The 44,645-nt window shown below is 61.3% G+C and carries 42 protein-coding genes and 1 pseudogene; 17 read left to right on the top strand and 26 right to left on the bottom strand.

What is annotated here, in order from left to right:
* The coding region (locus B2V90_RS05575; protein ID WP_293920158.1) for a transposase at positions 1 to 372 on the top strand (372 nt) is incomplete at its 5' end.
* Positions 373 to 802: 430 nt separating this feature from the next.
* A complete protein-coding gene (locus B2V90_RS05570) occupies positions 803 to 1,567 on the top strand; it encodes a TonB-dependent receptor domain-containing protein (RefSeq protein ID WP_216314185.1) in 765 nt (254 codons plus the stop codon).
* Positions 1,568 to 1,581: 14 nt separating this feature from the next.
* Here B2V90_RS05570 and B2V90_RS05565 read toward each other — a convergent pair whose 3' ends face one another.
* The 11 genes and pseudogenes from B2V90_RS05565 to B2V90_RS05515 form a co-directional block, all read right to left on the bottom strand.
* Positions 1,582 to 2,523: an IS110 family transposase gene (locus B2V90_RS05565; protein WP_216314187.1), complete on the bottom strand. Its 942-nt coding sequence runs from the start codon at positions 2,521 to 2,523 to the stop codon at positions 1,582 to 1,584.
* Between the two features lie 591 nt (positions 2,524 to 3,114).
* Positions 3,115 to 3,805: pseudogene (locus B2V90_RS05560) on the bottom strand (pentapeptide repeat-containing protein).
* Positions 3,806 to 3,971: 166 nt separating this feature from the next.
* A complete protein-coding gene (locus B2V90_RS05555; protein ID WP_293920160.1) occupies positions 3,972 to 4,973 on the bottom strand; it encodes a zinc-binding dehydrogenase in 1,002 nt (333 codons plus the stop codon).
* A 143-nt stretch (positions 4,974 to 5,116) separates the two neighbouring features.
* Positions 5,117 to 5,653, bottom strand: a complete 537-nt coding sequence (locus B2V90_RS05550) for a VOC family protein (protein WP_216314191.1) — start codon at positions 5,651 to 5,653, stop codon at positions 5,117 to 5,119.
* Between the two features lie 72 nt (positions 5,654 to 5,725).
* Positions 5,726 to 6,511 carry an alpha/beta fold hydrolase gene (locus B2V90_RS05545; RefSeq protein WP_216314193.1) on the bottom strand — a complete coding sequence of 262 codons (786 nt, stop codon included), beginning with the start codon at positions 6,509 to 6,511 and terminating at the stop codon, positions 5,726 to 5,728.
* The gene (locus B2V90_RS05540) at positions 6,508 to 7,947 is read right to left on the bottom strand and encodes an LLM class flavin-dependent oxidoreductase (RefSeq protein ID WP_286865205.1); all 1,440 of its coding nucleotides are present in this window, start codon (positions 7,945 to 7,947) and stop codon (positions 6,508 to 6,510) included. Before B2V90_RS05540 ends, B2V90_RS05545 begins: the two co-directional genes overlap by 4 nt.
* 150 nt (positions 7,948 to 8,097) lie before the next feature.
* Positions 8,098 to 9,822, bottom strand: a complete 1,725-nt coding sequence (locus B2V90_RS05535; RefSeq protein WP_216314194.1) for an AMP-binding protein — start codon at positions 9,820 to 9,822, stop codon at positions 8,098 to 8,100.
* Complete coding sequence (locus B2V90_RS05530; protein ID WP_216314196.1) at positions 9,822 to 10,745, bottom strand: alpha/beta hydrolase; 924 nt, start codon at positions 10,743 to 10,745, stop codon at positions 9,822 to 9,824. The genes B2V90_RS05535 and B2V90_RS05530 overlap by 1 nt, the downstream gene beginning before the upstream one ends.
* Positions 10,746 to 10,765: 20 nt before the next feature.
* Positions 10,766 to 11,335 carry an NADPH-dependent FMN reductase gene (locus tag B2V90_RS05525; protein ID WP_216314198.1) on the bottom strand — a complete coding sequence of 190 codons (570 nt, stop codon included), beginning with the start codon at positions 11,333 to 11,335 and terminating at the stop codon, positions 10,766 to 10,768.
* A 46-nt stretch (positions 11,336 to 11,381) separates the two neighbouring features.
* Positions 11,382 to 11,726 (bottom strand): NIPSNAP family protein, encoded by a 345-nt coding sequence (locus B2V90_RS05520; RefSeq protein ID WP_216314200.1) that lies wholly within the window; start codon positions 11,724 to 11,726, stop codon positions 11,382 to 11,384.
* Positions 11,727 to 11,730: 4 nt separating this feature from the next.
* Complete coding sequence (locus B2V90_RS05515) at positions 11,731 to 13,134, bottom strand: MmgE/PrpD family protein (RefSeq protein ID WP_216314202.1); 1,404 nt, start codon at positions 13,132 to 13,134, stop codon at positions 11,731 to 11,733.
* 38 nt (positions 13,135 to 13,172) lie between these two features.
* Here B2V90_RS05515 and B2V90_RS05510 point away from each other — a divergent pair, with 38 nt between their 5' ends.
* The 3 genes from B2V90_RS05510 to B2V90_RS05500 are packed head-to-tail and all read left to right on the top strand — an operon-like array spanning position 13,173 to position 15,780.
* Positions 13,173 to 14,168: an SDR family NAD(P)-dependent oxidoreductase gene (locus B2V90_RS05510; RefSeq protein ID WP_216314204.1), complete on the top strand. Its 996-nt coding sequence runs from the start codon at positions 13,173 to 13,175 to the stop codon at positions 14,166 to 14,168.
* Positions 14,165 to 15,358 carry a thiolase family protein gene (locus B2V90_RS05505; protein WP_216314206.1) on the top strand — a complete coding sequence of 398 codons (1,194 nt, stop codon included), beginning with the start codon at positions 14,165 to 14,167 and terminating at the stop codon, positions 15,356 to 15,358. Before B2V90_RS05510 ends, B2V90_RS05505 begins: the two co-directional genes overlap by 4 nt.
* Positions 15,355 to 15,780: a Zn-ribbon domain-containing OB-fold protein gene (locus tag B2V90_RS05500; protein WP_293920154.1), complete on the top strand. Its 426-nt coding sequence runs from the start codon at positions 15,355 to 15,357 to the stop codon at positions 15,778 to 15,780. Before B2V90_RS05505 ends, B2V90_RS05500 begins: the two co-directional genes overlap by 4 nt.
* Before the next feature lie 99 nt (positions 15,781 to 15,879).
* On the opposite strand, the gene B2V90_RS05495 is transcribed toward B2V90_RS05500, so the two are convergent.
* The 5 genes from B2V90_RS05495 to B2V90_RS05475 all read right to left on the bottom strand — a co-directional run bounded on the left by B2V90_RS05495 (position 15,880) and on the right by B2V90_RS05475 (position 20,877).
* Positions 15,880 to 17,289: an MFS transporter gene (locus tag B2V90_RS05495; RefSeq protein WP_286865203.1), complete on the bottom strand. Its 1,410-nt coding sequence runs from the start codon at positions 17,287 to 17,289 to the stop codon at positions 15,880 to 15,882.
* Positions 17,290 to 17,447: 158 nt separating this feature from the next.
* Entirely contained in the window at positions 17,448 to 17,792 is a 345-nt protein-coding gene (locus tag B2V90_RS05490; protein ID WP_293920151.1) for a hypothetical protein, read from the bottom strand.
* A 52-nt stretch (positions 17,793 to 17,844) separates the two neighbouring features.
* A complete protein-coding gene (locus B2V90_RS05485) occupies positions 17,845 to 19,071 on the bottom strand; it encodes an amidohydrolase family protein (protein ID WP_216314213.1) in 1,227 nt (408 codons plus the stop codon).
* Between the two features lie 60 nt (positions 19,072 to 19,131).
* On the bottom strand, positions 19,132 to 20,436 hold the full coding sequence (locus tag B2V90_RS05480; RefSeq protein WP_286865201.1) for a CaiB/BaiF CoA transferase family protein: 1,305 nt from the start codon (positions 20,434 to 20,436) through the stop codon (positions 19,132 to 19,134).
* Positions 20,437 to 20,466: 30 nt separating this feature from the next.
* Complete coding sequence (locus tag B2V90_RS05475; protein WP_216314217.1) at positions 20,467 to 20,877, bottom strand: cupin domain-containing protein; 411 nt, start codon at positions 20,875 to 20,877, stop codon at positions 20,467 to 20,469.
* Positions 20,878 to 21,064: 187 nt separating this feature from the next.
* Here B2V90_RS05475 and B2V90_RS05470 point away from each other — a divergent pair, with 187 nt between their 5' ends.
* Positions 21,065 to 21,856, top strand: a complete 792-nt coding sequence (locus B2V90_RS05470; protein WP_253204297.1) for an enoyl-CoA hydratase-related protein — start codon at positions 21,065 to 21,067, stop codon at positions 21,854 to 21,856.
* Between the two features lie 363 nt (positions 21,857 to 22,219).
* Here B2V90_RS05470 and B2V90_RS23055 read toward each other — a convergent pair whose 3' ends face one another.
* The 5 genes from B2V90_RS23055 to B2V90_RS05450 form a co-directional block, all read right to left on the bottom strand.
* Positions 22,220 to 22,849, bottom strand: a complete 630-nt coding sequence (locus tag B2V90_RS23055; protein WP_253204298.1) for an NAD(P)/FAD-dependent oxidoreductase — start codon at positions 22,847 to 22,849, stop codon at positions 22,220 to 22,222.
* Complete coding sequence (locus B2V90_RS23050; protein ID WP_253204299.1) at positions 22,774 to 23,283, bottom strand: FAD-dependent oxidoreductase; 510 nt, start codon at positions 23,281 to 23,283, stop codon at positions 22,774 to 22,776. Before B2V90_RS23050 ends, B2V90_RS23055 begins: the two co-directional genes overlap by 76 nt.
* 246 nt (positions 23,284 to 23,529) lie before the next feature.
* Entirely contained in the window at positions 23,530 to 25,233 is a 1,704-nt protein-coding gene (locus B2V90_RS05460; RefSeq protein WP_216314220.1) for an FAD-dependent oxidoreductase, read from the bottom strand.
* Between the two features lie 24 nt (positions 25,234 to 25,257).
* Positions 25,258 to 26,412: an acyl-CoA dehydrogenase family protein gene (locus B2V90_RS05455; RefSeq protein ID WP_216314222.1), complete on the bottom strand. Its 1,155-nt coding sequence runs from the start codon at positions 26,410 to 26,412 to the stop codon at positions 25,258 to 25,260.
* Positions 26,413 to 26,425: 13 nt separating this feature from the next.
* Positions 26,426 to 26,851, bottom strand: coding sequence for a MaoC/PaaZ C-terminal domain-containing protein (locus tag B2V90_RS05450; RefSeq protein WP_293920148.1), 426 nt, complete (start codon positions 26,849 to 26,851; stop codon positions 26,426 to 26,428).
* Between the two features lie 517 nt (positions 26,852 to 27,368).
* Here B2V90_RS05450 and B2V90_RS05445 point away from each other — a divergent pair.
* Complete coding sequence (locus B2V90_RS05445; protein WP_216314227.1) at positions 27,369 to 27,950, top strand: hypothetical protein; 582 nt, start codon at positions 27,369 to 27,371, stop codon at positions 27,948 to 27,950.
* Between the two features lies 1 nt (position 27,951).
* On the opposite strand, the gene B2V90_RS05440 is transcribed toward B2V90_RS05445, so the two are convergent.
* Positions 27,952 to 28,899: an AraC family transcriptional regulator gene (locus B2V90_RS05440; protein ID WP_216314229.1), complete on the bottom strand. Its 948-nt coding sequence runs from the start codon at positions 28,897 to 28,899 to the stop codon at positions 27,952 to 27,954.
* A gap of 101 nt (positions 28,900 to 29,000) precedes the next feature.
* Between B2V90_RS05440 and B2V90_RS05435 the strand changes: the two genes are divergently transcribed.
* The 3 genes from B2V90_RS05435 to B2V90_RS05425 all read left to right on the top strand — a co-directional run bounded on the left by B2V90_RS05435 (position 29,001) and on the right by B2V90_RS05425 (position 31,413).
* A complete protein-coding gene (locus tag B2V90_RS05435) occupies positions 29,001 to 29,708 on the top strand; it encodes a hypothetical protein (RefSeq protein ID WP_216314231.1) in 708 nt (235 codons plus the stop codon).
* A gap of 14 nt (positions 29,709 to 29,722) precedes the next feature.
* Entirely contained in the window at positions 29,723 to 30,307 is a 585-nt protein-coding gene (locus B2V90_RS05430) for a beta-propeller fold lactonase family protein (protein ID WP_216314233.1), read from the top strand.
* 83 nt (positions 30,308 to 30,390) lie between these two features.
* A complete protein-coding gene (locus B2V90_RS05425) occupies positions 30,391 to 31,413 on the top strand; it encodes an aldo/keto reductase (RefSeq protein ID WP_216314235.1) in 1,023 nt (340 codons plus the stop codon).
* A gap of 303 nt (positions 31,414 to 31,716) precedes the next feature.
* Here B2V90_RS05425 and B2V90_RS05420 read toward each other — a convergent pair whose 3' ends face one another.
* Positions 31,717 to 32,505, bottom strand: coding sequence for an alpha/beta fold hydrolase (locus tag B2V90_RS05420; protein WP_216314237.1), 789 nt, complete (start codon positions 32,503 to 32,505; stop codon positions 31,717 to 31,719).
* Positions 32,502 to 33,764 carry an LLM class flavin-dependent oxidoreductase gene (locus B2V90_RS05415; protein ID WP_216314239.1) on the bottom strand — a complete coding sequence of 421 codons (1,263 nt, stop codon included), beginning with the start codon at positions 33,762 to 33,764 and terminating at the stop codon, positions 32,502 to 32,504. Before B2V90_RS05415 ends, B2V90_RS05420 begins: the two co-directional genes overlap by 4 nt.
* A 167-nt stretch (positions 33,765 to 33,931) precedes the next feature.
* On the opposite strand from B2V90_RS05415, the gene B2V90_RS05410 reads away from it, so the two are divergent.
* Positions 33,932 to 34,882: an AraC family transcriptional regulator gene (locus B2V90_RS05410; RefSeq protein ID WP_293920144.1), complete on the top strand. Its 951-nt coding sequence runs from the start codon at positions 33,932 to 33,934 to the stop codon at positions 34,880 to 34,882.
* A gap of 112 nt (positions 34,883 to 34,994) precedes the next feature.
* On the opposite strand, the gene ribB is transcribed toward B2V90_RS05410, so the two are convergent.
* Complete coding sequence (gene ribB / locus B2V90_RS05405) at positions 34,995 to 36,122, bottom strand: 3,4-dihydroxy-2-butanone-4-phosphate synthase (protein ID WP_216314243.1); 1,128 nt, start codon at positions 36,120 to 36,122, stop codon at positions 34,995 to 34,997.
* A gap of 114 nt (positions 36,123 to 36,236) precedes the next feature.
* Positions 36,237 to 37,124 carry a LysR family transcriptional regulator gene (locus tag B2V90_RS05400; RefSeq protein ID WP_216314245.1) on the bottom strand — a complete coding sequence of 296 codons (888 nt, stop codon included), beginning with the start codon at positions 37,122 to 37,124 and terminating at the stop codon, positions 36,237 to 36,239.
* A gap of 87 nt (positions 37,125 to 37,211) precedes the next feature.
* Between B2V90_RS05400 and B2V90_RS05395 the strand changes: the two genes are divergently transcribed.
* The 6 genes from B2V90_RS05395 to B2V90_RS05370 all read left to right on the top strand — a co-directional run bounded on the left by B2V90_RS05395 (position 37,212) and on the right by B2V90_RS05370 (position 44,167).
* Entirely contained in the window at positions 37,212 to 38,357 is a 1,146-nt protein-coding gene (locus B2V90_RS05395) for an isovaleryl-CoA dehydrogenase (RefSeq protein WP_216314297.1), read from the top strand.
* Positions 38,354 to 39,964: a carboxyl transferase domain-containing protein gene (locus B2V90_RS05390; RefSeq protein WP_216314247.1), complete on the top strand. Its 1,611-nt coding sequence runs from the start codon at positions 38,354 to 38,356 to the stop codon at positions 39,962 to 39,964. Before B2V90_RS05395 ends, B2V90_RS05390 begins: the two co-directional genes overlap by 4 nt.
* 2 nt (positions 39,965 to 39,966) lie before the next feature.
* Positions 39,967 to 41,847, top strand: coding sequence for an acetyl/propionyl/methylcrotonyl-CoA carboxylase subunit alpha (locus B2V90_RS05385; protein ID WP_216314249.1), 1,881 nt, complete (start codon positions 39,967 to 39,969; stop codon positions 41,845 to 41,847).
* Positions 41,847 to 42,299, top strand: coding sequence for a MaoC family dehydratase (locus tag B2V90_RS05380; protein ID WP_216314251.1), 453 nt, complete (start codon positions 41,847 to 41,849; stop codon positions 42,297 to 42,299). The genes B2V90_RS05385 and B2V90_RS05380 overlap by 1 nt, the downstream gene beginning before the upstream one ends.
* The gene (locus B2V90_RS05375; RefSeq protein ID WP_216314253.1) at positions 42,296 to 43,144 is read left to right on the top strand and encodes an HpcH/HpaI aldolase/citrate lyase family protein; all 849 of its coding nucleotides are present in this window, start codon (positions 42,296 to 42,298) and stop codon (positions 43,142 to 43,144) included. Before B2V90_RS05380 ends, B2V90_RS05375 begins: the two co-directional genes overlap by 4 nt.
* A gap of 162 nt (positions 43,145 to 43,306) precedes the next feature.
* Positions 43,307 to 44,167 carry an alpha/beta fold hydrolase gene (locus B2V90_RS05370; protein ID WP_216314255.1) on the top strand — a complete coding sequence of 287 codons (861 nt, stop codon included), beginning with the start codon at positions 43,307 to 43,309 and terminating at the stop codon, positions 44,165 to 44,167.
* The last annotated feature ends 478 nt before the right edge of the window (positions 44,168 to 44,645 follow it).

Genomic DNA, 44,645 nt, shown 5'->3' with positions numbered 1-44,645 from the left:
CTACCGAATTTGTCGTTGCACATTCTGCCTTTCTGCAACACCGAAACCATGTCCCTGCACCTGACCGAGATATCACTCGCTATCGCTCCTGGCGCTCACGCGGTCGTGCTGATGGATCAGGCCGGATGGCACATGACCGGAAAGCTCGTCGTGCCCGACAACATCAGCATCATCGCGCTGCCGGCCAAATGCCCCGAACTCAACCCGGTCGAGAACATCTGGCAGTTCATGCGCGATAACTGGCTCTCAAACCGCATCTTCACCTCCTACGACAACATCGTCGACCATTGCTGCGAGGCTTGGAACAAGCTGGTCGATCAGCCGTGGCACCTCATGACCATCGGCCGCCGCAAATGGGCACGTGGGTCATGATCAATGCCGGTTGGTACAACTTATAATAACGCATTGTCTCATATACTGAGATTTGTCTCATTTCTCATTGACTGACTGACGGGTGGGAGATATCTCCGATCGAACACTGCAGGTGGGAGCGCCACGCGCTGCAGAGAGAAAACAGGGGCGCAGGAGGGGAGATATTGACCATGAAACATCTCAAGCTTTGTGCTTCCGTGATCGCTATTTGCGTTGTGTGGTGCGGTCAGGCTTCCGCGCAAGACTCCGCAGGCGGTACACCCGCAACGGTCCCCCCGGAGCAAGCCGGTCCCGACGTCGAAGCCACAGGCGACCAGCAGGAGGGGATCGGCGATATCATCGTGACGGCACAACGGCGATCAGAGTCGCTCCAGCGCGTTCCGATCGCAATCACCGCTTTGACATCCACAGCGCTCGAAAATGCCAGCAGGTGGGCGACAGCAGCCTGCTTTATGCCTCCTACAGTCGCGGGTTCAAAAGCGGTGTCTTCAGTACGTCCAGTCCTTTCGCGCCCGCGGTTTCACCGGAAACGCTCGACGCCTACGAACTCGGCGCAAAGACCGATCTCTTCGATCGGACGCTGCGGCTGAACCTGTCCGGCTACTATTATCGTTACTCCGATATTCAACTGCAGGCGATCAACGCCGCGGGCGCCACGCAGCTCGTCAACGCCGCGCTCGGACATATCAAGGGCGCGGAAGCGGAAATCACCTACGCGCCGCGCATCGCGGTCGGGCACCTGCAGTTCAATGTCAATCTGACCTATCTCCACGCAAAATACGTCTCTTTCCCCAACGCGATCATCCTCACGCCTCGGCCGACGGGCGGAAATGTGCAGACACGTGGCGACCTTTCAGGGTCAGACGTGCTTTTCTCGCCGCGCTTCACGTCCAGCGTCACGGCGAATTACGAGCGTCCCATCGCGTCCGATTACAAGATCGGAGGCAGTATCACCTGGTATCATAATGACGGCTTCTTCTGGGATACGCAAAACCGCGTCCGCCAGCCTTCCTATGACATAGTCAATGGTCAGCTGACGCTCTCCCTGCCCAAGGATCAGGTCAAGGTCCGGCTGTTCGGACGCAACCTGCTGGACAAGAAATATTACTCCCAGGTGTCCCCCAGTCCCACGGGTGACATTCAGCAGCCGGCCGCCCCGCGCACCTACGGCATCGCGTTCGATTTTGCCCTCTAGAGTATCCGTGATGGTCAAGCGAGTGATTTGACCCAGAGGCGGTCTGCTTTGAGCAGGGCGTTTGCGGTGACGACGAGCTTTCGCATGACAGCGGTGATGGCGACTTTGGCGGGCTTTCCTGCAGCGATGAGCTGCTGATACTTGTCCTTGAGGTCTGGGTTGAAGCGGGCGGCGACGAGGGCAGGCATGTAGAGGGCCTGTCGGACGTTGGCGCGGCCGCCGCGGATGAAGCTCTTGCCTTTCCACTGGCCGGACTGGCGCGCGACGGGAGCGAGGCCGGCAAGCGAGGCGGCCTCTTTGTTTTCGAGCGTGCCGAGTTCGGGCATGGTGGCGACGAGCTGGTTGGCGGTGAGGGTTCCGACGCCGTCGATGCTGGTGAGGATTTGGTGACGCCGGGCGAGATCGGCATCGGCGGCGATGATCGCGGCGATCTCGGCGTCGAGCGCTTCGAGATGGCGGGCGATCTGTTCGAGACGCTGTTTGCAGTGGCGCTTGAGCAGGGCGACGGTGAGATTTTTCTCGCGGTTCTTGAGCGCGGTACGATCGCGCACAAGCCCATCGCGCGCATTGACCAGTTCGGCCAACAGCGCCTGTTGTGCGCTTCTTGCAGGCCTGATCGGCGGCTGCAGCGTGGCGGCCATGCGCGCCAGCAAGGCCGCGTCGATCCGGTCGGTCTTGGCAAGTGTCCCGGTGGCCTGGGCGAAACGGCGAGCACGCTCGGGGTTAAGCTTGACGCAGGGCATGTGCGCCAAGGCCTGTTCCAGCGCGCGGTGGTAAGTTCCGGTCGCCTCATAGGCGATCCGCTCGATCTCCCATTGGCGGGGCCAGGCAATCAAGGACTTGTACCCCTTGGCCGAGTTGGCGAACTGCCGGTCGATCCCGGCAGGGTGGGCATGACAATCGAGCGTTGCTTTGGAGATGTCGATGCCGATGGTTTGTGGTAGAGGTTCGCTCATCTTTTCCGCTGTCCCATGCTTGTCATCCGGGCCGAAAGACCCCGGTATCCGTTCGGGCCGACACGAAAAGAAAGGGGCGATCCCACTCTAACCCGGTCCCTCAACGACCGGCATTTTCGCGATCCGTCCCCTTCCGCCCGTTCCGGGGTGGCCACCCCGGAACGGGCATCGCATCATCACCCAAACGGACAGCAAAGTCATAAGACAAGCATTTTCTAGTCAGGTGGAATCACCTGACGACTCGGAAAAGGCGGAAAACAAAAGACAAATAGGGCATGATCCGATTCAATCTGATCGGATCATGCTCCAGCAGCAGCGGAAAGAGGCCCTTCCAACTCCCGGCAAGTACGAGGCAGTGGCCATCGATAGAAGGAACCTGGGCGAGCGTTGTTCCTGGCGACACGCTACACGGTCTGCCCCTGGAGCATCAACCGGCATGCCTGCGATCGATCGCCGATGATGCCGGAGCTCCCTGGAAGCGATCGCGATCGACGAAATGCGCCGGCGCAACGCCAGTATTGATGCCGTCATGCCGATCTGTGCCAAGTGGGACCGATCGAACGATGACATTGTGACGTGATATCCACGGCTTCACCGCACATTGAGCCCTAACTCGCTCAAGAGCTGGCCGGCCTGTTCGCGTGAGATCGTCGCTCCGCGAAACAGGCTGGCGTCGACGAGCCGCAAGCCGCCTAGGTCAGCCTCGCAGGTCGGCGCCATCGAAACGCGAGCCTGTCATGTTCGCATCGCGGAGGCTGCACTCCTCGAAGATCGTCGCGCGAAAGTCGCATTTGCGCAGATCGGCCTGCCCGAAGTCGATCTTCTTCAAAACTTGCTTCCGGAACGAATATCCCGGCAGCTTGGCGTGGATCAACAAGGTTTCCTCAAAGCGAATATCGAGGGATTTCGCGTCTGAAAGGTCCGCGCCCGTCAGCTTGCACCGCTCAAATGTCGCAGCGGCGAGGGTCGACCGCCGCAGGACGCAATTGTTGAAGTCGCTGGCGAGGAAATTTGCGTCGCTCAGATCGGCCCCGGTGAACTGGGCATGGGCGGCGTGGCAAGACCGCCAGACCGTGCCTTCCAGCTTCGAGCCGGTGAAATCGGCGCGGCGCAGGTTGCATCGCTCGAACGTCCAGCGGGACAGATCCAGCCCGGCAAGGTCGACTTCCTCCAGATCGCCATCGATCAGATGTGAGGGCGACGACGACGCGCGCAGACGTTCGACATCGGCTCGCGTCAGCGCCCGCTCGCGAACGGAACGATCGGAAGACAGACCATCCATTGGGACCTCGTAACGCGGTCCGGCAGCGTTATCCATGGTCGGCCTCGCATATCCGCGCAATGGCGATGACGGCAGCGATGGTTAGCTGACCTTCGCGCCGGAAAACTGTCCGTGCCCGATATATGGTCCAGATTTCTTCAAGTTAGGGGATCGAGCCAATTCCCTGTCAGGACGTTTCCTTCCGAGGTCGCGTAAAGAGACGTGCCGTCGCTTTGCCCTGCCGTAAAAGCTCCATCGCCTCGTTGATATCCTCGAAGGCAAACTCCTGCACCGCAGGGAGAAGATTCCCTTCCGCGATCTGCTCATAGGCGAGTTCAAGATCTTCGCGAGATCCGCCCAAGGATGAGAGCAGCCTGATCTTTTTCGTGACGAAAGGCGATGTGGCCAGCACCATCGTATCAGCACCGAGTCCCACAAGAACGACCCGAGCCTCCGGCGGCGCGATCTTGACGGCCTGATCCGTGGTGACGCTCACACCCGCGAAGTCGATGATCACCGACGGCTTGAGGTCCTTCAGGGCGGCGATGTCGGTGAAACATTGCCGCGCACCCGCCTCGATGGCGGCCGGGAACGTGCTTTCGTTCACATCCACTCCAAACACCTTGCCGCCGCACAGATGCGCAATCCGTACAGCGTTTATGCCGAGGCCACCCAGGCCGATGATCGCGACGGTATCGCCCAGGCGCACATCGCCGGTGGTGCGTACAGCATGGAAGGCAGTGACGACCGCATCGGTCGTTACGGCCGCGACCTCGAACGAGACCCCTTCGGGTATATGCATCAGTCGTGACGCGCGAACCATGCATTGCTCGGCATAACCACCATCGACATGCAGACCTGGAGCGCTTCCCCCGTCAGGCCCCTCATGCGTGCCAGGCCCAAGCGTCGCGCCGGCCTCGTCGCGACCGGCGCGGAGACATACCGCCACACGATCGCCGATCTCGAAGGCGGTTACACCTTCACCCAAAGAGGCGACCGTTCCGGCCACCTCATGGCCCAGGATGATAGGATAGTGGCTGAGCCAGTTCACCCCCGGACCATCGACGATCGTGCAATCGGAATGGCACATACCCGCGGCCTCGACATCGATAACCACCCACCCCGGCTTTGCGACCGGCGGTGGGACCTCAACAGCTGCCAAGGGCTCGCCCGGACCTGTAAACTGCATGGCGCGCACGATATTCTCCTGTAGCTCCGAAAAAGGATGCTGGGTCACGCTGCGTTGAATAGGACGCCGATCGCGCGTTCCAGCTTTTCGCTTTCGCATCGCTTTTCAACAAAAAGCGGTTACCCGCTTTCTCGCAGGATGATCTAGCCGTTCAGCGTCAACGGCCGGACCGGATTTGTGCCGTCCCAGTCGATGGCCGCCTGCCTGATCGTTTCAAACGCCGCGCGCGTCACGGCGCTGCCTTCTCCGAACTCGATCACGGTACCGGAGTGATCCTCGGTTTCGAGGTAGGCGAAACGCCCTGCTCCCACAAGCTTGCCCGAAGACGCCACCTTATATCCCAGGCGCGCATATTCGGCCAGATTCTCCTCGAATGGCCGTCCGTTGAACGTGCATAAATGATGCAAGCCACTGCCGACCCGGCTTCGGAAATCCGCATAATGCGACGGTGCATCATTATGTTGCTGGATTAGCTCGATCTGAAGGTTCCCCGAATAGGCGAGCGCGATCGAGATATCGGGATCGCAGCGTTGTCCGCGAAACTGATAGTCCTCGAGCGCAAGATGCGGCGCCTTGAAAAACGGACCGACACCAAGCACGGAAACCCAGTGATTGATGGCTCCGTCAAGGTCCTCCACGACGTAGCCGTTTTGCCACGCCGGACCAAAGATTCGACTCATATCCTATGTCCTGCTGGCGACGTCCGCGGTTTCTCTCGCGCTGGCGAGCGATGCGCCGCGGACGTCGATAGATCACGCCAGGAATTCTTCTACGGCGGGGCTGACCTTGTCACGCTGTTCCACAAATGGAACATGCCCGGCATCAGCAACCCTGACGATGCGAGCATTGGCGATCGCCGCCTGAAACTCGTCGGCATAGTGTATTGGCGTCAGCCGATCGTCCGCACCCCAGACCAGCAAGGTGTCCGCGGTGATCCGGCGCAACCGCCGCCCCAGGCCTCGCTCGGGTATCGGATGGATGAAATGCCCGCTCCCGGCCAGCGCCAGGAACCGCGCAATGAACGCCTCTCGCGCCTCGTCCGGATCGCTGGGATCGGTCAACCGCTCCACCACTTCGGGGCGGCTCTGATCATGATAGAGCAGAGCGCGTCTGGTCGCTTCCGAAGCGAGCAGATGATCCTCGACCGGATGATTGTCGTTCCACAGTCCCATCGCATCGATCAGGACGAGGCGCCGCACCTTGCCCGGATAGGTTGCAGCATATTCCGCCGCGACCATGCCACCGAAACTGTGGCCGATGAGATCGAAATCCTCGAGCCCGAGCGCTGTGAAGAGGTCGTCATAATAAAGGACGAGTTCCCAGAAACCAGGGAGGCTCTTGAGGTCGTCCGCATCGACGCTGCCGGGATGAGCCGGCGCGTGGACCGCGAAGTTCCTGGAAAGATCCTCCAGCAGCCCGTTCCATTCCTGACCGAAGGCACCGTGGAGGAACACGACCGGCCTGCCCTCCCCCTTGGTCAGCACGGGATTGGCGGCGAACGGGCCGGGATGAGCGACCGTGGCGACAGAAGCGGTCATGCCAGCGCCTCCGTCTGCTCGGTTGCCGGCTGGGGCGTCTTGCTCGCCCCTTGCGGCCACCAATGATCGACGTAACCCTGCTTGTCCCAATAGTCCCGGATGCGGGGCATCACCTTCTCGGCAAAGAGCTTGGTGCTGTATTTGGTCAGATCCGTGTCCATCGACTGAACCTGCATCAGCAGCATGAAGTGACCGCAGCGCAGGCTCTTGGCGGCCTCGGTCAGTTCGTGGACAACCCGATCGGGGCAGCCGGCAATAACCCGCTTGTCGCCGGTGAAGTCCGCCCAGGTCTGCTCATAGGGGCTCTTCATTTTGGGCCGCGCGGCCTTCGTCATGTTGAATCTGACACTCTCCGCGCTCATGAAGCCGGGGGGCGCCGCAAAATGGGGGGCGACATGCAGCGCCTTGGCGAAGAAGTTCTGTACATGCTTGAAATAGAGGCGTTCGGCCTCCTCGTCGGTGTCGGCGACCAGGACGATCTGCGCAAACCCGGCCCGATAGGGATTATCGTCAAGTCCGGCCCGCTCGACCTCATCCCAGTAGCCCTGCATGAGCGCACGCGAGTTCTGGTAGCCGGTAAAACTGAGGTAATTGTATGTATAATTGTTATCTGTGGCAAACTTCCACGTCTCGATCGATCCGCCACCTGCCAGCCAGATGGGTGGATGTGGTGTCTGAAGCGGCTTGGGCCAGGGGTTGACGTAGCGAAGCTTGTTATACTCGCCGTTGAAGGCGAACGGTCCGGGCCGCGTCCATGCCTGCGTAATCAGGTCATGCGCTTCATAGTAGCGAGGCCGCACCATCGTCGGCGGCGTTCCATACACACCCACGGTGTCCATCGCGGAACCGACCGGAAATCCCGCGACCAGCCGACCGCCGCTGACGCAGTCGAGCAGCGCGAACTCCTCGGCGACGCGGATGGCGGGATTGTAGAGCGGCAGCGTCGCCCCCAGAACGACGATCGCGGCCTGCGATTTGCGCCGGGCCAGCGGCATTGCCACGAGATTCGGCGAGCAGGAAAATCCATAGGCGTTTGAATGATGTTCGTTCACGCCGAGGCCATCGAAGCCCATCTCGTCGGCATATTCCAACTCTTCGAGATTCCAGTTGAAATATTTACCGGCCATCTCGGGGTCGCACAGCACATCATTCGGCGGGGTTACCCAAACGCTGTCATATTTTTCCGTGAAGTCATCGGGGAGATCGCGATACCCCTGGAAGTGGAACCAGATACTTTTCATTGCCCATCCTCTCCGGACTAATAGCAGCGCTTGCTGCGCGGCCGATGCTTCACCGAGGGTTATGCCTTCGGCAACCAAAGTGGGCAGGCTGGATCCACCCACTCCCTTATAGCGCCACGCTACGGTTATCCCGGCTATTTTGTCAATATATTCCCACAATAGTAGATCAGCATTATATCTCCTTTTGTGCGACATGGACACGAAATGGATTTCGCCATTCGACCTGCGGCTTTGATGCGGATTCTCACGCAAGCTACATGAGGCCGCAAATGGACGCGGCGCATAAACCCTTCTCGCGGTGGCAAATCCCGGAAACAATCTCCACGCCCGACTCTCGCGTGGACCTCAGGCTGTTTCGTTGATAACGAGACCCAACTCAGCGATCATGATGTCCCGCATGATGAACTTCTGGACTTTCCCGGTGACGGTGAGCGGAAATGTGTCGACAAAGCGGACGTAACGCGGAACCTTCTGGTGCGCGATCTGGCCGCGACAGAAGGCGCGCAGTTCCTCCTCGTCCATGTCATGGCCGTCCGACAGAATGATCCACGCGCAAAGTTCTTCGCCATAGCGTTCGTCCGGCACGCCGAAGACCTGCACATCCTGGACCTTGTGGTGACGGTAGAGATAGTCCTCTATTTCGCGCGGATAGAGGTTCTCGCCGCCGCGGATCACGAGATCCTTGATACGGCCGACAATCTTTCCATAACCTTCCTCATCGATCGTGGCGAGATCGCCGGTGTGCATCCATCCATCGGCGTCCTTGACCTTTACAGTCTGCTCCGCCTCGTCCCAATAACCCAGCATGACCGAATAGCCTCTGGTGCATAGCTCGCCCGGAACACCCCTCGAGACGATCATGCCCGCTTCGTCGACGACCTTGGCCTCCAGATGGGGGTGTATGCGCCCGACCGTCGTCACCCTGCGCTCGAGCGAGTCCTCCTCCCCACTCTGGAAACTCACGGGACTGGTCTCTGTCATGCCGTAGCAGATGGTGATGTCGCCGATGTGCATGCGGTCGATCACCTTGCGCATGATTTCGATCGGACAGGGCGATCCGGCCATGATCCCGGTTCGCAGCGTCGAGAGATCGAAATCGGCGAATTCGGGGTGATCGAGCTCGGCGATATACATGGTCGGGACGCCGTAAAGCGCGGTGCAGCGCTCGGTGGCAACGGTTCTCAGCGTCGCGAGCGGGTCGAAACCTTCCCCCGGATAGATCATCGCCGCGCCGTGCGTGACGCTCGCGAGATTTCCCATGACCATCCCGAAACAATGATATAGCGGCACGGGGATGCAGATCCGGTCCCGGTGCGACAGGGACATCGCCTCGCCCGTGAAATAGCCGTTATTGAGAATGTTGCGATGACTGAGCGTCACACCCTTGGGACTGCCGGTGGTGCCGCTGGTGAACTGGATATTGACCGGATCGTGCGGCGTGTGCGCAGCTTCCGTCGCGCGCAGAACGTCCAGGCCGGCCGCCCGCCCGACTGCCTCGATCGCCGCGAAGGGCATCGCCCCGGGAATCGCGCTTTCACCCATTTGAACGACGAGCCGCAAATGGGGCAGCCGTTCCGCTTGTAGCGCACCGGGCTCCGACTCGTCGAGTTCCGGGGCAAGCGCTCTTATCATTCCGGGATAATCGCTGGTCTTGAACGGCGGCGAGAGGATCAAGGCAGCGCAGCCGACCTTGTTGAGGGCGAACTCCAGTTCGGACAAACGATAGGCCGGGTTGACGGCGACCAGGATCAGTCCGGCTTTGGCCGCCGCAAACTGCGTGATCGCCCATTCCGCCCGATTGAGCGACCAGATTCCGACACGGTCGCCCGGCTTCAATCCCGCCTCGAGAAGGCCGGCGGCGAAAGCCTCGACCCGGTCGCGGAACTCGGTCCAGTTCAGCCGGATTCCTTGCTCGACACATACCAGCGCGTCACTATCGGGCCAGGATTGCGCCGCCCTGTCCAGAGCCTCACCAATCGTGGTTTCCAGGAGCGGAGGCGATGCCGCCCCCTGAACATAACTGTCCAACGTCCCATGCCCTTCCTGCCGGGTTGGCCACTGCTCCGCCATCAACGCCTCGCAAAGCCGGCTATGAACGCGGCTATGTCGGCAAGAGCCTGCTGGCTGCGCTCGAAGGCCGCGTTGACCGTTACGAAACTATGCACCGTACCGGGATAGCGGCACATCATCGTCGGCACGCCGGCCTCGGCCAGCTTGCGTCCGTAGGCCTCGCCATGGCTGCGCAGCAGATCATGCTCGGCCGTGACGATATAGCAGGGCGGAAGATCGGCGTGGCTGCTCGCTCGGATTGGTGCGAAACGCACATCCTTGCGCGTTTCGCGGTCCGGAACATATTGATCGAAAAACCAGCTGATCTCCGGAAGGTTGAGAAAGGGGGAGTCGAAGGCGGCCAGTTCGGGCGCTTCGATATCCCCGTCGGTCGAAGGAACCAGAAGTATCTGGGCCACGAGCCGCGGTCCGCCACGATCGCGCGCGAGAATGCAGAGCACGGCGGCAAGATTGGCTCCCGCGCTGTCTCCCGCCACGATCACCGGGAGATCGCCCCCTTCCCATAGCTGTGAACGATTGCCGGAAATCCATTCCAGGGCTGTGTAGGCATCCTCCACCGCGGTCGGAAAGGGATGTTCGGGCGCCAGGCGATAGTCGACCGAGATGACCAGGCACTGTGTGGCCTTCGCCAGATGGCGGCAAGCGGCATCCGATTGGGCGATGCTCCCCATGGTCCAGCCGCCGCCGTGCATGAAATCGATGATCGCGACCGGCTCGCCTTCCGGGACATAGAGCCGCAGCGGAATCGCGCCATCGGCAACATCGATTTCAAAATCCGTGACACGCGCCATCTCCGGCCCCGGCACCCGCGGGCTCGATGCGACCAGTTCGCGTAGCGTCGATGGCGTCAGGCTGTTCATCGCGGGGAAGCCCGCGGCTTTCATCAGCTCGATATAATTGGCTATTTCAGGGTGCAGTTCCATGCACGGTTCCTCTCTTTTGGTCAGGCCGCTTCGTTGAGCGCCCGAAATGTCACCAGCTGCTCGGCCATCAACCTGAGTTGCGCATCGAGTTCGGGCAGCAGGCAATTGCCGTCGGCGTCGAAGGCCGGTGTCTTTGTATTGAGCGCGATGCCGATCGGCGTTGGCCATCCGCGCAGCGCGTGGGCAACACTTCGCAGGGCATGAAGGGTCGAATTGCAGCCTTGCCAGCCAAAACCCGTGCCGACGCAGCCTATCGGTTTGCCCGTGAAATAGGGTTGGGGATCGGCCGCCATTTCCTCGGTATAGTCCAGGGCGTTCTTGACGAGGCCCGAAATGCCGCCGTGATAGCCCGGCGAGCCGATCACGACGCCATCGGCCGCGCGCAGCGCGGCGATCAAATCGCGTACCCTGGGGCCGTCGGCGACATTCGCCGGCGCGTACATCGGCAGATCGATCGCTTCGCCGGAAAAGATCTGCGTTTGCGCGCCCATATCGCTTGCATGAACAAGAACACGCCGGATTACCGCTTCGGTCGACGAGCCAGCCCGTAAGGTTCCCCCAATCCCTACAATCTTCACCTGCTCTCCCATGTATCCGATCTCCTGATGATGTTCGTTTTAACGTGGCGGCGCGCGCCTATCCCACGAGGCCGCCGCCGAGCGATGGGAGATCGACACGCCGAATGAGCCTGGTCTCCTGAGCCACGACAAGATCCACCGAGGCCTCAAGATAGGCCGGCCAGCCGGCGTCCTTGTCGCGCGCGGCATGACGACGCTCGAAATCCCCCATGTCGTCAAAGCCCCACAGGTGGACGAGCTGATTGAGCGTGCCGACGGCTCCGGTGAACATGCCGATGGGAGGATCGAAATACCGCATCTGGACGGGCATTCCGAGCCGGTCCCAGACATCGATGAAGTCCGCCATACGGCGCGGACGGATCGTATAGACGCGCAGATCGACGAGTGATTTGATATCCGGCATGCGCTCAGACTCCCAGCGCCGCGGCAACACGCGCGCGCGGTCGATGGTCGTTGGCCCCGCGCAGTTGTTCGAAAAGCGGGATCAGGCTCTGTTCTGCTTCGACGGCAAGGAGCAGGTCGCGCGTCCGCGCGGAGCGGGCCGCACCGAATACGGGCCCTGCAAGGCCTTCGAATTTCGCGATCACCTCTTCGTCCGACAAAGGATTGTCCGGCGATCCTCTGGGCGCGTCATTGCGCGATTCAAGGCGCTTGCCAGCGACATCTTCGACGCGAACGATGGTGCGATGATAATGATCAAGCGTCGGATCCGCCACGATGTGTATCCGCGCATAGGCATGGGCGACCGCGGGATCAGCCAAATGGGCGGCAAAGCGCTCGCTATGGTCAGGAAGAATGGCCGTAGCGCCGGACGCGGCTACCGCCAGACAGAAGCGGGTATGGAAGCGCGCTTCATTCGATGTGCGTGGCGGCCCGTCCTTGACCACCGCCGGCATGACATAGGCAGGCATCGCGACTTCGATCGCGCGTGCATCGGACAAGGCCTGGGGATCGCGCTGACGCAGGCTGACCACCGCATCGATCGCGGAATGGATATATCCGCAACATGCGTGAAGCTTGCGCCGCGGCCGCGCCAGCGCCCAATGATCGGTCCCGAATTCCCCGGGTGAAAAACCCCTGGCGACGGTCGCGAAATAACCAATTGGACTTTCAAGGATTTCCGCAGGGCCGCTCAGGCCGGCCCGCGCATAGGAAGCCGCAAGCAACCCCGTATGAGCCGGCGATGCGCCGAACAGCATCGGCTTGATCGTGGAGCCCTTGCCGAAGATCGTTTCCGCAGGGCACCAGCCTGCGAGCGCGGCGGCTATGGCGAGCGCTTCGCGCAGCTGCAGGCGGTCAAGCCCGAACAGACGGCCCGCCGCGGCGGCGGCGCCGACGGCCGACGGGAGACCGACGGGCACCATCCCGCATTCCGAATAGGGCTTCAGTTTCGGGTAGAACATATCGTAGATCCGCGTCGTCACCTCGACGCCGGCAATTGTGGCGACGAGCAGATCTTCGCCCGAGGCCCCCTCGGTCTCCGCGGCCGCGAGCGCTGCAGCCACATTGCCGATGCCGGCATGTCCTCCGGTGAGGTCGTTGATCTCGAAAATGTCGCCCATATAGCCGTTGACGCGTGCAGCGGCCCGCGTAGTCAGCCGCAGCCCAGAACCCAGGACAGAAGCGGGACCGGGCATGTCCTCCGCTTCCTGCAGCAGCTTCGCCTCGGCCGTCACCGAACCGGCGATCATGCAGCCGACGGTATCGAGCAAGGTGAGCGCCCCCTGTCGGCGAACGCGCTCCGGAATATCGGCGAGAGTCAGCCCATTCGCGAAGTCGGCAAGGCGATGAATGATCGCGGGATGAGGCAAGAGGCAGCTCTCCGAAAAAATGCAAGACCGGCATTTTTGTGCCGTTTGATCAATTTATAGCAATCTCTTCAAGTCTCCACAAGCGAGACTCTGTTGCGAAAAGAGATAAGGGCTGCCACACTGTTCCAAACGATCAGGAGGTGGATGTGACAGGAAGACTCGAAGGCAAGGTCGCGGTTATTACCGGCGGCGCAAGCGGAATTGGCCGGGCAGCGGCGCTGATGTTCGTGGCCCAGGGGGCCAGGGTCGTCATAGCAGACCTCAACGCGGTAAAATCGCAGGAGGTTCTCGATCTCGCCACGCAGCAGGGCCATGGTAGCGCGATCATCTCCCAACTGACCGATGTTTCGGAGGAATCGCAGGTAGAGGCGATGATCGGGAGCGCGGTCGACGCGTTCGGTCGCCTCGACATCCTGTTCAACAATGCCGGCGTCGGCGGCGCGATGGCGCCGATCACCGAAACCACCGTCGAGGAGTGGGATCGAACCTCCGACATGCTGCTGCGCTCCGTGTTCCTTGGCATCAAGCACGGCGCGCGCGCGATCCGGCGGCATGGCGATGGCGGATCGATCATCAACACGGCGTCCACCGCCGGGCTTGTTGGCGGAAGCGGTCCGGCGGCTTACTCGGCGGCTAAAAGCGGAGTGGTAAGCCTGACCAAGAGCGCGGCGATCCAGCTCGCCGCCGATCGCATCCGCGTCAATGCGATCGCGCCCGGCGGCATTCATACACCATTGATGCCCGCGTCAAACGACGAGGAGATGCGCCGATTCATGAAAGGCAGGCAGCCATGGCCGGATACCGGACAGTCGGAGGATATCGCTTATGCAGCGCTGTATCTTGGCAGTGACGAAGCGCGCTTCTGCACCGGATCGACCCTGGTCGTGGACGGCGGGTTGCTTGCCTGGGGGCCCGGGCTCTTTCCGCATGCCGAGTCCACCGGACAAAAGGGCTTCACCATGAGCAGCATCGGCGAAGCCGATACCAGCGAGCGCGCACTAATAAGGCCGGTGATCGTGGAGAATGCGGAATGAGTGAACGCGTTGCGATCATCGGATGCGCCGCGCTGCCGGTCGGGAAATGGCAGAGCGTGGCCGGCGCTGAAACCCATGTGCTCGAGCATGAAGTGCTGGCCAGGCTGGTAGTTGACGCCGTCGCCGACGCGGGCATCGTCAAGGACGACATCTCGGCGCTCGTATTCGCCCAGCCGCGCCCTTACACGCTCCAGAAGTATTTCGGAACATTCATGGCCAACTATTTGCGCCTGCCCTGCACGGGCGCGGTAATGGAGGTGATGGGCAACGGCATGACGGCCGGTCTGGCGTTCCAGTCGGCTGTCGACCAGATCAGGCTGGGACGCGCACGAGTGAGCCTCGCGCTGGGCATCAACTTCGAAACGGCGACGTCGGCCATCGACCATATGATGAGTTCGATGCGCGCGACCGGCGACGTCGACTTCCATGTCCCGTTCGGATTTACGCCGATCAGCTGGTACGCGATGGACGCAGCACGCTACATCCACGAATATGGATCCTCACGCGCGGAGCTGGCGAGCGTCGCCGTCAAGAATCGCGGCCACGCCGTCCATAATCCGCTTGCCCAATTCCGTAAGCCGATCACTCTGGAGGAGATTCTGGCGCAGAAGCCGATTGTCGACCCTCTGGGACTTTTCGAGGTCCCACCTCGAAGCGACGGGGCCGTCTGCCTCGTGCTCGCCACCGAGGACGTAGCGCGAGCGACGGGCCAGCCTTATGCACTGATACGCGGCACCGGCTTCTATCATGAGGGCGCGCATCAGATCAGCGAAGTGCCCAATGACATGATCGCCTTCGAGTCGGCGGCGACTGCAGGCCGTCAGGCCTATGCCGAGGCCGGCGTATCCCCCGATGAGATCGATTTTGCCGAACTCTACGCCCCATGCACCATCGTCGAAGTCCTGGTCAGCGAGGCGCTGGGCTTCGCCGCGAGAGGGGAAGGGGCGAAAGCCGCGGCGGCCGGCGAGACGACGCTCGGAGGACGTATTCCCATCTGCACATCGGGCGGCCTGCAATCGCGCGGACACCCCGCCTATGTGACCCCCTTCTACAGCTATGTCGAAGTCATGGACCAGTTGCGCGGCCGCGCGGGCGCGAGACAGGTCAAAGATGCATCACTGGCCCTCACCAGCGCCGAACTCGGCAACTACAACGCCGCCCTTGTCCATATTCTGGAGGCTCGCGGATGACGCTCCCCGCTCTCACCATCGACCGTGTCCGTGCCTATCCGCCCCGGATGACCGCATTTACCTCCCGATTCTGGAATTCTCTTTCGGCGGGCCAATTCGAGACCAGCCATTGCCGCAGGTGCGACAGGCTGAGCTTTCCGCCCAAGCCGATCTGCCCGCATTGCTGGTCGTCCGATATCGGATGGTCGCCGCTTTCCGGCCGCGGACGCCTTTATTCCAGCACCGTCATCCATGCAGCGCCCGCGGTGTTCCAGCCCGAAGCGCCCTATAGCGTGGGCATTGTCGATCTGGACGAAGGCTTGAGGATCGCTACCCGCATCGTGGGGGAGACAACTCCTGCGCTCGACAGCGCGGTCGAGCTTGTCGTTCTGCGCTATACCGACGGTCCACTATATGGCGTGCGCGTCCAGGAGGATGTCTGACGCTCCGGGCATTGTCGAGGAAGTAGAAGCGGTAGCGGATCACATCCTGGGCAGGCTTGAGTTCGCTCTCCTGTCTGGCTGCCGATCCGAGACGCGCGTTCAGCGTGCAGGGAAGACCTGCTGAGGTTCGTCGGGAATTGCGTCGGTCCTGACAGATTGGTCCTCGCGCGCCAAAGTCTTTGCATTGTCGAACTCGCGCGCGGCTGCCGCGAGATAGGCAGTGCGATAAGCACCATGCGCCAGCAGCAATGAGACGAGAGTGATCGGTCCGGCAACAATGGCAATGCAGGCAAAGGCCGATCCCAATGCGCCAGCGCCACTGAAGAAGTTTTCGGCAATGGCGGCCGCCAGCGCCGGTCCGATGCCCAAGCCTATCAGATTCGACGAAACCAAGTAGCCCGCCATGAGCCGCGCGCGCATTTCGCTTGGCGCGACATACTGAATGATAAGCGGTGGAAGGCAGCTCACCGTCGTGCCGCCAAGAAAGATGAGCGCGATCGCTGCGGATGCAACAGAAACGTTGTGGGAAAAACCAAGCAGGATCATCGCGGCGGCCGAGGCCGCCAGGGAATAGCCCATGGCGGTCACAAGTCGCTCGGGCTTGCCCCGGGCCGTCCAGCGCGTCACCAGCCACGGCCACAACGCAGTGCTTCCCAGGCCGAAGGTGACGCCTATGAGCCCGAAAAGATAGCCCGCGTCGGAGGGTGTCAGACCGAATTTGCGGATCAGCAACGTCGGCGTCCACGCAATGAACGTATAGGCCACTATCGTATAGGCTCCAATACCGACGAAAAGGCACCCATAGAGCCTGGCTTCGCTGCGAATATAGGCGAGCGCGTTCGACACCGTCGCATAGGATTGTGTATTCGCCTGGCGCACGCGGACCGGTTCGCGGACCGTGAAGAACATGAGCAAGGCTATCAGCAGCCCCGGGGCACCCACAAGAATGAGCGTGATGCGCCACGGCGCCATTCCGTAGACGGGAGACAAGAACCCTGCAGCCTGAAAGGCCCAGCCACCAAGCACGAAAGCGCCCGACGACATCCCGGCTGCCACAGCGGTGAACGCCGCCGTTGGAGCCGCCCTTTTCTCGCGTGGAAACATATCGGCGAGGAGCGAGACGGCAGCCGGTGATAACACGGCCTCGCCGATCGCTACGCCCGCGCGACAGAAGGCGAGTTCCGTGAATCCCGGTGCAAATGCCGAAGCGAGCGTTGCCAGACTCCACAGCATCACACCGACACACAGAAGACGTATGCGGTGACTGCGATCAAGCATATGAGCAAGAGGAAGCCCCGCGATCGCGTAAAGAACCCCGAAGCCAAGACCGAAAAGGAGCCCGAGTTGCGTGTCCGAGATATGAAGATCAGCGGAAACGGGTTGTGCTAACAGCGCCAGAATCAGCCGATCGAGCATCGACAAGGCGTATAGCAGGCATAGCAATATGGTCGCGTACCACGCATTGGCGGGACTGGTTCTGGTTTCGCGATCGCTAGCTGTCTGTGGCATCCTCCTGTCGTCCTTTTCATGGTTTGAGCGTGCATCAGGTGCATTGGATGGCCGCGGCGATTGCTACGACGAGGGACCTCCACCACCGAAACGGCGAGAGGGAAAAATCAAAATGAAGCTGGCCGAAAGGCACCTTCCGGACACCTCGAGGGCAGTCCTCACCATAACGATCCGGCTGTGTTCGCTTCGCGCGCGGGATTTTTCCCCAACGATCCGCCGCCCCGCAAAGCCGCCAACAACTTGGCTACCGGTTGACGGCTTCGTTGATTCCCGTTGTGAGCCGCCAATGAGCGCCCCAGTAACAAGGAGCGCACAGAAGCACCCGCTCGCACGGCAACGCCATGACGACCGGCGCCTCCTCGCCATTTCCAGCGATCGATAACAAAATCGGAGAATGCCGTGGAGCAGCCGGTGCACAGCTGATCGGCTTGGCCGCGTCCTGCAGCATTGCTGTTGGCTTGGATCGCCTCATAGGCGGCCCGTTCCTTGCCGAGCATTGACATAATCCTCTTCCTGATGGCCGCCGATCATCTTTGTGACCGTTCGGCGGTCAGTTCAGTCGAGACGCGCGGGCATGGGGAAGCGAAAGATCTTAGCGGCATTACGACCCAGCACCCTGATACGGGTCTCTTCGCTCAGATCCTTGAAATTGCGCTCGATGGCTTCGGCCGAATGGGGCCATGTCCCCTCGTGGTGCGGGTAGTCATTTGCCCACAGGACATTGTCGACGAGATTGTGCTTCTCGATGAGATCGAGGCCGGGCTTGTCCTCGCCGAAGGATGCAAAGCCGTTCGCGCGGAAATAGTCGCTGGGAAGCGCCTTGAGCTTGGGTCTGACCCAGAAATGATGCTTGAGATACGCTTCGTCCATCGCATCGAGCATCCATGCGAGCCAACCGATCCCGGTTTCGATCGTTCCGAAGCGCAGCTTTGGAAATCGCTCCGTGACACCCGATGAGCAGATATGCACGAGCGGTTCAATCGTCGGGGCCAGCGAGTGGACGACATAATTGATCACCGCCCCGCCAAGGCCCCGCGCCGAACGTGGATCCTTGCCGGTGGATACGTGAAACGTCGCTGCCAGGTCATGATCCTGCAACGCGGCCCATATCGGGTCGAACTCGACCTTGTTGTAGTTGAGCTCGCCGACGCTATGCGGGCCGAAGAGCGGCTTCGACGGCAAGGTGACGTGACGGAAACCCAGTTTCGCGACGCGTTCGATCTCCGTCATCGTGCCCTCGATATCGCCGGTGGCAAGTGCGGCGGCGGGGGAAAGGCGGTCGATATGCGGCCCGAACTGTTCCCATGCCCAGTCGTTGTAAACGCGGCACTGCGCCTGCGCGAACACGGGGTCGGGCGTCGCCCACATTGCAAGGCCCTTATTGGGGAAGATCACCTCTCCATCGATCCCGTCGAGATCATCGTCCCTCAGCCGGTCGAGCGGGTCGGCACCAGCCTTGGAGCGAACTTGGTCCTCGCCTTCCAGTGCCGCGAGATTGATCCGGTCGGCCTTCTCATAGCCCTCGCTCTTGCGCCACTGCACGCCGTGCTCGTCGATCCAGATTCGGGGAAGGCGATCGCGATATTTCGGATCGATCCGCTCTGCCCAAAGATTGGCAGGCTCGTTGGCGTGACAATCGGCGGAGATCATCAGCAGCTTGTTGGGGGCACCGGGCCGTGCCGAATATTTCCATCCCGGCGCCCCCGGGGTCTCCAATCGCCATCTGTTCGGCTCGTTGACGACGATTGCGGCCCTCCGTTCCGCGACATCCTGCTCGCTCATTGCTTCTCTCCTCAGCTTATGATCTCGACATTCCGAGCTTGGACGGCGACCTTGGCACTCCTAACCTGCCGCCCTTGCCGCGGTGGTCGCCTTTGACAGTGCCAGTGGGAAGCTCCCGAAGGCCCCGGCTTCTTTCAGGGCGGTAATCTCCTCGGTCCCGATCCCCAGCACCTCTTCGAGGATCTCAGCCGAGTGCTGGCCGATTGCCGGGGCTGCCACCGGATCGGCCACCGGGGTTGCGCTGAAATGGAAAGGCAGAGCGACGTTCGGGATTTCGCCCGCAGTCGGATGGGGAATTCGTGTGACCAGCCCGCTTTCGCGCGTTACGTCGGACTCCAGCGCTGCCGGGAGTGTGCGGACCTCGCCGGCGGCGACACCGGCTTCGCGCAGGATTGGCCCCCAATGCGCCCAGACATTCTGTGCGAACGCGGCATCCAGGATCTCGAACAGTTCTTCCCGCCGCCGCAGCCTTCCCCCGCGGTCCTGCAGCTCAGGGTCTTCCGCCACATCCGGCCGGCCGATCGCCCGAAAAAGACGCTGGAAGATCGCGGTGCTCGAACAGGAAATATAGAAGGGCGTATCCTTCGCATGGAAGACGCCGGTCGGCGAGGTATCGTTACTCGTATTGCCGTTGCGCTGAGGCACGACTCCGCTCATGAGATATTGAAGCGTGGCAAAGCCGATCATCGAGATTGCCGTGTCGTAGAGCGACAGGTCGACGCGCTGGCCCTTGCCGTTCCGGTTGCGTGCGATAACGGCGGCAAGCACCGCATTGCAGGCCATCATGCCTGTCGATGTGTCCATCACGATCGACTGGGCCCTCACGCCGTCACGATCGGCGTAGCCGTTCATGGAGATGAAGCCGCTTTCGGCCTGGATGACCGGGTCGAAGCCCAGCCGGTCGGCAAAGGCGCCGGTGCGCCCGTAGGCCGAGACGGAGCAATAGATCAGGCCTGGGTTGGCCTGGGACAGCACATCATATCCCAGTCCCAGACGCTCCATCACGCCGGTCGAGAAATTCTCCACCACGATGTCCGCCTGCTCGGCGAGCGACTTCGCCAAAGACAGTCCGGCCTCGCTCTTGAGATTAAGAACGAGGCTGCGCTTGTTGCGGTTCGTCCACAGGAACGGCGCTCCTTCCCCGCCCAGATCCGGTTCGGCCGGTGGATAGTGGCGGAAGTCGTCGCCGCGCGCATTCTCTATCTTGATCACATCGGCGCCAAGATCAGCCAGCATCATCGTGCAAAAGGGTCCCGCAACGAAATGCGTGAAATCGACGACGCGCAAGCCCTGTAGTGGGGTCTCGGCGGCCGCCGGTCGCGGTTCGTGGGCGGGGAAGCGTTTGAAAGGTCGTTCCTGGGTCATTATGCTGTGATTTCCATCGCATGTGAAGATTTACTGGAGTTCCTGACCGGCGAAGGCACCTTCCAGGAAGCGGTTTGGCTTAAGAAAAAATGAGAGGACGAGCGCTCCATGCGGAGCGCGGGCAAGGTGGCGATTGCCTTTCGGCCGCCAGACAAAGTCGCCTTCCCGCACCTCGCCCTCATCATCGACGATGCTGCCTGACAGCACATAGGTCTGTTCGATTTCCACATGTTCATGCAGCGGCAGCGCAGTCCCGGGCTGCCAGCGGAAGAGCGCCGTAAGGAGGCCACTGCTCTTGTCCTGAAAGAGTATTTTCATCTCGATGCCCGGCGTGGGCGTTGCCTTCCAGGGCAGGCTCGCGACATCGATATAGCGTGAGGTCAACGGGCCGAGGGGAGTGGCCTCGTCGAGCGGCACATCCGCCACTTCAGGACCTCCCATGACCGTGCCTTTCGTGGGCAGCCCGGGCCACCACAGCACCGAACGGACGATCGCTGCGGCGGCGGAGACAATTTGAAAATCTCATGAACTCCCCTCCCATGGTTGCTCTTCACGATTCATCTTTTACATGAAGTCCCATTATGCGCGAATTAGCAAGAGTCGCAACAATTTTAGAAAGGATGTCGCTATGTCGATGGAAAACAGCGCGGAGAAGGCAGTGCGTTTGACGCTGCTCGAAGGCCATGTAGCGCTCGTCGAGCTGTGCCGTCCCGAAGTGCGTAACGCCGTGAATTCGGAGCTCGCCCGCCAGCTCGAGGAAGCGGTTGAGGCGACCGAGCAAAGCGCCAACGTGCGCGTGGTGGTGCTCGCTGGCCAGGGCGACATGTTCTGCTCCGGCGCGGATCTCAAGATCGTTTCAGCCGGCGGTCTGGACACGCTCTTCACCGGGAAAGGTGGCTTTGCAGGCTTCAACCATGCGGTCCGGTCAAAGCCGTGGATCGCGGCGGTCAACGGGTTCGCTGTCGCGGGCGGCTGCGAAATGGCCCTTGCGTGCGATATGATCGTGGCGGCCGAGGATGCAGCTTTTGCGCTCCCGGAGGTCGCGCGCGGCCTGATCGCGTCGGCCGGCGGGCTTTACCGCCTGCCGCGGGCGATACCGCGCAACGTCGCGATCGAACTCATTGCGACCGGAGGCAGGCTTCCGGCGGTCAGGGCCCATGCGCTTGGGATGGTCAACCGGCTCGCACCCGCAAAGGAAGCCGTGCCTGCCGCGCTCGCCCTGGCTGCCGAGATCACTGCCAATGCACCGATTGCCGTGCAGGAGAGCCTCACGGTGGCCCGTCTGGCGTTCGACCAGGATGAACGGGACCTGCGCCGCCTCGGGGATGAGGCTCAGCAGCGCGTCATGTCGACCGACGATTTTCAGGAGGGACCGCGCGCCTTCGTTGAGAAGCGGCCCGCTCGGTGGAACGGACGGTGACACCACGTGCCGCCGGGTGGATGGGCTGGCACCTCGGATCGATGCTTTTGTTCAGGGAGGCGGGTGATGCCTACCTCGTTGTTTCCTATCTGGCATTTCCCGACAAGAACCGTGAAAGTAGCTGTGCGCCGAGCCGTTTTAAGAAAGCCTGCACGCGGCCGGACCTTCCGACCTACGGTATCGAGGAACCAAAGCAGCGTACCCCGCCATATGCCGTGTAGACTCGCTTGATACCTGCGATATAGCATGGCATGCCCAAGCTGCGCTATTCGCCCCTTGATGAAGCCACCTTTGTAGAAGCCGAAGCGACCGAGCGTTCCGTAGGCATCATAGCCTCCAAGGGCCACAAGCCCGCCGAAATCCTTATAAGTGGCAGGCGGGACCACTTCGCCGGCAATCAGTTTTCGGGAGATGCCGCGAGAGGTATTGCGCATGCTGGCTTGCTGCCTGGGCGGTGGTTGGAACGGGGACATCACGGCCCGGAAGCTGAGGGCTGGCGCAATCACCGAGCGCATAGATATCATTGTCGCCTGCTGTCCTCAGGGTAGGTCCTACAATGAGTTGACCGCTTCGCGTTCGTTCGAGATCGGCGAGTGTATCGATCAATGGCGGCGCCTTGACACCGGCGGCCCAGACCTTCAGTTCCGCCCCGACGAGTTCATCGCCGTTTAACGTGAAACCATTCGCATCCACAGAAGACACGCGCGCTCCAGTGCGGACGGTCACGCCCAGTTGCTGCAACTTGTTGAGCGCAGCCTCGGCAACCGGTTCGGGGAATGGCCCAAGCAACCTCGGCCCGGACTCCACGAGGATAACTTCGAGATGGCTGGAAGCGCCGGCTATTCCGTACCGCTCCGCTACGGTGGCGACCTGGATGAGTTCGGCCGCCAACTCGACACCGGTTGCCCCGCCACCCACTATGCCCACTCTGAGCTTTCTTCCAAGAGCGATGCTCTTGACCAGATGCACACGCAGCCGGTCACTGAACGCCACGGCGTCAGACCTTGTGTCGATCCGAAGACAATACGCGGCGACACCGGGGTCCCGAAGTCGTTTGCGCGGCTGCCGACCGACAGAACCAGCGTGTCATAGGGCACGCCACGTTGTGGAACGATTTCCTCACCCTCTATCGTCAGGGGCGCTAGGAAGACCATGTGTTGCTGTCGATCCACCCTGATGGCTTCGCCAAACTCATAGCGAAATCCATGCGTCAGCGCCCGGGCCGCGAAGACGGTTTCCTGCAGTCCTGCATCCGCCGTCCCCGCTGCAATGGTATGCAGCATCGGCTTCCATACGTACGCTGGCTCCCGGTCGATCAACGTGACGGACAGATGTTGAGCACCGGTCCTTTTCCCGGCAAGCCGCGTTGCGATCTCCAGCCCGGCGACACCGCCACCGACTACCACCAATCTGTACTTTTCGGCCATTCGGGCCCCTCTTTCAACTCTTCCGTTCATCCATGCCAACCGACAGGACCGCTTTAAGGTTGCGGCACGGCAGTGCCTCCTGGAGGAAGCTGTGGAACGTAAACGAGTAGCATCTCCAGCGTGATACCTAAACGGGAACGCATGTCGACGGTTCAGCTGAAGCTGGTATCGTTCCAGAAGGTCTCCTTCGGGCAATCCCCTTTCAAGGCCACAGAGTTCCGCTTTGCGTGAACAGACTCTTTAGCGTCAATCCGCCTGGCCAGCGAGATGTCGACCTGCGATATAGCCGAACGTCATGATCGGCCCGAGCGTGATTCCGCCACCTGGATAATTGCCACCCATGATGCTCGCTGCATCGTTCCCGACAGCGTAGAGGCCGGGAATCGGGTCGCCACGAGCGTCTCGCACCCGCGCATAGCGGTCGGTCCGGATTCCGTCGAAAGTTCCCAGATCGCCCGGCGTGACTTTGACTGCATAATAGGGGCCCTTGCCTACCGGCGCGACGCACGGATTGGGCTGGTGATCGGGATCGCCGAGATAGCGGTTATAGAGGTTTCCGCCTTTTCCGAATTCGGGATCCTCTCCATGCTCCGCGCCGATGTTGAAGGTGCGGACGGTTTCTGCCAGCCCTTTGGGATCGATGCCGGTGATCCTGGCCAGGTCGGCAAGCGTCTTGCCCCTCAACAGATAGCCGCTGCGGGTGTAGAGGCTGGTCGGCATCGGGAAGGCCTTCGCAAAGCCCAGACCGTATTTGCGATAGGTCTTGTGGTCGCACAGGAGCCAGGCCGCTGTCTCGCCCTCCCCTTCGCAGGTCCGGATGATGGCGCTGGCGACATCATGATAGGAATCGGATTCGTTGCAGAAGCGCTTTCCCCGCCGGTTGACGGCAATGACGCCGGGCTTCTGCCGATCGATCAGATGCGGGAACACGCCGAATTTCCCCTTGCCGAGCGGCACCTTCGAAACCGGAATCCAGGCCGCCGGATTGGGAAGATCGCTCTGAAACTGGCCGCCCGCCTTCTCGGCCATGCGCAGCCCATCGCCTGTGTTGCCGCCAGGCGCCGGCGACAAATGCGTGTCTCCCCTTTGCTCGTGCGGGAACAGCGCATGACGGCGCACAATATCCTGAGGGAAGCCGCCGCACGCGACGACGACCCCGCGACGAGCGGCAATCTCCTGCCGCCCGTGTGCTCCTTCGATCACCGCTCCCGTTACTGCGCCATCGGTCTGCAACAATTCGACCGCCTTGGTCTCAGTCAGGATCGGAATGCCCAGATCGAACGCGGATTTGGCGAGACGCGCGGCAAGCGCGTTGCCGCTGGTCAGGCGCATCCCCCGCTGATAGCGGATGAGTTCATAGCCGTGCAGCGCGAGTCGTTTGGCGACATAGATGGCCGAGGTGAGCGACTTTGTCGCGTTGAAGAAATGCTTCACCTCGTTGCCCGAGTTGAACATCATGCCAACAAAGGTGATCGTGCGCAGCGGAGGCCGCAGGCGCTTTACCTCCTTCCCAAGCCTTGCGGCATCGAACGGCTCTGCGACGATCGAGCGACCGCCCGACACGCCGCCATCCTGCAACGGATGATAGTCGGGAAATGCCGGTGACGGCAGGAAACGGACGTCGGTTTCCCGCTCGAAGAAATCGAGCATCTCGGGTCCCTTGTCGAGGAATGCCTCGACCCGGTCAGCGTCGTAGAAATTGCCGGTTTCGCGCTCGAGATAGGTCCGCGCTGCCTCCTTGCTGTCGATACAGCCGACGGCTGCGCTCTGCGAATTGTTCGGCACCCAAAGAAATCCGCCGGAAAACGCGGTCGTGCCTCCGTAGTACGGTTCTTTCTCGATCACCAGGACGTCGAGGCCAGCCTTCTTCGCGGTAATCGCCGTCGACAGCCCGCCCGCTCCCGAACCGATCACGAGGACGTCGACGGTTCTGCTAGTGGCTTCAGTCATTGCCCGTCTCCCAACGCCCCATTTTCAAAGATCCATCAGCTTGGCGATGATATTGCGCTGAATTTCGTTGCTGCCGCCCCCGATCGGTCCAACGCGGGAGTCGCGGAAGAACATCTGCATGTCATATTCGGTGGAATAACCGGCGCCGCCCATCACCTGCAGGCCCATGTCCGCGCACCGGAAGTTGTTCTCGGAGCTGACGATCTTCGCGATCGACGTTTCGCGAACGGCATCGAAGCCCCCGTCGAGCAGTTCGGCCACGCGCCAGGTCGCCTGCCGGGCGGTTTCGGCCATGATCGCCATGTCGGCGAGCTTGTGCTGGATCACCTGGAACGAGGAGATCGGCTGATCGAACTGGATCCGCTGCTTGGCATAGTCAGCCGCATAGTCGGTGATCTTGAAGCAATGGCCGCTCGATATCGCCGACAGGCAAAGACGCTCAACGTTCAGGCACCCCATCAGGCTCTTCCACGCGCCATTCTCCGCGCCAAGCAGATGCGTGGCTGGCACGCGCACGTCGGTCAGGAATATCTCGTTGGCATGTGTGGTCTTGCGCCCCAGCATCTTGAGCGGCCGAATCTCGACCCCGGGCGCACGCGCATCGACCAGGAAGACGCTGAGGCCGCGATGGCGCTGGGCGCTCGGGTCGGTCTTGGCGATGACGACCAGATAGTCGGCGACATGGGCGCAGGTGATCCAGATCTTCTGGCCATTGAGAATGTAGTCATCGCCATCGCGCACGGCCGACGTCTTCAGGCCGGCGACATCCGAACCGGTGCCCGGCTCCGACATCGCAAGCGCGAGCTTGACCTCGCCGCTGATGATCTTGGGAACGAATTCCCGCTTGAGCGCTTCGCTGCCGTTCTTGACGACGTGCATGCCGGCATAGATCACCGTCGTCATATAGGCCTGGGCGATGCCCGTGTAATAATAGCCCAGGGTCTCGACAAACGCCGTCAGATCCTTGTGGCTGCCGCCCATTCCGCCATATTCTTCCGGATAGAACAGCCCCATGAACCCCGCCTCCGCGAGCGCGTCATAAGCTTCGTGGGGAAATTCGCCCTTCTCATCGAGCTGGCGGATGAGAGGCCATGGCAACGTCCGATCGAGCAGTTCGAGCACATTGGCGCGGATGAGGTTCTGATCCTCGGTGAGGCCGGCGAGGTTGATATTTTCCACGATATTCTGTTCCTTATTCGGAAGCGCTATTGGCAGGCCGCGCCCGGACCATCGTGGTCATGAGCCCGCTCTGCACGACGTCGCCATGCTGATTCAAAAGTTCCATGCGCCGCACGAGGACGCCGCGATCCGGCTTCGACGTCTTCCGCGCCTCCACGACCGTCGACCGCAGCGTGACGGTGTCGCCGATGAATACGGGTTTGAAGAACTTCCAGTCGTCGATCCCCAGTGCCGCGATCGCCGTGCCGTCGAGATAGCCTATCCTGGCGCTGAGTCCCGTGCAGATCGAAAGGCACAATGTGCCGTGCGCGATGCGCTGGCCGATGGGCGATTTTCGGGAATATTCAGCATCGGTGTGCATCGGATTGGTGTCGCCCGAAATCCAGGAATAGGTGACGATCTCCGTCTCTGTCACGGTTCGTCCGGGACTGATGTCCACCTGCCCGACCGCAAATTCCTCGATAAATTTACCTGCCATCATCCTTCCCGCTGCGCCATGCTCCTGCGCTTATGCAGCAACTCGTAACGTTGATGCGGCCGCAGGATCGCTGGTGTGACACGGCCGCGTGTGCCGCTTGGGTCCGACCTATTGCCCGAGGGCCATTCTTGTCAAGGAAATCATTAGGATTCGCGCATATGGAGATTTATGCAAATATTGTTCGCGGCGGTATGCGCGCTGTGAACTGCTATGCCCCCGCTTAGCCCGGCGTCGCCGAAATCAAGCATGCCCGCACGAGTCCCGCCGCCACGTGAGCAGGGTCAGGACTTGCAAAGTCGCACCTTATGAGAATTTGATGCGTGCCTCCAAGGCATACACTTCCCGTAGGGGGTCCTGCATCAGGTGGATCCCGTACGAGTCTGCGGCACGCGCAATGTCGATGGGCATTGCGTCAGGCAGTCGTGTAGAGAACCGAATAAGGACGCTTGGCAAGTGCCCAAGCAATGGGAGAGAAGAAGTGGCGAAGCTGGATATCACCGAACATCCGACGACGATCGATCGCGCACTGGAGAACGAGTCTCTGACACCGCTGCAGCGTCAGATGCTTGAAAATTATCATCGCCATTCGCTTCTTGAAATCAGCGGCCAATGGGAGAGGATTTTCGAACCAGGCATGTTCGTCGATGAACCCCATTATATTCTTTCCTTCAAAGGTGGTGGCATTGAGGTCAAGGGTTTGCAAAATCTCAAGGACTTCTACAAAGCGGTCGGGCAGCCTGTGATTGTTTTGCAGCATCAGGAACTGCATCTCTCCGAACGATCCTTTACCTCGATTTCGACGTCCAATCATTTTGTGACTGGAGCCGCGCTCGCGGCAATGGGCTTTCCGCCCGAGAACCTGGACGGCCTGTATATCCGCCGAAAGATGGGTCTGACGTTCTGGATTTTCGACGAGCGTGGGCGATTGATCGGAGAACGCGGGGGCGAAGCGGGTCCGGTCGAGACCATCGAAGTGGCGCCTGAAGATTTCATCACACCAGAGGAGGCAAGAGCGGTGCTTGACCCCCTTGTGAGGCCCCTCCCCCAGTTCAACGGCTAGGTCATCCCACGGACCTGGACATGCCGGGCGTTGTCTCCGCCGCCCTGTCCAGGTCCTCCAGCCGCGCCCAATATCTTTTGGGCGCGCGGCCAAATATCCGCTTGAAGGCATTGCCGAACGCGCCCTCCGAGGAGTAGCCTATGGAGGAGGCGATCGCGGCAACCGATTTGTCACCCTTGCGAAGCGCATCACGGGCAAGGTGCATTCGCCAGCGAATGAGATAGTCGAGAGGAGGCAGGCCGACACAGTCCTTGAACTTTCGGGCAAAATCGGACCTGGACATACCGTCACTCGCCGCCAATTCGCCGACCCTCCAGTTTTGCCGAACATCCGCATGCATCAATCTCAGTGCTTTGCCGATCTTCGGATCCCCCAAGGCTCCGAGCCAACCCGCAGGTGCTCGACTGGCCACATAGGCGCGTAGGGCCTGAATCAGCAGGATATCGCCCAGTCGGCTCGTCACGATGGAGGTGCCCATCCGGTGTGCGCCCAGTTCATCGTCCAGGAGGTGAAGGGTCTCGCGCAGGACCTTGGATGCCGGATTGTCTGCGGGGATGTGAATCAACGCCGGCAGGACGTCCATCAGCAAAGCGGCGTTACTCTCGTCGAAGAGAAAACTGCCGGCAAGCAGGACCGTGTCATTGCCGATATAATGGACGGCGTTTCCCTCCGCTGAGGCATAGAGCGCCGAACCGTCGACCGGCGGCTGCGAAGGATCGCTTGCAAGGACGTAGGTCGGGCAATTGGTCATCAGATAGGTGTCGCCAGCCTCTAGCCGACCCGGCTCGCCGCCGTGCAGAGTGAGCCAACAGCTTCCGCGCAATGCTGCGCCAAATTTGATTTGAGGCTGCGGCGCGAAATGGACTGCCCAATCGCCGCCCGCTTCAAAGCGGGCAGAGAGCACCGCTTTGACCTGAAGCAGCCCAAAAACGTCCGACAGGGGATCCATGGGCAACTCTTGGACGATGGCGACGATACTCTGGAGTTTGTCGCATAGATAATCCTCAACGTCACGCTAAACCTGGTGTGTCGGCGAAGGAGGAAACACGCATGCCTAGCGTTCGAACGTCGATCTGCCTTTTCTGCGTGTCCGGACTCGTAGATGCAAGCGCTGCCCACGCGCAGACGCAGAGCCGTCATCTGCTGGCGATCTCGGACATCGACATGATGGCGACGAGCTATCACGACGATCAACTCGGTCCGCCACTCAATCAGGTCGATACTCTCTCCATCTTTGACCTGGCATCGCATTCCGAAAAGGCGATAGCATCGACTCCGGCATCGAATGCCATGAATTCGCCCGCCAACACTATGGTTGTGACCCCCGACGGCCGGCTGGCGCTCGTTGCTGCCACCTGGGAACAGCGTACCGCCGGAAGCACCACGGTCAGCGATCTTTCAAGAGGGCGGCATTTGCGCGCCTACGATATCAGCGATCGCGCCAATCCGCGCTTTGTTGGCGAAAAAGAGGTGATGCCCAATCCCACGGGCATCGCGGTCAGGCCGGGCGGTGACTTTGCGGTGGTGATCGGAGGGCCGATCTCAGAGGGTTTTTTTTCGTGCCGGTCGCAGATGGCCGGCTGGGTACCCCCCGCAGGGTCGCGGTGCCCCTTGCCCCACGGTCCGATCTCGGCAGGGAAGTGGCACCGCAAGTTCGCTGGCACCCGTCCGGAAAAGTTCTGGCTGCCTTGCTCGCAGCGCGCTCTCAGGTCGCTTTCTTCCGGGTGGAAGAGCCCGCGGGCGCGCGCCCCCGTTTGACGCCCTGGGGAACCGTGCAGGTCAACAAATACCCCCTCGTGGGGGAGTTTTCACCGGACGGCCGCTTCTTCTTCACCAGTGACGTGCAATGGGGGGCGGATGTCCCGCGCGGATATGAAACACTGTCTGAAGGCGTGGTCACCACAACCAGCCTTGCTCCGCTCGGTGACCGTGCCGCCAGGCCGGGTCACATCGTAGTAGGTGCGACCCACGGCGGCTTCAATGCCGAGTTCATGGCGATCAGCCCGGATGGCAAGCTGCTGGCGCTCGCCAGTATCGGCGGAACATCCAGGCCGAGCGACGATCCGGCCTATGATCCCAATGCCGCGCTGACACTCTTTTCCATCGATCCGCAGACTGGTCGCCTGTCACATGCCGGTCACTGGCCGTTCGTCGCGACCAACCCCCAAGGCCTCGCTTTCGACGCATCAGGCGCGCTGCTCTATGTCGGCATAGGTGAGTATCGCGGCGAAGAGGCGCCGCTAAAAGGGGCAATTGAGATCTGGGACGTGATCCCTGGCCCGAGTCCGTCCCTGGCCCGCACCGATCGCAGATTTCGCGCGCCGCGCGGTGTCCACACAATCGCCATCGCGAATTGAAAACCGGGCGCCGATCGTAAGATGAAGGCGCTCCCACCCTGTCACGCCCGTCGCGCGACAATCCTCGATCGCAGGAGAAAGGCATGAAGTATAAACTGCTGGGAGATACCGGAGTCTTCGTTTCGCGACTTTGCCTGGGCACCATGACTTTCGGCGGCCGGGCGCTGCCACCCTATGATAAAGTCGGAGGACTTGATCAGAAGGAGGCGCAGGGAATCGTCGACCGTGCCTTGGACGCCGGCGTGAACTTCATCGACACAGCGAATGTCTACGCGGCTGGAGAATCCGAGACGCTGCTCGGCGAGGCGATCAAGGCGCGCCGGAACGAGGTTGTCCTGGCGACGAAGTTCCATTCATCCATGGGTACCGGACCGAACAGGAGCGGCCAATCGCGATTTCACATGATGACGGCGCTGGAAGACAGTCTGAAGCGGCTGCAGACCGACCGCATCGACCTGTACCAGATTCACAATTTCGACCCGCTGACGCCGTTTGAGGAAGTGCTGCGCGCGCTCGACGATGCCGTGCGGCAGGGCAAGGTTCGCTATATTGGCTGCTCTAACCTTGCCGCGTGGCAGGTCATGAAAGCACTCGGGGTCTCGGCGCTCCGCAATCTCGAACGCTTTGTGTCGGTGCAAGCCTATTACTCGCTCGCCGGCCGCGATCTGGAACATGACATCATCCCTATGGTCGAGGACCAGAGGATCGGGCTGATGGCATGGAGCCCGCTCGCGGGTGGCTTTCTCTCGGGGAAGTATGACAGGCATACCGAGCATGGCGCCTCGCGTCGCGACAAGGTCGAATTCCCGCCGATCGATCGCAACAGAACTTTCGACATCATCGACGTCCTCAGGGACATCGCTGCTCGGCACGGTGTCAGCGCGGCGCAAATCGCCCTTGGCTGGCTGCTCGCAAAGCCTGCGGTGACATCCGTTATCGTCGGCGCCAGACGAGTGGATCAACTCGAAGACAATCTGGGGGCCCTCGATGTCGTCCTCTCACAGCAGGACGTTGAGGAATTGGACAGGGTGAGCGACACCGGTCCGCACTATCCCAATTGGCTCCAGGCAGGCACCCTCAAAGCGAGAACACCCCAGAGCTCGTAACGAAAGCGCGGAAGACATCGGTCCGGTAGCGGGGTTTCGTGTAAACTACGCGCCCCGCTCCACATCGCGTCGAAGCGTGGTGGGCGGGACATTCGGCACGTAGTCCATCGGTTACAGAAAGATTGGAAATCAAGAAAAAGCGGGCGGCGATCGATCCGATCACCGCCCAGTGGGGAGATCTGCGGCATGAACGGTCAGCATTTCTGTCGCCGGATGGGGCCTACGGATACGGAGTTGAGAAACGGCCAATCCAGCAAATACCCACAGCGATAGCGAACAGCGTCGCGCTCCTGTCCAAACCGACTATGCGAGGAAGTCGCCGATCAGGCCGGTCGCTTCCTCGCGACGTTCAAGCTGAGGCACATGCCCTGCCCCCTTGATGAGTTCGACCCGGGCGCCTCCAATCAGGGCCGCAAACTCGTCGGCATAGGCCGGTGGCGTGAGCCTGTCTTCGGCGCCCCAAACGACGAGCGTTGGCGCCGATATGCGCCGCAGGCGCTTGTGGAGACCGCGCTCGGGAATGGGGTGAATGAAGTGCGACGTGCTGGCAAGCGCCATGAACTGGTTGATATGGGCTTCCTGCGCGGCGGCCGGATCCTCCGGCGCCTTGAGGTGATCCAGCACCACATCCGATTGCGCGTCGTGAAAGCGCATCGCTATACGGGCCTGCGACGAGGCGAGCAGATGGTCGGCGACGGGATGATTGTCGTTCCATAGGCCCATCGCATCGATCAGCACCAGCTTCTTCACGCGATCCGGAAAGCTCGCCGCATATTCTGCCGCGACCATACCACCAAAACTATGACCGATGAGATCGAAGCGCTCCAGTCCCAGTGCACGGAACAGGTCATCATAATAGAGGATGAGATCCCACAGGCTGTCGAGATGCTCCAGGTCGGACATGTCGACGCTGCCGGGATGCGCAGGGGCATAGACTTCATGGACCTCGGAGATATCGTCGAGAAATCCGCTCCATTCCTGCCCGAAGGGGCCGTGAAGATAGACGACTGGCGTACCCGTGCCACGAATGATCACGGGATTCGCCGCGAAGAGGCCCGGATGCGCAACCTGCGCTATCGTGCCGTTGCTCATGCCGGTACTCCCACCTTGATAACGCTGGTATCAGCTTGCGAATTGCGCGTGGCGCCCAATGGCCACCAATGATCGCGATAGCCCTCCTTGTCCCAGATCGTGCGGATGCGCGGCATCACCTTTTCCGCGAACAGGCGCGTGTTGTGCTCGGTCAGTTCCCGGTCCATCGACTGGATCTGAAGAATGACCATCAGATGGCCGACACGCAGGCTGCGGATTGCTTCCTCCAGCCCGGCCACGACCGTATCGGGGCTTCCGCCGATCACCCGCTTGCTCTTCTCGGTATAGTCGGCCCAGGTAAGGTCGTAGGGACTTGTGACGCTACCGAATGCCGAACCCGCACTTTTGGCGAGGGCGGCCTTGACGCTATCGACCGTCTGGAAGCCCGGCGGCGCCGCGAAATGCGGGGCGACATGTAGCGACTTGGCGTAGAAGTTCTGGATGTGCTTGAGGTAGAGCTTCTCGGCGTCCGCGTCGGTGTCGCCGACCACGACGAGTTGCGCGAAGCCCGCCCGATAGGGATTGTCGTCCAGACCGGCCTTCTCGACCTGGTCCCAATAGCCCTGCATAAGGTTCTTGGCCGCCAGATGGCCGCTGAAGCTCAGGTAGCTGTAAGTGTAATTGTTGTCAGTCGCGAACTTCCATGTCTCGATCGAACCGCCCCCTGCAAGCCAGACCGGCGGATGGGGCTTCTGCAGCGGCTTGGGCCAGGGATTGACATAGCGCAGCTTGTTGAAGCGCCCATTGAAGGGAAAGGGTCCCGGCTTGGTCCAGGCCTGCATGATGAGATCATGGGCCTCATAATAGCGGGGCCGAACTTCGGTCGGCGGCAAGCCATAGCAGCCCACCGTATCCATCGGCGATCCGACCGGGAAGCCGGCGACCAGGCGCCCTCCACTAAGACAGTCCAGCGTGGCGAATTCTTCCGCAACCCTGATCGCAGGGTTGTAGAGCGGAAGCGTATTTCCCAGTACCACAATTGCGGCATCGGACCGGCGGTTGGCGAGGATCGACGCGATGAGATTGGGCGAAACCGGGAAGCCATAGGCATTCTGGTGGTGCTCGTTGACGCCCACGCCGTCAAAGCCGAGTTCGTCGGCAAGCTCAAGTTCCTCGATGTTCCATTTGAGGTACTTGCTGACCATCGCTGGGTCGCAAAGTTCGTCATTGGGCGGAGTGACCCAGACGCTATCATATTTCTGGGGAAAATCATCCGGCAGGTCGCGGTAGCCCTGCATGTGGAACCAGATGCTCTTCATTTCGCTCTCCCTTCTCGTATTATGAGATTATCACCAATATATCGCCCTCGGACGAACGCTTCTTGACCGATCACGACAATATCATGATGATTGACGCCATGGCATCGACCGCCCATCCTGGAGCACTTTTTCATCTCGAAAGCTTTTTGCGTTCGGAGGGATTGCCTGTGAGCAAGACGCTCGCTCGGCACGCACGCGCCGCATCCCTGACCGACAATGCGATCGACGCCGTTTCTCCTTCGCTGATCATTCAGGCGCTGGAGGACAGCGCGACCACCACTGGTCGGCCGGATTTGGCGGTCGCCTTCTCCCAATGGGTGAACATTCGAGGTTTCGGGCCGCTCAGCCTTCTAGGCGAGCAGTGCCCTACTCTCCGTTATGCGATCGAAGCCCGTCGGCGCTACATGCACGTTGTAAACGGGGCATACAGCATGGATCTCGAACTGATCGAGGACGAGGCCCATATCCTGCACACGGTCCTCCCCTCCTTTCGGGAGCGCGCGGGCCAATTTCTCGCCGGCGTCATGGTTTTCACCGTCAGGCTCGCGCGACGCGCGCTCGGACCGGGCTGGTCGCCATTACGGGTGGAATTCGGTTATGAGCGTCATGCCGATCTGCGCAGTTACGATCGTTTCTTTCATTGTCCGGTGAGCTTCGGCGCCGAGCGCTTCGCCGTCGTCTGTCCCCGCGCCGACATCGACCGACCGCTGCCAGGTCATGATCCGGACATGCTCGCTTTTGTGGAGGGGCATTTACAGAAGCTCGCGCATGAATGGCCGAGCAGCCTGGAGGCACAGGTCGAACGCCTGATCGCGGCCAATCTGGAAGCAGGTCTCGCCACACTGGATCATATCGCCGAAATCCTGGCGATGAGTCCGCGCACCTTGCAACGCGGACTGGATGCATCGGAAACCAGCTTCGCCGATATATTGGCCCTCGTGCGTCGCAAGGTCGCCGTTTCGTTCTTTCAGGAAGCGCCACGCCGACCGATCATCGTGCTGGCGCATCTTCTGGGCTATTCGGATGCAAGCACCGTCAGCCGGTTCCTGGCCTCGACGTTCGGAATGTCCGGAAGGGAGCTTAGGCGGCGCGTCATGGCGGGATTGCCACTTTCTTGATCCGACATTGCGGAATGCCTGACATCGGCAAGGGATGTCCCCCCTGGCGGCTTTCGTCTACCGGCCGGCGAACATCTTGCAAAGCAAACACCAGCCTCACGCAAACATATGGTCAGGCTTGCATGGCTAGCCGCATTGGTGTGGGCAAAGGGCGGGTTCCGACGACTCGCAGACCATAGCCTTCGAGTCCGACCAGCGTGTTGCGCCGAGAATTGGTCAACAATTCGAGATCTTGCAGTCCAAGATCGAGCAGGATCTGCGCGCCGACACCGTAATCCCGGAGTACCGGCGTGGATATGTCGGTTTGATGCACCCGGGACGCCCTGATGAGATCCGTGTAGCGCATCGTTTCGAAGTTCCGCACCATGACCAGCACGCCCGCGCCTTCACGGCCGATCATGTCCATCGCCATTTCGAGAAGATGCGGTCGGCCGCCGACCTGCGCCAGCGCGTCGTCAAAGATCGAGTAATTATGCATGCGCACCAGCGTCGGGCGGGTGGGAACCGGCGTACCTTTGATAAGCGCGAGATGCTCGCTCCCCTCGGTATCGTTTCGATAGACTCGGGCGGTCCACGCACCGCCATACTCGCTGACGAAGCGTTCCTCATGAACCATCTCGATCAGGACATCGGTCCGGCGTCGATAGGCGATCAGGTCCGCTATCGTCCCAATGTTCAACCGGTGCTGCTCGGCGAAGCGGATGAGCTCAGGCATGCGTGCCATCGTGCCGTCTTCGTTCATGATCTCACAGATCACACCCGAGGGGTTGAGACCGGCGAGCCGGGAGAAATCCACAGCAGCCTCGGTATGTCCGGCGCGAATCAGCACACCGCCCTCGCGCGCCACGAGAGGGAAGACATGCCCCGGGGAAACGATAGTATCGGCGCCCTTGGTCGGGTCGATCGCCACCTGTATGGTGCGGGACCGATCCGCTGCAGAGATACCTGTCGTCACGCCCTCTCGCGCCTCGATGGAGACCGTAAAGGCGGTTTCGTGGCGCGTGCCGTTGGTCTGCGCCATTGCGGGGAGCTGCAACTCACCAACACGGGCACGCGTCATCGCCAGGCAGATCAGGCCTCGCCCGTGTCGCGCCATGAAGTTGACGGCGTCCGGTGTTGCGAACTGCGCCGGAATGATCAGGTCGCCCTCATTCTCCCGAGCCTCGTCGTCGACGAGGATAAACATCCGACCGGCCCTTGCATCCTCGATCAACGCTTCCGTCGTGGCAATTCCCGCCATTATATCTCATCCTAGTCATCTGCTTACTCACATCATGCACTCCATAACTGAGTCTCGCAAGACGGGATTCTTATTGATTCACGATCAGCGCCCGGTCGGAGGGACATGCAACCTCTACTGCCTCGTCGAGCTTTCACCGGAAATGGCGTTTCTGAGAGCGACCAACACAGGGGATTCCAGTCCTCTCGGCCTCCCATAATGTGTCGCGTACATGATACCGATATCGCGTCGCAGTTCGAACCCGGCCAGCCGCGGCCGGGCCACGTCTGGCGCTTTGAATCCTTCGGGCATGACCGTTACCCCCATGCCCGCGGCAACCAGCGCCAGCGCACGATCGTCGCTCGTCGTGCGCGCAGCGAAGAAGGGGCGCACGCCGCGGCTGGTAAAATGTTGGCTTGTCTCAGCCAGTACTTCACAGTGCCGACGCACGATCATCACATTGTCGGCGAGAGATTCCGCCGGAATGACTGTCTCACGCGCTAGGGGATGGTCGACGGAAAGCGCCAGGGCATAGCCCTCGCTACGGAGTATTTCGCTTTCGAAGCGACTGCCGTCCTCCCGTACCAGGGTCAGCGCGGCATCGATCCGGCCGCGGCCAAGCCGCTCGACAAGGTCACGTTCGCGCCCTTCAACCAGTTCGACACGCTCGTCCACTGCCGCCGTCGCCAGCCCCCTGGCAAAGACCGCGATCCAGGCCGAGGGGATCGTGGCAAGCACGCCAAGACGGATCGTGCTCCGCGCGGGCGCCTCCGTCATGGAGCGTTCGAACAGGTTGAAATCGCCCTCGATCCTGCGGGCATGCACTGCGAGATGCGCTCCTGCTTCCGTCAACTCCACCCGGCGATTGGTTCGGTGGAAAAGCGGCTTGTCGAGCAGGCGTTCCAGCTTGGCGATGCCGACAGATAGTGTTGGCTGGGATACATTGCACTGCGCAGCTGCCTTGGAAAAGTTTCCCTTGTCGATCACAGCCAGGAAGTAGCGAAGCAAATAGCGGTCTATCATAGACACTGTCTATGCTATGCTTTCGCACCTTTCAATTTTTCTCTCATCCGAAGTTTTCCTATGGAGCAGGAAACTCAGGAGTGGATGATGGCGGACTTCGATTTTGCGCTCGGCGAGATGGCCGAGACCATTCGTGACACAACGCAAAGGTTCGCTGCCGAGAGGATTGCCCCCCTCGCCGCGCGGATCGATGCCGAGGACTGGTTCCCGCGCGAGCTTTGGCCTGAAATGGGCGCGCTCGGCCTGCATGGCATCACCGTCGAGGAGGAGGATGGCGGCCTGGGGCTGGGCTATCTCGAGCACGTCGTGGCGCAGGAAGAAATCGCGTGTGCGTCCGGTTCGATCGGTCTGAGTTATGGCGCGCATTCGAACCTGTGCGTCAACCAGTTGCGCCGTTGGGGCAATGCCGAGCAGAAGCGCCGATATCTCCCGAAGCTGATCTCGGGCGAGCATGTCGGGAGCCTCGCGATGTCGGAGGCTGGAGCAGGTTCCGATGTCGTCTCGATGAAGCTGCGGGCCGACAGGAAGGGCGACCGCTACATCCTCAACGGAACGAAGTTCTGGATTACCAACGCCGCTTATGCCGACACCCTGGTCGTCTATGCCAAGACCGGCGAAGGATCGCGCGGCATTTCCACCTTCATCATCGAGAAAGACATGCCCGGTTTCTCGATCGGCCAGAAGATCGACAAGATGGGCATGCGCGGCTCACCCACTGCCGAACTCGTATTCGACGACTGCGAAGTGCCTGAAGAGAATGTGATGGGTTCGCTGAACGGCGGTGTCGGCATTCTCATGTCGGGCCTCGACTTTGAGCGGACCGTGCTCGCGGGGATCCAGCTGGGCATCATGCAGGCCTGCCTTGATGTCGTTCTGCCCTATCTTCGCGAACGCAAGCAGTTCGGCAAGCCGATCGGCGCCTTTCAGCTCATGCAGGCGAAGGTCGCCGACATGTATGTGGCGCTCAATTCCGCACGAGCCTATGTTTATGCGGTGGCGCGGGCGTGCGATTCAGGTCGGACCACCCGCTTTGACGCCGCCGGCGCGATCCTGCTCGCCAGTGAGAATGCGATGAAAGTGTCGCTCGAGGCCGTGCAGGCGTTGGGCGGCGCCGGCTATACGAAGGATTGGCCGGTCGAACGCTTCATGCGCGATGCCAAGCTGCTGGATATTGGTGCTGGCACCAATGAAATCAGGCGCATGCTGATTGGACGGGAGCTGCTGGGCGTATGACGGTTCTCAAGACCCTCGCCAATGTCGGCTCGCCCGATTTTGCCGCCAATGCCGCGCACAACGGCGCGCTTGCGGCCGACTTGCGGGCAAAGGTCGCGACCGCCGCACTGGGCGGCTCGGACGCGGCGCGGGAGAGGCATGTTGCCCGCGGCAAGCTGCTGCCGCGCGACCGTGTCCATCGTGTGCTTGATCCAGGATCGCCCTTCCTTGAGATCGGCGCGCTGGCCGCGAACGGCATGTATGGCAACAGCCACGCGCCCGACGGCGCGCCGGGGGCCGGCGCGATCGGCGGGATCGGACGGGTTTCCGGTCGCGAGTGCATGATCGTCGCCAATGATCCCACGGTGAAGGGCGGCGCCTATTTCCCGATGACGGTGAAGAAGCATCTGCGCGCGCAGGAGATCGCCAGGGAGAACCGCCTGCCCTGCATCTATCTGGTCGACAGCGGCGGCGCGAACTTGCCCCATCAGGCGGAGGTCTTCCCCGACCGAGAGCATTTCGGGCGCATCTTCTACAATCAGGCGCAGATGTCGGCGGAAGGTATTCCCCAGATCGCTTGTGTCATGGGCAGTTGCACCGCCGGCGGCGCCTATGTCCCGGCCATGTCCGACGAAAGCGTCATCGTGCGCAATCAGGGAACGATTTTCCTGGCTGGCCCGCCTCTCGTGAAGGCGGCGACCGGCGAAGTGATCAGCGCCGAGGAACTGGGCGGCGCGGACACGCACGGGCGCAAATCGGGCGTCGTCGACCATGTAGCCGAAAATGACGAGCATGCGCTGCTGATCGTTCGGGATATCGCTGCGAGCTTCAATAGCGTGAAGGCGGTCGATATCGACCTCGCCGATCCGGTGGCGCCGAAATATGATCCGCACGAGTTGTACGGCATCATTCCGACTGACGTTCGCGCGCCCTATGACGTGCGCGAAGTCATCGCGCGGATCGTCGACGGCAGCGAATTGCACGAGTTCAAGGCGCTCTACGGCACGACGCTCGTGTGCGGTTTCGCCCGCATCTGGGGCATGCCGGTCGCCATCCTCGCCAATAACGGCGTGCTCTTCAGCGAAAGCGCCCAGAAAGGCGCGCATTTCATCGAACTCGCATGCCAGCGCCGTGTGCCGCTGCTCTTCCTCCAGAACATCTCCGGCTTCATGGTTGGCGGCAAATATGAGGCGGAAGGCATCGCCAAGCATGGCGCCAAGCTCGTCACCGCGGTCGCGACCGCGAGCGTGCCGAAGATCACGGTGCTGATCGGTGGCAGCTTCGGCGCGGGCAATTACGGCATGTGCGGGCGCGCCTACCAGCCGCGCTTCCTGTTCACCTGGCCCAATGCGCGGATCAGCGTCATGGGCGGCGAGCAGGCGGCCTCGGTGCTCGCCACCGTCCATCGCGACGCTGACAAATGGACACCGGAAGAAACCGAAGCCTTCAAGGGACCGATCCGTCAGAAATATGAGGACGAGGGCAATCCCTATTACGCCACCGCAAGGCTTTGGGACGACGGGATCATTGACCCCGCCCAGACCCGCGACGTCCTGGGCCTGGCTTTTGCGGCGGCGCTCAACGCCCCGATCCCGGAGCGCGCGCGCTTTGGCCTGTTCAGGATGTAATGATGATCGAGTCCCTTCTTATCGCCAACCGGGGCGAGATCGCCCGCCGGATCATCCGCACCGCCAGACGCCTGGGCGTTCGCACGATCGCAGTCCATAGCGACGTCGACGCAGCTATGCCCTTCGTGCGCGAGGCGGACGAGACGGTGTGCATCGGACCGGCCGCCGCCCGCGAAAGCTACCTTGTCCCGGAGAAAATTCTCGCCGCGGCGAAGCAGACGGGCGCGGCCGCGATCCATCCGGGCTATGGCTTTTTGTCGGAGAATGCCGAGTTCGCCGAAGCCGTCCAGGCGGCAGGGCTGGTCTGGGTCGGCGCACCGCCCGCCAGCATCCGCGCCATGGGCCTTAAGGATGCCGCCAAGGCGCTGATGATCGCTGCGGGCGTCCCCGTAACGCCCGGATATATGGGGGAGGATCAAAGCCCCGAGCATCTCCATGTGCAGGCGCGCGCGATCGGCTATCCCGTCCTGATCAAGGCGGTGGCGGGCGGCGGCGGAAAAGGCATGCGCCGGGTCGATGACGACGACGCGTTCATCGACGCCCTTGCCTCATGTCAGCGGGAAGCCGCGTCTTCCTTCGGCAACGACCAAGTGTTGATCGAGAAATATATCCTCGGACCCCGTCACATCGAGGTCCAGGTTTTTGGCGACACGCAGGGCAACGTGGTTCACCTGTTCGAGCGCGACTGCTCGCTGCAGCGTCGGCACCAGAAGGTCATCGAGGAGGCCCCCGCCCCCGGCATGGATCCGGTCACGCGCGCGGCGATCTGTGACGCCGCGGTGAAAGCGGCGAAGGCCGTCGACTATGTCGGCGCCGGCACTATCGAGTTCATCGCCGATGCCAGCGAAGGCCTGCGCGCCGATCGCATCTGGTTCATGGAGATGAATACGCGACTTCAGGTCGAGCATCCGGTGACAGAAGCGATCACCGGCCAGGATCTGGTCGAGTGGCAGTTGCGCGTCGCCAGTGGCGAGCCCCTGCCCCTCCATCAGGATCAGCTGGTGATCGATGGCTGGGCGATGGAAGCGCGGCTCTATGCCGAGAATCCCGTGACGGGATTTCTGCCTTCGACCGGCCCGCTCGACCGCCTGCGCTTTCCGTCGGGCGTCCGCATCGACAGCGGCGTGGAGGAAGGCGGAGAGGTCACACCCTATTATGATCCGATGATCGCCAAGCTGATCGTCGCTGCGCCCGCCCGCGAAGCGGCCGCAGCAAAGCTCGCGGCGGCGTGCGGCGCTCTGCAGGTCTGGCCGGTCAGGACGAACGCATCCTTCCTTGCGCGAGCCGCCGCCGATCCCGCCTTCGTTTCGGGTGATATCGATACTGGCTTCATCGAACGGCATCTCGGGCAACTCGTGCCCGGTGGAGAACCATCGGAGGACGTGCTCCAGGGCGCTGCCGCCGCTCTGCTGCCGACCGGCGCCAAAGATCCCTGGACCGCGCTTTCGGGCTTCCGCTCGGCAGGCGAGCCTGATCGCCGCGTCGCCGTGGACGTCGCGGGACAGGTGCATCTGGTGACGCTGAACGGCGCGCCGGCATCCGGGGTCGTGGAATGCGTGAAGGGCGAGACGCTGCTCTTCCTGAAAGGCGAAGCCTGGTCTTTCGGCCCCCCTGTGGCGGACGATGTCGCGGGCGGAGGCTGTCCATCCGATGGCGCCATTCTTGCGCCCATGCCGGGCCGCATCGTTTCGCTCGATGTGGCCGCGGGTGAGGCCGTGGTCGCCGGGCAGCGCTTGCTGGTGCTCGAAGCGATGAAGATGGAACAGGCCCTGCTCGCCCCGTTCGACGGGATCGTTGCCGAACTGTCCGCCCAGGTCGGCGGTCAGGTGGCGGAAGGAACGGTGCTGGCGCGGGTCGAGAAGCGGGCAGAGAAGGACAGTTGATGGCGGGACGCTATTATGACGAGTGGCAGGTCGGCGATCGACTCGACCATGAGATCCGGCGGACGGTGACGGAAACCGACAATCTCCTGTTCTCGACGATGACGCACAATCCTCAGCCGCTGCACATCGACGTGGAAGCGGCAAAGGCGAGCGAATTCGGCCGCATCCTCGTCAACGGTACCTTCACCTTCGCCCTGATGGTCGGTCTGTCCGTCGGCGACACCACGCTTGGTACGCTCGTCGCAAATCTCGGCTACGACAAGCTGGTCATGCCCAAACCTGTCTTTCTCGGTGACACCCTCCGCGCCCGAACGGAGATCGTGGACCTGAAGGATTCGAAGTCGCGCCCCGGTGCCGGTATCGTCACATTTCGTCACGAGCTGATCAACCAGCGCGACGAAATCGTCTGCCAATGCCTGCGCTCCGCCTTGCTGCATCGGACGCCGGCGTGAGATTGCGGTCGCTCCTGTTCGTCCCCGGCGACCGGCCGGAGCGAATGCACAAGGCGCTCGGATTGGCTGCGGATGCGCTCATCCTCGATCTCGAGGATGCGGTCGCACCCGAGAGGAAGCCCGAGGCACGACAAGCGGTCGCCCGGTTCCTGCGCAACGCCGACCGCAGCATGAGGCTGTTCGTCCGGATCAACCCGCTCGACAGTGGGCTCGCGCAGGATGATCTCGCGGCTGTGCTGGACGCCCGGCCAGATGGCATCGTGCTGCCCAAATCGGAGAGCGAAGCCACGGTGACGGCATTGATCGCGCTTCTGCCGGATCAACCCGATATTGCGATATTGCCGATCGCGACCGAAACGCCGGCGGCGATCTTTGGTCTTGGGAGCTATAGAGACGGCAGGGAGCGCCTCGCCGGACTCACCTGGGGAGCGGAGGACCTGCCGGCCGCCATCGGCGCAACCACCTCGCGCGAGGAAGACGGCAGTTTCACACCGCCCTATCAGCTTGCCCGATCGCTGACGCTGTTCGGTGCGCACGCGGCAGGCGTCGATGCAATCGAGACGGTCTTTCCTGCATTCCGCGATCTCGACGGCCTGGCCGCCTATGCAGCGCGCGCAGCGCGGGACGGCTTCACCGGCATGATGGCGATCCACCCATCCCAGGTCGCGGTGATAAACGCCGCGTTCACGCCGAGTGACGCCGCCGTCGCGCATGCGCGCGCTGTGGTTGCAGCCTTCACCGCCAATCCAGGGATCGGGACGCTTCAGCTTGATGGCAGGATGATCGACGCGCCGCATCTGAAACAGGCGCAGGCAATTTTGGCCAGCGTGCGAAGCGATGGTTGACCCTTCCCTCCCGATCAGGGTTTCAGGCGCGAATACGATCCACGAACTTCGCGGGACAAGTTCCGACATGATACCGCTGCTTGGGTCGAGTGAATTTGCACAGATTCGCGCAGAGCGAGATATGATCGTGAAACTACCACCTGCCCCAGTCAAATGCAGAGAATGAAGATCTCAGAACGGAGATTTGCCGCTTCCGATGGCGTGGTTCTGGTCGGCGATGTTGCCGGCCCTGAGGACGCGCCAACCGTGATATTGCTGCATGGAGGTGGCCAGACACGGCATTCGTGGGCCGGTGCCATGAACAAATTGGCGGGAAACGGCTATCACGTCGTCAACTACGATGCCCGAGGCCATGGCGATAGCGACTGGTCGGAGGATGGCGATTATTCTCTCAAGGTGCGCGCTGATGACCTACGCACCGTCCTGTCAACGGTGAAGGGTCCGGTAGCCCTCGTGGGCGCGTCAATGGGGGGCATGACAAGCTTCTATGCGGTCGGAACCAGTGATCATCCTATCGCGAATGCCTTGGTCATGGTGGACATCGTGCTCCGTCCGGCGCCCGCCGGCGTGGTCAAGATACAGCAGTTTATGCGAGCCAACCCGAACGGATTTGCATCGGTTGAGGAAGCGGCCGATGCGGTCTCCGCCTATAACCCTGACCGCCCTCGGCCAAAGGATCCTTCGGGTCTCCTTAAAAATCTGCGTCTCCGGGAGGATGGCCGCTTCTACTGGCATTGGGATCCCCGGATGCTTGAAACACGACCGAGCGCGGAGCCGCCGGCCTTCAATAACGAACTCGTCGATGTCAGCAGCCGGGTGGCACTTCCTACACTGCTTGTCAGAGGGGGGAACAGCGACATTGTCGATGATCACGGGGTCGCCGAGATGCGCTCGCTGGTACCTCAGACCGAAGTCTATGAGATCCCGGGGGCCGGCCATATGGTCGCTGGGGACAAGAACGACCCGTTTATCGAGGGCGTGATCGGATTCCTCGCCCGCCATATTCCTTTGGCGAGGTATTGATACGTTCGCCTGAACGGATGTGGGTAATTGAAAGCCTCACCGGAACGGTACGCTTGATCTGACACATCCGCGCATCGGAAGTCGGCGTTTCATCGGGCAGCAAGCCGGCGCTGTGGGAAGCTCGTCACCGATCTGGACGGTGCCAGATCACGACCTCGACTCAGCGATTGAGAAAATACGGTGGTGTTCTCTGCGCTGGAAGATCTATATCTTTCATAAGATCCTAAAATCAGGATGTCGCGCCAAGGATACCAAGCTTCGCACCGCTCCCGATGCGAGCCCAACAATAGCATTACGGCGACAGAATCTCTATTCTGATTGCCTAATTTCCGATAGCGGAAGCCGCGGCGCAAAACCGGGGACGCTTCAGTTCTATCTCAACAAATTGTCGCGACTCGGTGGCTATCTCTCGAGGACGCCCGATCCACCACCGGGAAACAACGTCGTCTGGCCCGGACTCAGAGCGCGTTTGAGAAGG

This window comes from Sphingobium sp. UBA5915, assembly GCF_002431195.1.
GTDB classification, from domain to species: domain Bacteria; phylum Pseudomonadota; class Alphaproteobacteria; order Sphingomonadales; family Sphingomonadaceae; genus Sphingobium; species Sphingobium soli.
Note: the sequence above shows the minus strand (reverse complement) of the source record. Positions and strands in the feature narration are given on the sequence as shown.

Coding starts and splice junctions, on each gene's coding strand:
- B2V90_RS05565 (WP_216314187.1), bottom strand. CDS start 2,523: ATGAGCGAACCTCTACCACAAACCATCGGCATCGACATCTCCAAAGCA.
- B2V90_RS05555 (WP_293920160.1), bottom strand. CDS start 4,973: ATGCAGTTTACAGGTCCGGGCGAGCCCTTGGCAGCTGTTGAGGTCCCA.
- B2V90_RS05550 (WP_216314191.1), bottom strand. CDS start 5,653: ATGAGTCGAATCTTTGGTCCGGCGTGGCAAAACGGCTACGTCGTGGAG.
- B2V90_RS05545 (WP_216314193.1), bottom strand. CDS start 6,511: ATGACCGCTTCTGTCGCCACGGTCGCTCATCCCGGCCCGTTCGCCGCC.
- B2V90_RS05540 (WP_286865205.1), bottom strand. CDS start 7,947: ATGTCGCACAAAAGGAGATATAATGCTGATCTACTATTGTGGGAATAT.
- B2V90_RS05535 (WP_216314194.1), bottom strand. CDS start 9,822: ATGGCGGAGCAGTGGCCAACCCGGCAGGAAGGGCATGGGACGTTGGAC.
- B2V90_RS05530 (WP_216314196.1), bottom strand. CDS start 10,745: ATGGAACTGCACCCTGAAATAGCCAATTATATCGAGCTGATGAAAGCC.
- B2V90_RS05525 (WP_216314198.1), bottom strand. CDS start 11,335: ATGGGAGAGCAGGTGAAGATTGTAGGGATTGGGGGAACCTTACGGGCT.
- B2V90_RS05520 (WP_216314200.1), bottom strand. CDS start 11,726: ATGCCGGATATCAAATCACTCGTCGATCTGCGCGTCTATACGATCCGT.
- B2V90_RS05505 (WP_216314206.1), top strand. CDS start 14,165: ATGAGTGAACGCGTTGCGATCATCGGATGCGCCGCGCTGCCGGTCGGG.
- B2V90_RS05500 (WP_293920154.1), top strand. CDS start 15,355: ATGACGCTCCCCGCTCTCACCATCGACCGTGTCCGTGCCTATCCGCCC.
- B2V90_RS05495 (WP_286865203.1), bottom strand. CDS start 17,289: ATGCCACAGACAGCTAGCGATCGCGAAACCAGAACCAGTCCCGCCAAT.
- B2V90_RS05490 (WP_293920151.1), bottom strand. CDS start 17,792: ATGTCAATGCTCGGCAAGGAACGGGCCGCCTATGAGGCGATCCAAGCC.
- B2V90_RS05485 (WP_216314213.1), bottom strand. CDS start 19,071: ATGAGCGAGCAGGATGTCGCGGAACGGAGGGCCGCAATCGTCGTCAAC.
- B2V90_RS05480 (WP_286865201.1), bottom strand. CDS start 20,436: ATGACCCAGGAACGACCTTTCAAACGCTTCCCCGCCCACGAACCGCGA.
- B2V90_RS05475 (WP_216314217.1), bottom strand. CDS start 20,877: ATGGGAGGTCCTGAAGTGGCGGATGTGCCGCTCGACGAGGCCACTCCC.
- B2V90_RS05470 (WP_253204297.1), top strand. CDS start 21,065: ATGTCGATGGAAAACAGCGCGGAGAAGGCAGTGCGTTTGACGCTGCTC.
- B2V90_RS23050 (WP_253204299.1), bottom strand. CDS start 23,283: ATGGCCGAAAAGTACAGATTGGTGGTAGTCGGTGGCGGTGTCGCCGGG.
- B2V90_RS05460 (WP_216314220.1), bottom strand. CDS start 25,233: ATGACTGAAGCCACTAGCAGAACCGTCGACGTCCTCGTGATCGGTTCG.
- B2V90_RS05440 (WP_216314229.1), bottom strand. CDS start 28,899: ATGGATCCCCTGTCGGACGTTTTTGGGCTGCTTCAGGTCAAAGCGGTG.
- B2V90_RS05435 (WP_216314231.1), top strand. CDS start 29,001: ATGCCTAGCGTTCGAACGTCGATCTGCCTTTTCTGCGTGTCCGGACTC.
- B2V90_RS05425 (WP_216314235.1), top strand. CDS start 30,391: ATGAAGTATAAACTGCTGGGAGATACCGGAGTCTTCGTTTCGCGACTT.
- B2V90_RS05420 (WP_216314237.1), bottom strand. CDS start 32,505: ATGAGCAACGGCACGATAGCGCAGGTTGCGCATCCGGGCCTCTTCGCG.
- B2V90_RS05415 (WP_216314239.1), bottom strand. CDS start 33,764: ATGAAGAGCATCTGGTTCCACATGCAGGGCTACCGCGACCTGCCGGAT.
- ribB (WP_216314243.1), bottom strand. CDS start 36,122: ATGGCGGGAATTGCCACGACGGAAGCGTTGATCGAGGATGCAAGGGCC.
- B2V90_RS05400 (WP_216314245.1), bottom strand. CDS start 37,124: ATGATAGACCGCTATTTGCTTCGCTACTTCCTGGCTGTGATCGACAAG.
- B2V90_RS05395 (WP_216314297.1), top strand. CDS start 37,212: ATGGCGGACTTCGATTTTGCGCTCGGCGAGATGGCCGAGACCATTCGT.
- B2V90_RS05390 (WP_216314247.1), top strand. CDS start 38,354: ATGACGGTTCTCAAGACCCTCGCCAATGTCGGCTCGCCCGATTTTGCC.
- B2V90_RS05385 (WP_216314249.1), top strand. CDS start 39,967: ATGATCGAGTCCCTTCTTATCGCCAACCGGGGCGAGATCGCCCGCCGG.
- B2V90_RS05380 (WP_216314251.1), top strand. CDS start 41,847: ATGGCGGGACGCTATTATGACGAGTGGCAGGTCGGCGATCGACTCGAC.
- B2V90_RS05370 (WP_216314255.1), top strand. CDS start 43,307: ATGAAGATCTCAGAACGGAGATTTGCCGCTTCCGATGGCGTGGTTCTG.